54 protein-coding genes and 6 pseudogenes (1 of these 60 cut by a window edge) are annotated in these 55,767 nt (G+C 68.8%); 33 read left to right on the forward strand and 27 right to left on the reverse strand.

The genetic code is table 11. The features are described 5' to 3' along the window. The first annotated feature begins 108 nt into the window (after positions 1 to 108). The 4 genes and pseudogenes from ACIP5M_RS09050 (at position 109) to ACIP5M_RS09065 (ending at position 2,818) form a co-directional block, all read left to right on the forward strand. Positions 109 to 633: a DM13 domain-containing protein gene (locus tag ACIP5M_RS09050; protein WP_401195054.1), complete on the forward strand. Its 525-nt coding sequence runs from the start codon at positions 109 to 111 to the stop codon at positions 631 to 633. A gap of 58 nt (positions 634 to 691) precedes the next feature. Then, positions 692 to 854 (forward strand): annotated as a pseudogene (locus ACIP5M_RS09055) (AAA family ATPase); the annotation flags it as partial. A gap of 222 nt (positions 855 to 1,076) precedes the next feature. Then, positions 1,077 to 1,763: an esterase/lipase family protein gene (locus ACIP5M_RS09060; protein WP_401193917.1), complete on the forward strand. Its 687-nt coding sequence runs from the start codon at positions 1,077 to 1,079 to the stop codon at positions 1,761 to 1,763. Between the two features lie 290 nt (positions 1,764 to 2,053). Further along, positions 2,054 to 2,818: an alpha/beta fold hydrolase gene (locus ACIP5M_RS09065; RefSeq protein ID WP_401193919.1), complete on the forward strand. Its 765-nt coding sequence runs from the start codon at positions 2,054 to 2,056 to the stop codon at positions 2,816 to 2,818. A gap of 185 nt (positions 2,819 to 3,003) precedes the next feature. Here the strand turns inward: ACIP5M_RS09065 and ACIP5M_RS09070 are convergent. Further along, positions 3,004 to 3,248, reverse strand: a pseudogene (locus tag ACIP5M_RS09070) (transposase family protein); the annotation flags it as partial. A gap of 216 nt (positions 3,249 to 3,464) precedes the next feature. Between ACIP5M_RS09070 and ACIP5M_RS09075 the strand changes: the two are divergent. Next, a complete protein-coding gene (locus ACIP5M_RS09075; protein WP_401193922.1) occupies positions 3,465 to 4,220 on the forward strand; it encodes a hypothetical protein in 756 nt (251 codons plus the stop codon). A gap of 34 nt (positions 4,221 to 4,254) precedes the next feature. Here ACIP5M_RS09075 and ACIP5M_RS09080 read toward each other — a convergent pair whose 3' ends face one another. Continuing rightward, positions 4,255 to 4,422 (reverse strand): hypothetical protein, encoded by a 168-nt coding sequence (locus ACIP5M_RS09080; protein WP_401193924.1) that lies wholly within the window; start codon positions 4,420 to 4,422, stop codon positions 4,255 to 4,257. Between the two features lie 96 nt (positions 4,423 to 4,518). Continuing rightward, complete coding sequence (locus ACIP5M_RS09085; RefSeq protein WP_401195056.1) at positions 4,519 to 5,487, reverse strand: cytochrome c oxidase subunit II; 969 nt, start codon at positions 5,485 to 5,487, stop codon at positions 4,519 to 4,521. 568 nt (positions 5,488 to 6,055) lie between these two features. Between ACIP5M_RS09085 and ACIP5M_RS09090 the strand changes: the two genes are divergently transcribed. Continuing rightward, on the forward strand, positions 6,056 to 6,301 hold the full coding sequence (locus ACIP5M_RS09090) for a hypothetical protein (RefSeq protein WP_401193927.1): 246 nt from the start codon (positions 6,056 to 6,058) through the stop codon (positions 6,299 to 6,301). Between the two features lie 95 nt (positions 6,302 to 6,396). On the opposite strand, the gene ACIP5M_RS09095 is transcribed toward ACIP5M_RS09090, so the two are convergent. From ACIP5M_RS09095 to ACIP5M_RS09110, 4 genes are all read right to left on the reverse strand, one after another. Continuing rightward, on the reverse strand, positions 6,397 to 7,038 hold the full coding sequence (locus tag ACIP5M_RS09095) for a GNAT family N-acetyltransferase (protein ID WP_401193929.1): 642 nt from the start codon (positions 7,036 to 7,038) through the stop codon (positions 6,397 to 6,399). Between the two features lie 852 nt (positions 7,039 to 7,890). Beyond that, positions 7,891 to 9,177, reverse strand: a complete 1,287-nt coding sequence (locus tag ACIP5M_RS09100; RefSeq protein ID WP_401193931.1) for an MFS transporter — start codon at positions 9,175 to 9,177, stop codon at positions 7,891 to 7,893. Next, entirely contained in the window at positions 9,174 to 9,713 is a 540-nt protein-coding gene (locus ACIP5M_RS09105; protein WP_401193933.1) for an ArsR/SmtB family transcription factor, read from the reverse strand. Before ACIP5M_RS09105 ends, ACIP5M_RS09100 begins: the two co-directional genes overlap by 4 nt. A gap of 43 nt (positions 9,714 to 9,756) precedes the next feature. After that, the gene (locus ACIP5M_RS09110; protein ID WP_401193935.1) at positions 9,757 to 10,344 is read right to left on the reverse strand and encodes a cysteine hydrolase family protein; all 588 of its coding nucleotides are present in this window, start codon (positions 10,342 to 10,344) and stop codon (positions 9,757 to 9,759) included. A gap of 118 nt (positions 10,345 to 10,462) precedes the next feature. Here ACIP5M_RS09110 and ACIP5M_RS09115 point away from each other — a divergent pair, with 118 nt between their 5' ends. The 3 genes from ACIP5M_RS09115 (at position 10,463) to ACIP5M_RS09125 (ending at position 13,715) form a co-directional block, all read left to right on the forward strand. Then, positions 10,463 to 11,443, forward strand: a complete 981-nt coding sequence (locus ACIP5M_RS09115) for a GlxA family transcriptional regulator (protein WP_401193937.1) — start codon at positions 10,463 to 10,465, stop codon at positions 11,441 to 11,443. A 260-nt stretch (positions 11,444 to 11,703) separates the two neighbouring features. Next, positions 11,704 to 12,594, forward strand: a complete 891-nt coding sequence (locus ACIP5M_RS09120; RefSeq protein ID WP_401193940.1) for an exo-alpha-sialidase — start codon at positions 11,704 to 11,706, stop codon at positions 12,592 to 12,594. Continuing rightward, positions 12,552 to 13,715, forward strand: coding sequence for a LamG-like jellyroll fold domain-containing protein (locus ACIP5M_RS09125; RefSeq protein ID WP_401193943.1), 1,164 nt, complete (start codon positions 12,552 to 12,554; stop codon positions 13,713 to 13,715). The genes ACIP5M_RS09120 and ACIP5M_RS09125 overlap by 43 nt, the downstream gene beginning before the upstream one ends. Before the next feature lie 164 nt (positions 13,716 to 13,879). Here ACIP5M_RS09125 and ACIP5M_RS09130 read toward each other — a convergent pair whose 3' ends face one another. After that, complete coding sequence (locus ACIP5M_RS09130; protein WP_401193946.1) at positions 13,880 to 14,290, reverse strand: hypothetical protein; 411 nt, start codon at positions 14,288 to 14,290, stop codon at positions 13,880 to 13,882. Between the two features lie 150 nt (positions 14,291 to 14,440). Further along, complete coding sequence (locus ACIP5M_RS09135; RefSeq protein ID WP_401193949.1) at positions 14,441 to 15,703, reverse strand: DUF2716 domain-containing protein; 1,263 nt, start codon at positions 15,701 to 15,703, stop codon at positions 14,441 to 14,443. Between the two features lie 236 nt (positions 15,704 to 15,939). Here ACIP5M_RS09135 and ACIP5M_RS09140 point away from each other — a divergent pair, with 236 nt between their 5' ends. Next, positions 15,940 to 16,281, forward strand: coding sequence for a HopJ type III effector protein (locus tag ACIP5M_RS09140; protein ID WP_401193952.1), 342 nt, complete (start codon positions 15,940 to 15,942; stop codon positions 16,279 to 16,281). Between the two features lie 54 nt (positions 16,282 to 16,335). Here ACIP5M_RS09140 and ACIP5M_RS09145 read toward each other — a convergent pair whose 3' ends face one another. The 3 genes from ACIP5M_RS09145 to ACIP5M_RS09155 form a co-directional block, all read right to left on the reverse strand. Continuing rightward, entirely contained in the window at positions 16,336 to 18,627 is a 2,292-nt protein-coding gene (locus ACIP5M_RS09145; protein ID WP_401193954.1) for a choice-of-anchor P family protein, read from the reverse strand. A gap of 476 nt (positions 18,628 to 19,103) precedes the next feature. Further along, positions 19,104 to 19,433, reverse strand: coding sequence for a putative quinol monooxygenase (locus ACIP5M_RS09150; RefSeq protein WP_401193957.1), 330 nt, complete (start codon positions 19,431 to 19,433; stop codon positions 19,104 to 19,106). Positions 19,434 to 19,615: 182 nt separating this feature from the next. Continuing rightward, complete coding sequence (locus tag ACIP5M_RS09155; RefSeq protein WP_401193959.1) at positions 19,616 to 21,031, reverse strand: sulfatase-like hydrolase/transferase; 1,416 nt, start codon at positions 21,029 to 21,031, stop codon at positions 19,616 to 19,618. 1,386 nt (positions 21,032 to 22,417) lie between these two features. Between ACIP5M_RS09155 and ACIP5M_RS09160 the strand changes: the two genes are divergently transcribed. The 3 genes from ACIP5M_RS09160 (at position 22,418) to ACIP5M_RS09170 (ending at position 25,044) form a co-directional block, all read left to right on the forward strand. After that, on the forward strand, positions 22,418 to 22,858 hold the full coding sequence (locus ACIP5M_RS09160) for a VOC family protein (protein ID WP_401193961.1): 441 nt from the start codon (positions 22,418 to 22,420) through the stop codon (positions 22,856 to 22,858). 86 nt (positions 22,859 to 22,944) lie between these two features. Then, a complete protein-coding gene (locus tag ACIP5M_RS09165; protein ID WP_401193963.1) occupies positions 22,945 to 23,466 on the forward strand; it encodes a GNAT family N-acetyltransferase in 522 nt (173 codons plus the stop codon). A gap of 399 nt (positions 23,467 to 23,865) precedes the next feature. Continuing rightward, on the forward strand, positions 23,866 to 25,044 hold the full coding sequence (locus ACIP5M_RS09170) for a cytochrome P450 (protein WP_401193966.1): 1,179 nt from the start codon (positions 23,866 to 23,868) through the stop codon (positions 25,042 to 25,044). A 56-nt stretch (positions 25,045 to 25,100) separates the two neighbouring features. On the opposite strand, the gene ACIP5M_RS09175 is transcribed toward ACIP5M_RS09170, so the two are convergent. Together ACIP5M_RS09175 and ACIP5M_RS09180 are read right to left on the reverse strand one after the other, a co-directional pair. Then, complete coding sequence (locus ACIP5M_RS09175) at positions 25,101 to 25,679, reverse strand: GNAT family N-acetyltransferase (protein WP_401193969.1); 579 nt, start codon at positions 25,677 to 25,679, stop codon at positions 25,101 to 25,103. 55 nt (positions 25,680 to 25,734) lie between these two features. Further along, positions 25,735 to 25,944 (reverse strand): annotated as a pseudogene (locus ACIP5M_RS09180) (transposase); the annotation flags it as partial. Between the two features lie 1,035 nt (positions 25,945 to 26,979). On the opposite strand from ACIP5M_RS09180, the gene ACIP5M_RS09185 reads away from it, so the two are divergent. Further along, entirely contained in the window at positions 26,980 to 27,300 is a 321-nt protein-coding gene (locus ACIP5M_RS09185) for a hypothetical protein (RefSeq protein ID WP_401193971.1), read from the forward strand. 58 nt (positions 27,301 to 27,358) lie between these two features. On the opposite strand, the gene ACIP5M_RS09190 is transcribed toward ACIP5M_RS09185, so the two are convergent. From ACIP5M_RS09190 to ACIP5M_RS09210, 5 genes are all read right to left on the reverse strand, one after another. Then, positions 27,359 to 28,891, reverse strand: coding sequence for a serine/threonine-protein kinase (locus ACIP5M_RS09190; protein ID WP_401193973.1), 1,533 nt, complete (start codon positions 28,889 to 28,891; stop codon positions 27,359 to 27,361). Positions 28,892 to 29,036: 145 nt separating this feature from the next. After that, entirely contained in the window at positions 29,037 to 29,399 is a 363-nt protein-coding gene (locus ACIP5M_RS09195) for an STAS domain-containing protein (protein ID WP_401193975.1), read from the reverse strand. Beyond that, a complete protein-coding gene (locus ACIP5M_RS09200; RefSeq protein WP_401193978.1) occupies positions 29,396 to 30,706 on the reverse strand; it encodes a PP2C family protein-serine/threonine phosphatase in 1,311 nt (436 codons plus the stop codon). The genes ACIP5M_RS09195 and ACIP5M_RS09200 overlap by 4 nt, the downstream gene beginning before the upstream one ends. Continuing rightward, entirely contained in the window at positions 30,706 to 31,509 is an 804-nt protein-coding gene (locus tag ACIP5M_RS09205) for an alpha/beta fold hydrolase (RefSeq protein WP_401193981.1), read from the reverse strand. Before ACIP5M_RS09205 ends, ACIP5M_RS09200 begins: the two co-directional genes overlap by 1 nt. Positions 31,510 to 31,741: 232 nt before the next feature. Beyond that, positions 31,742 to 32,191, reverse strand: a complete 450-nt coding sequence (locus ACIP5M_RS09210) for an SRPBCC family protein (protein ID WP_401193984.1) — start codon at positions 32,189 to 32,191, stop codon at positions 31,742 to 31,744. 244 nt (positions 32,192 to 32,435) lie between these two features. On the opposite strand from ACIP5M_RS09210, the pseudogene ACIP5M_RS09215 reads away from it, so the two are divergent. From ACIP5M_RS09215 to ACIP5M_RS09230, 4 genes and pseudogenes are all read left to right on the forward strand, one after another. Next, positions 32,436 to 32,849: pseudogene (locus ACIP5M_RS09215) on the forward strand (DUF4259 domain-containing protein); the annotation flags it as partial. A 33-nt stretch (positions 32,850 to 32,882) separates the two neighbouring features. Next, positions 32,883 to 33,473 (forward strand): SMI1/KNR4 family protein, encoded by a 591-nt coding sequence (locus ACIP5M_RS09220; RefSeq protein ID WP_401195058.1) that lies wholly within the window; start codon positions 32,883 to 32,885, stop codon positions 33,471 to 33,473. Between the two features lie 611 nt (positions 33,474 to 34,084). Then, the gene (locus ACIP5M_RS09225; RefSeq protein ID WP_401193986.1) at positions 34,085 to 35,443 is read left to right on the forward strand and encodes a cytochrome P450; all 1,359 of its coding nucleotides are present in this window, start codon (positions 34,085 to 34,087) and stop codon (positions 35,441 to 35,443) included. Positions 35,444 to 36,030: 587 nt separating this feature from the next. Then, a pseudogene (locus tag ACIP5M_RS09230) lies at positions 36,031 to 36,847 on the forward strand (IS30 family transposase); the annotation flags it as partial. A gap of 9 nt (positions 36,848 to 36,856) precedes the next feature. Here the strand turns inward: ACIP5M_RS09230 and ACIP5M_RS09235 are convergent. Both ACIP5M_RS09235 and ACIP5M_RS09240 read right to left on the reverse strand, forming a co-directional pair. Beyond that, entirely contained in the window at positions 36,857 to 37,225 is a 369-nt protein-coding gene (locus ACIP5M_RS09235; protein WP_401193988.1) for a hypothetical protein, read from the reverse strand. 357 nt (positions 37,226 to 37,582) lie between these two features. Next, positions 37,583 to 37,957, reverse strand: coding sequence for a winged helix-turn-helix transcriptional regulator (locus ACIP5M_RS09240; protein ID WP_401193990.1), 375 nt, complete (start codon positions 37,955 to 37,957; stop codon positions 37,583 to 37,585). 103 nt (positions 37,958 to 38,060) lie between these two features. Here ACIP5M_RS09240 and ACIP5M_RS09245 point away from each other — a divergent pair, with 103 nt between their 5' ends. After that, positions 38,061 to 38,729 carry an NADPH-dependent F420 reductase gene (locus ACIP5M_RS09245; RefSeq protein ID WP_401193993.1) on the forward strand — a complete coding sequence of 223 codons (669 nt, stop codon included), beginning with the start codon at positions 38,061 to 38,063 and terminating at the stop codon, positions 38,727 to 38,729. A gap of 853 nt (positions 38,730 to 39,582) precedes the next feature. Here ACIP5M_RS09245 and ACIP5M_RS09250 read toward each other — a convergent pair. Next, a pseudogene (locus tag ACIP5M_RS09250) lies at positions 39,583 to 39,867 on the reverse strand (ArsR/SmtB family transcription factor); the annotation flags it as partial. A 94-nt stretch (positions 39,868 to 39,961) separates the two neighbouring features. Between ACIP5M_RS09250 and arsM the strand changes: the two are divergent. The 4 genes from arsM to ACIP5M_RS09270 all read left to right on the forward strand — a co-directional run bounded on the left by arsM (position 39,962) and on the right by ACIP5M_RS09270 (position 45,081). After that, complete coding sequence (gene arsM / locus ACIP5M_RS09255; protein ID WP_401193996.1) at positions 39,962 to 40,849, forward strand: arsenite methyltransferase; 888 nt, start codon at positions 39,962 to 39,964, stop codon at positions 40,847 to 40,849. Positions 40,850 to 41,182: 333 nt separating this feature from the next. Continuing rightward, the gene (locus tag ACIP5M_RS09260) at positions 41,183 to 41,458 is read left to right on the forward strand and encodes an isoamylase early set domain-containing protein (protein ID WP_401193998.1); all 276 of its coding nucleotides are present in this window, start codon (positions 41,183 to 41,185) and stop codon (positions 41,456 to 41,458) included. 688 nt (positions 41,459 to 42,146) lie between these two features. Then, positions 42,147 to 42,629, forward strand: a complete 483-nt coding sequence (locus tag ACIP5M_RS09265; protein WP_401194001.1) for a DedA family protein — start codon at positions 42,147 to 42,149, stop codon at positions 42,627 to 42,629. 1,288 nt (positions 42,630 to 43,917) lie between these two features. Continuing rightward, positions 43,918 to 45,081: a serine/threonine-protein kinase gene (locus ACIP5M_RS09270; protein ID WP_401195060.1), complete on the forward strand. Its 1,164-nt coding sequence runs from the start codon at positions 43,918 to 43,920 to the stop codon at positions 45,079 to 45,081. A 140-nt stretch (positions 45,082 to 45,221) separates the two neighbouring features. Here the strand turns inward: ACIP5M_RS09270 and ACIP5M_RS09275 are convergent, their stop codons facing one another. Further along, the gene (locus tag ACIP5M_RS09275; protein ID WP_401194004.1) at positions 45,222 to 45,596 is read right to left on the reverse strand and encodes an SMI1/KNR4 family protein; all 375 of its coding nucleotides are present in this window, start codon (positions 45,594 to 45,596) and stop codon (positions 45,222 to 45,224) included. A 699-nt stretch (positions 45,597 to 46,295) separates the two neighbouring features. Here ACIP5M_RS09275 and ACIP5M_RS09280 point away from each other — a divergent pair. From ACIP5M_RS09280 to ACIP5M_RS09305, 6 genes are all read left to right on the forward strand, one after another. After that, a complete protein-coding gene (locus ACIP5M_RS09280; RefSeq protein WP_401194006.1) occupies positions 46,296 to 47,858 on the forward strand; it encodes an MFS transporter in 1,563 nt (520 codons plus the stop codon). 393 nt (positions 47,859 to 48,251) lie between these two features. Continuing rightward, positions 48,252 to 48,452 carry a hypothetical protein gene (locus tag ACIP5M_RS09285; RefSeq protein WP_401194009.1) on the forward strand — a complete coding sequence of 67 codons (201 nt, stop codon included), beginning with the start codon at positions 48,252 to 48,254 and terminating at the stop codon, positions 48,450 to 48,452. Positions 48,453 to 48,529: 77 nt separating this feature from the next. Next, positions 48,530 to 48,757 carry a hypothetical protein gene (locus ACIP5M_RS09290; RefSeq protein WP_401194012.1) on the forward strand — a complete coding sequence of 76 codons (228 nt, stop codon included), beginning with the start codon at positions 48,530 to 48,532 and terminating at the stop codon, positions 48,755 to 48,757. Between the two features lie 57 nt (positions 48,758 to 48,814). Further along, positions 48,815 to 49,612: a nucleotidyltransferase domain-containing protein gene (locus ACIP5M_RS09295; protein WP_401194014.1), complete on the forward strand. Its 798-nt coding sequence runs from the start codon at positions 48,815 to 48,817 to the stop codon at positions 49,610 to 49,612. Between the two features lie 45 nt (positions 49,613 to 49,657). Then, the gene (locus ACIP5M_RS09300; RefSeq protein ID WP_401194017.1) at positions 49,658 to 49,798 is read left to right on the forward strand and encodes a hypothetical protein; all 141 of its coding nucleotides are present in this window, start codon (positions 49,658 to 49,660) and stop codon (positions 49,796 to 49,798) included. A gap of 527 nt (positions 49,799 to 50,325) precedes the next feature. Continuing rightward, the gene (locus ACIP5M_RS09305; RefSeq protein ID WP_401194019.1) at positions 50,326 to 50,583 is read left to right on the forward strand and encodes a hypothetical protein; all 258 of its coding nucleotides are present in this window, start codon (positions 50,326 to 50,328) and stop codon (positions 50,581 to 50,583) included. 135 nt (positions 50,584 to 50,718) lie between these two features. On the opposite strand, the gene ACIP5M_RS09310 is transcribed toward ACIP5M_RS09305, so the two are convergent. Next, positions 50,719 to 51,189, reverse strand: coding sequence for a hypothetical protein (locus ACIP5M_RS09310; protein WP_401194021.1), 471 nt, complete (start codon positions 51,187 to 51,189; stop codon positions 50,719 to 50,721). 636 nt (positions 51,190 to 51,825) lie between these two features. Here ACIP5M_RS09310 and ACIP5M_RS09315 point away from each other — a divergent pair. The 3 genes from ACIP5M_RS09315 (at position 51,826) to ACIP5M_RS09325 (ending at position 53,736) form a co-directional block, all read left to right on the forward strand. Then, positions 51,826 to 52,269, forward strand: a complete 444-nt coding sequence (locus ACIP5M_RS09315; RefSeq protein WP_401194024.1) for a hypothetical protein — start codon at positions 51,826 to 51,828, stop codon at positions 52,267 to 52,269. A gap of 235 nt (positions 52,270 to 52,504) precedes the next feature. Further along, positions 52,505 to 53,215 (forward strand): helix-turn-helix transcriptional regulator, encoded by a 711-nt coding sequence (locus ACIP5M_RS09320; protein ID WP_401194026.1) that lies wholly within the window; start codon positions 52,505 to 52,507, stop codon positions 53,213 to 53,215. A gap of 89 nt (positions 53,216 to 53,304) precedes the next feature. After that, a complete protein-coding gene (locus ACIP5M_RS09325) occupies positions 53,305 to 53,736 on the forward strand; it encodes a nuclear transport factor 2 family protein (protein WP_401194028.1) in 432 nt (143 codons plus the stop codon). 348 nt (positions 53,737 to 54,084) lie between these two features. Here ACIP5M_RS09325 and ACIP5M_RS09330 read toward each other — a convergent pair whose 3' ends face one another. Continuing rightward, on the reverse strand, positions 54,085 to 54,213 hold the full coding sequence (locus ACIP5M_RS09330; protein WP_401194031.1) for a hypothetical protein: 129 nt from the start codon (positions 54,211 to 54,213) through the stop codon (positions 54,085 to 54,087). Between the two features lie 348 nt (positions 54,214 to 54,561). Between ACIP5M_RS09330 and ACIP5M_RS09335 the strand changes: the two genes are divergently transcribed. Next, positions 54,562 to 54,741 carry a hypothetical protein gene (locus ACIP5M_RS09335; protein ID WP_401194033.1) on the forward strand — a complete coding sequence of 60 codons (180 nt, stop codon included), beginning with the start codon at positions 54,562 to 54,564 and terminating at the stop codon, positions 54,739 to 54,741. Between the two features lie 24 nt (positions 54,742 to 54,765). Here the strand turns inward: ACIP5M_RS09335 and ACIP5M_RS09340 are convergent, their stop codons facing one another. Further along, complete coding sequence (locus ACIP5M_RS09340) at positions 54,766 to 55,500, reverse strand: dienelactone hydrolase family protein (RefSeq protein ID WP_401194036.1); 735 nt, start codon at positions 55,498 to 55,500, stop codon at positions 54,766 to 54,768. 258 nt (positions 55,501 to 55,758) lie between these two features. Continuing rightward, positions 55,759 to 55,767: the end of a serine/threonine-protein kinase gene (locus ACIP5M_RS09345; protein ID WP_401194038.1), read on the reverse strand. It continues 1,746 nt past the right edge of the window; 9 of the gene's 1,755 nt are visible here — the last part of the coding sequence; the start codon falls outside the window, past its right edge; the stop codon is at positions 55,759 to 55,761.

Here is a 55,767-nt window from a genome sequence, read left to right on the forward strand (position 1 = left end):
GCGCCGAGGGCATTGACTGTGGGTCACACATTCGATGAGGGAAATGACGAGGGAGTCGACGTGGGATTCGGGAACGGGCGTGGACGGCTGATCGTCGGCGCGCTGATCATGGCCGTGGTGGTGCTGGGCGTCGGCCTATACCTGTTTCAACCATGGAAGCTCTGGCAGAACGAGACGGTCAGCGAGGCCCTTCCGACAGTGCCCACCGCCCCGCCGCCCGGTTCCTCACCGACGGCGGCCCCCACGAACTCCGGTCCCGCCCCTGCCGCCGATCCCGGACCGCAGACCCTCCTCCACGGAACCCTGATCAGCCACGAGCACACCACCACGGGCACGGCCAAGCTCATCCGGCTCTCCGACGGCACGCGCACGCTGCGCCTGGAGAACCTTGACACCAGCAACGGGCCGGACCTGCGCGTCTGGCTGACCGACGCCCCCGTCAAGGAGGGCAAGGACGGCTGGGAGGTCTTCGACGACGGCAAGCACGTCAGCCTGGGCAAGCTCAAGGGGAACAAGGGCGACCAGAACTACGAGATCCCGGCCGATGTGAACCTCGCCGACTACTCCAGCGTCACCATCTGGTGCGACCGCTTCAACGTCTCCTTCGGCGCGGCGGCACTCAGCGCCGCGTAGCCCATGAGCAAGCGGTCCAGTTCGGGTCGTTCCATGGGGCGTCCCCGATCAGTGATTCGGGACCGGCACGTCGCACCCGCTGATCGCGCTTGGCACCGAGGCTGCGATGGCCGGCTACCGAGTGAAGTACGTCCTGGTGACGCAGTACGTGGAAACTCGACCGCCGCGGCACCGAACTCCTCTTCCAGGTCCTGACCGAGCGCGAGGAGAAGAACAGCGTCGGCGGCTCACCCGGAGCCTGCCGCCCTTCGTAACAGAATTGCTTGCCTCCGCCACCCAGCCATTCCACAGGCCTGCTTGGGCAGTATCGCTACTACATGGAGCGAAACTGCGCAGGTCACAAGGGAGTTGAATCTCCGCACGCCCCTTGACGCAGCGTCCCTACTCGCCAGTAGCCTCCTCGTGCGCCGCCCCCCACGGACGCCGATCCCGCGAGGCATTCCATGAAGAAGAGTGTGTTTCCCGCTGCCCTGGTGAGCCTCCTGCTCACCTCCATCGCCGTGTATCCGGCCCACGCGGCCACCGGAACCTTCACCTTCGGTCCCACCAGCAACCCCATTCTGTTCGTTCACGGATACAACTCCTCCGGGTCGTACTGGAACGCCATGGCCGACGAGTTCAGAGCAGACGGCTGGCCGTCCACGCACCTGCGGCAGTGGAGTTACGACACCCGGCAGTCCAACGCCACCACGGCGCAGCAGATCGCCACGGAGGTCGACCGGCTCCTGGCCGCCACGGGAGCGACCAAGGTCGACGTCATCACGCACTCCATGGGCGGGCTGTCGAGCCGCTACTACGCGAAGAACCTGGGCGGCAGCCAGAAGATCGACGCCTGGGTCTCGCTGGGCGGCCCCAACCACGGAACCGACTGGGCGAACGGGTGTTACGACGCCTCCTGCGTGGAGATGCGCATCGGGTCGACCTTCCTCGGCGCACTCAACTCCGGCGACGAGACTCCAGGAAATCCCAGGTACGCCACGTGGTGGTCGCCGTGCGACGCGGTCATCAATCCGGACAGCAGCGTCGCCTTGAGCGGCGCGACGAACACCAAGACCGCCTGCCTCAGCCACAACGCCCTCGGCTCCGACCCAACGGTGTACGGGCAGGTGCGGGACCACGTCAACAGCTGATCACCGCGCGCCTGCCCGAGGACCTCACCATCGAGCGCGGCGGGCAGCACGGTGACCGAGATCCTCTGCAGTGCGGATTGATGCCCCTACACCGCTGTACCGCGTGCTGCGATAGGCGGTGAAGGAGACCTGCTTGACGGTGAGGTGGGCGGTGGTCGGACGCTGGGACTGCGGACGGTCATGCCGGCAACGAGGTTCAGGGTGTCGCCGGAGCAGGAGCTCGGCGTCGATCCGGCCGGGGCTCCCGGGCGTGGGACGGTGCCTCACCGGTGGGCCGGTACGCTCTTCCCGTGAGCGAGATCGTGGTGCTACGTGATGGCTCTGGCCCGGAGGTCCTGCTGGTGCATGGCGGTGCAGGCCCGCGGACGACATGGCGCGCCATCGCTCCACTGGCCGACCGGTGGACGCTGGCATACGTCCATCGCCGTGGTTATCCGCCGAGCCCACCGCCGCACAAGCGTCAGGACTTCGCGGTGGACGCCCTGGACCTGGCACCGCTGCTCATCGGCCGCCCGCACGTGGTCGCCCACTCCTACGGCGCTCTCGGGACGTTGATCGCGGCCGCTGCCGCGCCGGGCAGCGTGCGCTCACTCACCCTGATCGAGCCGCCGCTCAACTACCTTGTCCCCGACGATCCCGAGGTGGCACGGCTCGAACGCCTCGGCGACAAGGTCCTCGCCCAGGGCATGAATACAGCGTCGACCGAACTGCGCGAGTTCCTCCATCTCACGGGAGCCCCCATCGACGACGGCCCGCCCCCCGAGGACGTGGTCGCCGGCGTTCGACGGGCTCACGGCGGCCGGCCGACGAGCGAGGCGCGCCCGCAGCTCGACGCGATCCGCGACGCCGGCGTGCCGGTGCTCGTCGCGTCCGGAGACCACGCGGCCGCGTACGAGCGCATATGCGACGCCCTCGCGGATGCGCTCAGCGGCGAGCGCAGCGTGCATCCGGGCGCCGGTCACTTCGTCGCCGCAGCACCGGGCTTCGCCGAACGGCTGGAGACCTTCCTGTACAAGAACGTCACCGGAACCGGACGAACTTCTCCCACGAGGTGAGGGGAGCGGCGAAGGGGGGAACACGGCGCCGAGTTGGCCGTGCGTCGCCAGCGGCCGGCTGGCCAGGCGGTAGTACGTTCGATCCGCACTGCGGAACCCGGGCCCACCGAGCCGACCATACGGACGCCGCCGCATCGATGGTCGGCGAGGCCGGAGTCGGTGCCGGGGGACCTCATGGTCGCGAGCGCCGCTGCGGGTCGCTGCGCCGACTCCAGGGCGAGCGAGGGCCCAAGCCGCTGGATGACCCGGCAGACCGTGGCCGCGGAGATCCCGAAGAGCGGGGCGAACCGGCGCATCGTGAGGTGCGTGCGGTAAGCACGGCCACCAGCAGCACCCAGTCGGCCAGCGGCAGGCACCACGGGCGCCCGCCACCGGGCCCATTCCAACCCCGCTCCCGCACCACTCTCAGCAGCCGCTCGAACCGGTCCATCCGCAACGTTGCGCGGGGCTGCGTTGAAGAGCGTCAGAGACGGGATCCACGCCTGCCCGCCTAGAAACCCTGAAGCATTCAACTATGACCGCGGTTCTCCTTACCACCGACCCATCGCCCAAGATGCATGAGAATTGCCCCGGTGAGATCCTCATAGTGCACGGCTACATCTAGCCGGTCTTGGGGGTGCCTTTGCGCGTATCGCGAGGTCCCGAAATGAAGCTCGGAAATGTTGCGGCGGCTGCGGTTCTTCTGGCCCCTCTTTCGCTCATGTCCACGGATCCTGCTGCGGCAGCCGGCCTTCACACGGTCACTGTCTCCGGTGTTCTAACCGCCGTCGACGGCGGCGGATTCGGGCAAAGCCAGAAAAAGAGGACCCGCGATATCAGCGGAACTTTCCGCCTGTCCCACACTTCGCCGGGTACTTCGCGGGCTTTTTCAGTGTGTGCTGGCGGGGAGACCCGAGGTGAGGTTCGCATCCAGCTGCGTCTAACTCGCTCTGAAGCGGTCGTCGCGACTACGCGACTACGACTGTACGAGGAGTCTGACTGCGACAATGAGGACCTGGAAGAAACAAAAACAAGCTCGACGGCACTGGCTCCAGGTGCAACACGGAACGTGCAGTTCGGAGCCTATACTCATGAGGCTGGTTCGTACGATTTCGCCTTCGTGAAATTCACGGTGACGCACGATGCGGCAGCTCCGGCGGCACCCTCTAATCTGACCGCCACCCGACTTCAAGGAAGGAAAGTTGATGTGCGGTGGGTCGACAACGCCACCGATGAAACCGGCTACGAGATACGCAACACCGCCATCAGCAGCAATGCAAAACCCTTGCCGGCGAACACCACAAACTACATCTATCACTTCAACCAAGTAGGACCGGCGTACGCGTGCTTCCAAGTCCGGGCGGTCGGCCCCGGTGGTACGTCAGACTGGACACCGACAGATCCCTTCGCGGTGTGCCCATGACGGTGGGAGGTGCGACGGTTGGCGTGCCCCTGCCTCACCGACGGCTGGCGCCTTCCCTTCGTCGAAGCGGCAGGCCGCCGAGGGCAAAATCTTGGTGCAGCCGGGCGTTGCCACTGATGACGCTCCAACCCAGGCCAGCCGAGAAGTACTTCACCCCGGTGATCCCCTCGTCCGGTACCTGGGCGGTGGCGAGAGCGGTCATTCGCCCACGTCACCCAACTCACCATCGCCACGTCCGCCTTCGCGCCAGCCGCGGCTTTCGGAGAGCGGGCGCGACGCAGGCTGCAGCCCGCCGTCCTCAGAGTTTGCGCGGTTCGTGGTTCTTGACCGGCTCCGGGATCGAGATGCCGGCGCGGATGAAGCCGCGCCGCCCCTTGTCGGCCAGTTCCTTCAGGTGCTGCCGGTAGCGTTCGGGAGAAACCACCTTGGCATTGAAGAGCATCCGGGAATGGTCGACGCCGCAGAGCTCGGCGCACTTTCCTCTGAAGGTGCCCTCCTCGGTGGGCGTCACCTCGAAGACATTGACGTTGTGGCCGGGGAAGACGTCCTGCTTCATGAGGAAGGGCAGCACCCAGAAGGAATGGATGACGTCAGTGGACGTGAGGATGAAGCGCACCTTCTCTCCCTTGGGGAGCCACAGGGTCGGGCCGGGGTTGCCGGTCTGGGGGTTTCGCATGCCGGGGACGCCAACGTCGTAGACGCCCTCAGCACCCGCAGGCAGCGCCCGCATGAGCCGGTCGGGAATGACTTCCAGGTTCCGGTCGGCTTTGGGGTCGCCGGTGGTGCTGCTGCCGTCGACGTTCTCGATGTAGTTGAAGCCCCAGCTCCACTGGAAGCCGACCACGTTGATGGTGTGCGCGGGCTTTTTGGAGAGGTCCAGCAGCTTGGCCTCGTCCCGGGCGGTGAAGTAGAAGAGAACCGCGACGATGATCAGAGGAACCACGGTGTACAGCGCCTCGATGGGCATGTTGTACCGGGTCTGCGCGGGAATTTCGATGTTTGTCCTGGTACGCCGGTGGAAGATGACGGCCCAGATGATCAGCCCCCACACCAGCACGCCGACGATCAGAGCCGCCGCCCACGAGCCCTGCCACAGAGAGAGGATCCGTGGCGCCTCTTCCGTGACCGGAGTCGGCATCCCCAGCCGCGGGAAGTCCCGCCACGTACAACCGGAAGCGGCCGCCAGGACTGGAACCACGGTCAGGACACGCACGAATCGCCGCCCTGCCGGACGCCGCGAGGACCGCTCACAGCCGTTCGGATGCACGTAACGTCCTTCCTCATCCATTGGCCACACCCCGACGGCACGCAGCACCCATTTCGAACGCCGGCCGCCGCCCTTTTCGACGGTCAGGCAATACAGTTCTTTATGCGGACAAGACACTATCCAGGGGTATACCAGGGCAGCCGGCCAACGCGCCGTAACTCAGAGGGGGAACCACCGATACTCCGACGCCGGCTCGGGGCAAAGCCGGCCGGTCACTGCAGCGCGCTCGAGAAGGTCGCCGACATATCCACACCGCCCACAAGGACGACCCGCGGCCGACACCTGTCCCCCCGGCCGCTGCGGCCCGGGCCGGCTCACACTGTTCGACAGCTGCCGGGGCTGGGTGATCCACAGGCGCTTGCTCTCGTGCGCTGGCACCAGCCACTGCAAGCACGGGGCTGATCTCAGAGAGTGGTGTGCCGTTCCATGCAGCCAACCCGGGCCCAGGGGACGCACGGCGGAGCTGCCGGCCGGCCTGCCCGTCGGGCCTGCTGACCACGGTTGAAGAGAAGCGGAATGGACAGGCGCAAGGTGCATCCCCCGAAAAATGAAGCAAGGGAGCGCCGTCATGCCTGACCCGAACGACAGCAAATCACCGCTGGAACGCGTGACCGGCGAAAACGATGTGACCCCCGAGGAGGAACGGCAGCACAAAGCGACCCAGCCGGACACCAAGAGCCGCATTCAGGACACGGCACACAAGGTCAAGGACGCGGTGCAAGAGGTCATGGGAACCGGAAAGCGCGAAACGTCACACGGCACTCAAGAGCAACAGGAAACCCTGCGCAAGCTCCGCAAGGGGCCAGACCACTGAACCCTGCCGCGACCTGGCCGGCAAGCGGCCCGTCCGGACGGCTCATGATGCCGCCGCCTTTGCCATGACCGCACCACGCCGCGGGCAAGAGCCCGTCAGTCCGCCCGGCGGGCCAGGCTCGCCATCGGGGAGCGGTGGGTCCAGCCCAGGGCCTCGTACAGGGCCCTGCCGTCGGGAGTGGCCACCAGTACGCCGTCCCGCGCTCCCGCCTCCCACGCGGCGTTCTGCAGTGTGCGCATCACCAGGGCGCCCAGGCCGCGGCGCCGCTGGTCCGGGGCGGTCTCGATCTGGTCCGGCATCGCGGTGCGGCCGGCCACCCCGACCTGGCCCCTCGCGGCCAGCCGCCCGTCCCCGGCACGGACCAGGACCTTGATCACCCCGCCCCGGCTCCAGGACGTCATCGTGTACCCGGCCGGGGGCGGCCCGGCGGGCCCCGGGGCGAGCGGCAGGGTCATCAGGAAACCGGCGATGCCCGTCTCCCAGTCGTCCCCCGCCCAGGGCCGCACCACCTCGTCCGGGGCGAAGAGCTTGAGCCAGGTGGCCGGCGGGGCCGCGGCTGCCAGCTTGCGGACGTCGGCCTCCACGGGCGCGGGCACCACGTGCCGGGAGACCTCCTTGGACAGCCCCACGGCGACGGTCCACCCCCACGGTTCCTCAACCGGGTCGGCCGCGCCCCGCGAGACGACCCAGCCGTCGATCCATTGCTTCACCCAGCTGGTGAGTCTGTCCTCGGACATGATTCCCCCTGCATGTAATGCACCTTTGCCTGTACGGGTCATTACATCATCGGATATCTCGCCTCTCTTAGCCTGTGAGCAGAAGGGACTGCCGGTGATGGGGCTCGGCGTGGGTCATGGCCGCCCAACGCAGTAGCGCCGAGCCGACGTTCATGCCGCCGCCCTGGGGTCTGTACTGCTCCCCGGCCTCCGGCCCATCGGCCACAACACGCCGGACTGCACGCCCGACGCCTTCCACGTCCTGCCGCACCACTTTCAGAGGGGCGGCCTCGGTGAGCCGGTGGAGTGCGGCTGCGGACGGGAAGGACCGGCTCTGCGCGTACGGGGCCAGTCTGGATCGACGCTCGCCTCCGAGGGCGCACCCTCGCGGCCGGGGAGCTGGTCTCACTCGCATGCGCGGAAGACGAGGTGGCGGATGCCCAGACGACCTGGGGGTCCGACTGCTCGGCGTGCCTCTGACGACCCGGTAGGTGCTGCCGACGACGGCGCCGGCTCCGGAAGGTGCACTGGATCGGCCCGCATTGTCGGCACGAGGCGCCTCAGGCGGAGCGGCCCCAGGCGGAGACAAGGGTGTAGCCGAGTTCGTGGGTGCCGGGGGCAGTGAGGTGGTCGATGGCTGCGTCGCACCGCAACATCGTCGCGGCGATGGACACCGACGGCGACGGACGGGTCAGCAGGAAGGAATTCCACGACGGCCTCCACCGCCACGTCGCCGACCTCGGCCTCCTCGACAAGACGTTCCGCCCCGCGCTCGACGCCGAGTTCGACACCGCCCTCGGAGCCTGCGTAACTCACCCCCGCCCTCGGCCGCTCCCCCACTCCGTTGCAGTGGCTCATCGATCTCGCGGAGCCCTAAACAACACCCTTCTGAACGGGGTCCCGGGACTCCGGCTGATCGGGATCATCGGCCGGGGCGGCGGCACGCAGCGCCGCCTCGACCCGGCGGTTGCCGGTCATGGTCGCCGTGACGGCGGTCATGGTGAGGAGGAGGCCGGCGGCGGTGTAGAGCGGGGTGCGTACGTCGTAGGTGGTGGCCAGCCAGCCGCCGAGGAAGGCGCCGAACGGGGCGGCGCACATGGCGAGCATGCGGGAGGTGGAGGCGACCCGGCCCATCAGGTGGGCGGGGACGATCGCCTGTCGCAGGGAGGGGCCGAGCACCATGGTGGCGCCCATGCCCGCTCCGCAGACGGCGAGCGCGAGGCCGGCCACGTACGGGTTCGGGGCGGCGGCAAGGCCCAGGATGGCGAGTCCCTCGACCGCCGCCGTGCAGGTCAGTGCGGTGCCCGTGCCGAGTCGTCGGCCGAGGAAGGAGGCGATGCCCGCGCCGAGCAGACCGCCGGTGGCCTCCGCCGTGAGGAGCAGGCCGAAGCCGAAGGTGTCGATGCCGAGGCGCTCGTGCGCGAAGAGGGCGAGTACGGTCTCCACGGCGAGGAAGGCGATGTTCCCGACGGCCGGACGCAGCGCGAGCCCGAGCAGCAACTGGTCCCGGAAGACGTACGAGGCGCCGGCCCGCGCCTGCCGCAGCAACGACTCACGGGCCTGCGGTACGGGCTGGGGTGCGGCGGGCAGCGACCGTACGAGCAGTGCGGAGAGCGCGAACGACACCGCGTCGGCGAGCAGCGGAAACGCCCGCCCGAGGGCGAGCAGGGCGCTGCCAGCGGGCGGCCCCGCGAAGCCGGACGCGGCGGTCTGGGTGCCGCGCAGGCGGGAGTTGGCGCGCTCCAGGAGGGCGGCGTCGCGGCCGAGCAGATCCGGCAGATAGGCCGTGGCGGCCGTGTCGAAGAAGAGCCCGCCGAGGCCGAGCAGGAAGGCGACGGCCGCGAGCAGTGGAATGCTCAGCACGTCGAGCGCGGCCGCTGCCGCCGGTATGGCGAGCAGCACCGCACGCGCCGCGTCCGTGACCCACATCGTGCGCCGACGGTCCCAGCGGTCCACCAGCGCACCGCCGAGCACCCCGAAGAGCAGCCACGGCAGCGTTCCGGCGGCCGAGACGACGGCGAGCGCCATCGGGTCCCGCGTCAACGTCAACGCGAGCAGCGGCAGCGCGGCATGCGACACCCCGTCACCGAGCGAGGACACCGTCTGCGCGGTCCACAGCCGTCCGAATCCGGTCGGCAACTTGCGTATGGGTGAGGTCACTTGGCGTCCCCTTCGGACTGCGCGCGCCGTGCCGGGTGGAACAGCGCGAAGACGAGTGAGGCGTCCGGCAGTGAGGGATCGGACAGCTCCCGATACTCGTCCGCCAGTGCCTGCAGCCGCGCCCCCAGCTCCGCGAACTGCTCCTCGGTGAGCCGCAGATGCGCCATCCGTACGTGCCGCTCGCCATCCGCCGGCGCTGCCTCCAGGTCCGCCACCGCGTGCCGCATCAGTACATCCGGCCCTCCCTCGCCCGGGTCCGGCAGCACGATCGCCCGCGCGGCCATTGCGTAGTACCGCTCGGTGACCCCGCGGACCTTCCGGGTGCGCACCACCTTCACCAGGCCGGCCCGTTCGAGCAGCCGTACGTGGTAGCTGGAGCTCCCCTTCGCGAGGCCCACTCGCTCGGCGATCTGCGTGATCGTCGCGGGCTCGAAGCGGAGCACGGCCATGATCCGGTGACGCGTGAGGTTGGAGACGGCGCGTAGCTGCTCGTCAGTGGTGACGTGGAACGTCTCGGGTAGATCATCGGTAGGCATGGACCTAATGGTCAAGACTTCTTGACCATTAGGCAAGGGATTTTTACGCCCGGGCGGCGGTGATCACGTCCACCGTGGTCACGACTTCGGCGAAACCGCCCCCGTGCAGGGAGATCGCGGTCGACCGGGCGATCTCATCGGCCGACTGCCGCCAGCCGAAGGGGCCCGTCAGGTCGAAGGTGTGCGTGGCGTCCAGCGGGAGCAGCACCCGGTAGCCGAGGTTCCCGCCCATCCGGGCCGTGGTCTCCACGCACATGTTGGTCTGGATGCCGGCCACCACGAGCTGGGTGATGCCTGCCTCCTCGAACCAGGCGTGCAGGTCGGGTGTCCCGTAGAACGCCGAGTTCACGGTCTTCGTCACGAGCAGCTCCGGCCCCTTGCCGAGCTCCCGGCGCGCCTGCACGTACTCCTTGAAGTCATTGCCCCGATAGCCCCGCCGCAGTGGCGAGTCGGGCTTGGCCGAGTCATGCCGTACGAAGACGACCGGCCGCTCCGTCTCCTGCCAGGCGGTGATGAGTGCCGCGATGTTTTCGTCGGCGGCGGGGTTGTTGCGCGGCCCCCAGAACTCCTCCTCGTCGAATCCCTTCTGTACGTCGATGACGATCAGTGCCGCGTTCCGCGTGATGTCCATGTCGCCCGTGCTCTCTGTGATCGGTGCAGTTCCTGCGCTGTCCATGACCCCATGCTTCCATTCTGGAAGAACGTCCCCCAGACGTACAGAAGTCACCGATCGATGGTTTACTGCCAGAGTGTCGTCTCATCGCATCGCCCTGCTCGCCTTCCCCGGCATCCGCGCCTTCGACGTGACCGTGATCTCGGAGGTGTGGGGCGTGGACCGCACCGACCGCCAGGTGCCCGCCTTCGACCTGCGCAGGGTCGCTGCAAGCCCCGCCCCGGTGCCGATGCGCGGGGGCCTCACCCTCACTCCCGATCGGACCCTTCGCTGGCTCGACCGCGCCGAACTGATCCTCGTCCCCGGACTGGACGTCTGCACAACGCCCGCCCCCGCACCGGTGCTCCAGGCGCTGCGCCGTGCCCACGCACGCGGCACCACCATCGCCGCCCTGTGCGGTGGCGCCTTCACCCTCGCCCAGGCCGGACTCCTCGACGGCCGCCGCGCCCTCACCCACTGGAACCTCGTCGACCTGCTCACCGCACGGCATCCCCGCGTACGGGTCGAGCCCGACGCACTGTTCGTGGAGGACGACAACCTCTGGACGGCCGCGGGGACCGCGGCCGGCATCGACCTCTGCCTGCACCTCGTGCGGATCCGTCACGGCGCCGAAGCCGCCGCGAGCATCGCCCGGTCCATGGTCACCGCACCGTTCCGGACCGGAACGCAGGCCCAGTTCATCGAGCACCCCACCCCGCGGACCGACCGCGACGCCGACACACTGGCGCATGTGCGCGCCTACGCACTCAGTCACCTCCACGAACCTCTGACCGTGCCGGCGCTGGCCGCCCGTGCCGGGATGTCGCCGCGCTCCTTCGCCCGCCACTTCACCGCGGCCACCGGAACCACCCCGCTGCGCTGGATCCTGGACCAGCGCATCGCGGCGGCCCAGAAGCTCCTCGAACGCACCGACCTGCCCATGCCCGAAGTAGCCCGACGGGCCGGCTTCGGCAGCGAGATCACCATGCGCCAACACTTCGCGGCCCGCCTCGCCACCAGCCCGCGCGCCTACCGGGCCTCCTTCGCGGCTCAACCCGCCACCGCACACAGGAAGTGATGAAAGAGCAGTTCGTGTCGTCGTAGGTGAGCGAGGAGCCACCCGCCGGGTCCGCCCTTGGACCGCGTTCGGTTCGGTGCACCAGCCCACCGGGCAGGCCGCCGCCATCGATGGCGTTTGCGCACGCACGCCCGCCCACCCAGGACCGGCATGCGGCCAGTAATGGACCACCCCATCCGCCGGCCCCTCCGCGGCGCCCCTCAGGCCGGCCGGTCACACCGGCGTCTTAGTGTGCGTCCGTGATCATGCATCAGACAAGAGTGCGCAAGAGACATACCGTGCTGCTCTGGGCCGCGCTGGTGGCCCTCTTCGGCTCGACGCTGTCGACGGCGCAGTCAGCCACGGCCGCCGTGGCTCAGCCCGTCACCTCCCAACCGTTCGCGGCCAATTCGGAGGGCTACAAGTGCTTCCGGATCCCCCAGCTCGTCCACACGGCGAAGGGGATCCTGGCGATCGCCGAGGCCAGGGTCGACCACTGCGGCGACGCGGGTGACATAGACCTGGTCGCCAAGTGGTCTGCGGACGGCAAGACCTGGGAATCACTCCAGCTGCTCCGCGGCGCGGACGACGACGGCGGTTACGGCAACCCGGTCCCCGTGGTCATGGACGCCGCCCAGGGCCACGTCAACATCCTCTACGCCCGCAATGACGTCATCAACGGCAAGCGCCAGGCGCGGGAGCTGCGGGTGGTGCAGACCCTCGACGGCGGAAAGACCTGGTCGCCCAAGAAGCGGGTGCTGCCGAACCTGAAGGAGAGCGACTGGAAGTGGCTCTCGATCGGCCCCGGGAAGGCGGTGAAGCTGCCGTCGGGTCCGTTCGTGGTCTCGGGTGAATACCGCAGGGAGGTCGTGGTGAACGGGGTCGCCCAGGCCTACAGCGGTGTCGTCTTCTACTACAGCGACAACGGTCTGGACTGGGCGATCGGCGCCCGGTCCGAGGTCCCGACGGGTCAGGCCGCTCCCACCGAGCCGTCCACGACCGTGTTGCACGACGGCCGGATCTACGTCAACGCGCGTTCGACGCAGGCATGCGGTGTCCGGGACCGCCGCCTGGACGCCACACCGCATCCCAGAGCGTCGACCCGAACGCCCGGGTCACGTTCGCCCCGGTGGAGAAGCTGGAGGGCCCGCCGGTCTCCGGATCCCTGCTGACGCTGCCCGGCGGCCGCGTGCTGTACTCCGCCCCGACCCGCCAGGGCGCCGAGTCCAACGACCGCTTCAAGCTCGCCGTACGGACCGCTCCCGCTCCCGTTTCCGCTCCCGGCAGCGAGGCGAAGCCGATCTGGCCCACGACCGGCGCCGTGATCCACGCCGGGCCCCAGAACCAGGAGTTGAGGGCGGGCTACTCCGACATGGCGCAGCTGCCTAACGGGGTCATCGGCATGCTGTACGAGACGGCCGGCGGCAGCCCGCACGGCTTCGTCAACTTCACGACCTTCACCCCCGAGGCCCTCGGCGCGGCGCAGGAGGACCTGCGGGGCCGGTTCACGATGGACTACAGCGCCAACTCGAACAACGCCATGGTCCAGGGCGGCGCCCAGCTGGGAACGGTCGCGGCCACGGCCAAGTCCGGCAAGACCATGCTCTTCGACGGTGCCGACGACGTGGTCCGCGTGTCCTGCGACGACTCGCTGCGGCTCGGCAAGGACGACTTCACGGTCGCCGGCTGGGTCAAGTACGGCGCGTCCACCGTCGCGCGTCCGATCGTCGTCGGGTACGAGCAGGACAGCGCCGCTTCGTCCTTCAAGCTCACCGCGCAGCCCGACGGATCCGTCAAGGGGTCGATCAAGGGCCGGACCGTCGTGGATGACGTGGACGCCGACGGCAAGCCCATCAAGGCGCTGCGGGACGTGGTGCAGGAGGTGACCACGCCCACTGGGCTGGACAACGACAGCTGGCACCACGTGGTCCTCCAGCGCCAGGGCGCCGCGCTCATGCTGTCCGTGGACGGCCGGGCAAAGACCACGACGACGGCCGGAACCCAGCTGCCCGGGAAGGCGGGAGAGACGCAGAAGCCGGTCTCCGGCCTGCTGCTCGACCTCCGGGTGTCCCCCCAGGAGAACGTCCTGAGCCCCGGTCCCGACGATGCCCCCTTCAGCATCTTGCTCGGCTCGGACCGTGACTACAAGGTCCACTTCGCCGGCGCCGTGGACGAGTTCCAGATGTACCGCAAGGTCTTGGACCAGACGGAGCTGGACCTGCTCCGGTCGGGTGAGTACGTGACGGACAAGGAGCTGATCAGGCTCTCCTTCAACTCCCTCTGGAACCTGTAGCCCCCGGTCCCGCGGCCCGGACCCGACCTACGGTCCGGGCCGCCTTTCTCACCCTCACCGGGCTGAGCAGCTCCTACCGGACACAGTGCGGGCCGATCGAGTCGTCCTCCTGGCTGAGCCGCTGGTCAGGTGATGCGGCGGCCGGCCGCGATGCGTGGCGGGGATCAGTCGGTGGCGCCCGCCGAGCGGAGGGAGCGGCCGAGATCACCGACCAGCAGACGAGGGTGGCGCCGCCACCACCACATGTCGGTGGGGTCGAAACCGCTGATCCGGTGGAACTGTGACAAGGAGATGCCGTCATCGAAGACGGTGGCGGCCCGGAAACGGTCGTCGAGGGCTTTGATCTGCGGGGTCCACAGGACGATCGCGCGCTCCGTGAGGATCGGCCACGCCTCGTGCAGCCAGTTCCGGCTGTAGAGGTCGTTGGTGTACTCGTCCACCAGGTCGTCGTAACCGTGCTCGACTTTGGCCACGAGCCAAGCCCATGTGTCGACCATCTCTTGGACGGTGAATGCCTTGCGCCAGCCGCGTTGATGCAGGACTTCGCCTGCGGCCTGCTCGTCGTGGGGCTCCATATGCCGGAGCTTGGCATGCGGAACGGTCCGGTGACCATGGGTTTCCGCTGGTCACGGGAGTGACCGCGGCCCCAAAGGTTGTTAGCTGGCTCGAAGCTCCGGGTGTCCGATCCGCCGACGGCACGTCGTCAGCAAGTACCCGGGGCGTGGTCAGTCCCGGCGTCTGACCGGTTCTCCGAGCAGGTCGGTCAGCTCCGTTTCGATGGCGGTGAGGAGTGCCGATCCCCAGACGGTGAGGGTCTGCTCCCAGGGGTGGCCGAAGGTGCCAAGGCGTAGGTCCTGGGTGAGGTGGAGGAAGTAGTCACCGTTCGGATAGGTGCCCAGGCCGGGGCGGGGAGGCCGCCCCGGGATGTCAGTGCGGCGGGGGTCGTAGCGGTAGCCGTCGTGCTGCCAGTCCAGCCAGTACACGAACTCCCCGGGCTCGGTCGCGGCGAGCAGCCCGCGCTGGACAATCGCTTCGAGTTCCGCGGGGAGGTCCGCGGCGGGTCGGTGGTGGGAGTGCAGGTTCCAGACGGCCGAGGGGGACGGGTCGGTGATCGCGGGCCGGGAGGTGGTGCTGGGCTTGAAGTCGAAGTCCGCGTAGAAGCGGTCCCACAGCGGCCCGTTGTCGTGGAGCCAGTCGAGGAACTGCGCGGGGCGGGTGGATTCACTGACACCTGGCGGGTGCCAGTGGTAGGAGCGCACGGTGGTGGCCTCGGTGAAGCCGACCTCCAAAAGCCGCATGCGCAGTGGCCCGTCGGCCTCGGCGAGGAGGGGGCACCCGAGCCGGCTGTCGTGACGCCAACGGTCGGTGCAGGCCCGCACGAAGCCCTCATCGTCGCTGGTCAGGCCGCCGACGATCGTGAAAGGCTGCTCGTCGCCGTGGGCCCACGCGACCGCCGTGACCAGACCGTCCTCCAGCAGGACCTGGATGAGGACGTCGCCCTCGTCCGAGGAGCCATCCGCGATCATTTCGGCGTAGGGCACCGCGTGCGGGCCGGGAGATCCGACGGCGACCTTCCAGGTCTGCTCCGCCTGGCCCCGCACCCGGTACAGGTCGTACAGCCCGTCGCTGGGCTCCTGCCGTACGTTCAGAGGCTTCGCTCCCGCGAGTGCGTCGGCGATCAGCACGGAACGCTCCCAGCCGGGGGTGAAACCCGCCCCTGTCAGAGCTGGACCCAGGCCCGGTGAATCATGCCCGTACACCTTCCACTCCACCGGCTCGTCGCGCTCGGCGAACGCCATCTGCTGCCGGCGTACCAGCTCGGTCAGGTCGTCGCCGGATGCGAGGGGGGCGTGCTCGACGGTGCCGTGGGTCCCGTAGTGCCGACGCACGACCGGCCCGTCAGCCTCAACCACCACCCCGACCGGATGCCAGGCGGGAACCCGCCCCCGCAACCTGTTCCACTGCGCCCACTGCTCGCCCATGTCCATGATCCAGAGCCTAGGCGGTCCAGTGGATGCCCGGCAGGGGAGCCGGAAGCCCGTCCAACCACCCACCGCTCCGATCGCCAACCGGCTCTCGACGGTTCGCCTGGTCGCGGCTCGTGACCTGCGGAAATGCCGCTCGTTCCGAAATATGGAGCAATTCCTGCCCGCTGACCTCAAGGGGGTATCGTCGCCCGGTCACGGACGGTATTCGAATCGTCTGTCCAACCCAGGGAACCGACATGACTGATCTGAACTCGCTGCGGGCAAGCCTTGCGTCAGGTGAGCACGAGTTCGCCGACACCCTGGCCTTCGTCGCCGCGCATTACGAGTACCAGCCGCAGGCGTTCCGCAACGGGGAACTGGAAAATGCCGCGGGCGAGAACGAGGGTTCTTGTAAGACGCTGGGACTGGCCCTGCTGGAAGGGCTGAGCGACCAGGAGGCGCTGCTGGCATTCGGCGAGCACTATCGCAGTGTGCTCGCGACGCCGGACGGCACTGATCACGGCAACATTCGCAACCTCATGGCCCATGGCCTGGCAGGCGTGAGCTTCGCCGGGCAGCCGTTGACCCGCAAGAGCTGAAGGGAGGTGGCCGCATCCAGCGGATGCGGCCACCTCGTACGGGCTACTCGCGCGCTAACGGCAGTTGTGTGCTCCGCTGACTGCCGTGCCGACCGTGAGGTCGACGAGGTTGCCGGTCAGGCCAGGCACCACGACGTGCGCGGCGGTGACTTTCAGGCCGGTGTCCGCGCCGGGCGTCGGTGACTGCTCGTTGACGGTGATACGGCCACCGCCCGGCAGCTCGACGGTGCTGTTGGGCGCGGTGGGCACGGTCACGGGGGCACCCGCGACGCGGAGCGTCAAGGTTGCCGATCCGGTCGCGGCGGCGCAGGTGCTCCGGGACTCGGCGGTCACCCCGGAGATCTCGATCACCGGTACGCCCGGCAAGCCGATGCGCACCTTCTCGATCTCCGACGTGGCCCGCGAAGTGCCGGGCGCCAGGCTGGTGGTCACCTCCGGGCACAGGGTGCCGGCGCTCACCAGCAGCGTGCCCGCCGAGGCCGCGCACGGGGTGTCGGTCCGGGAGGCCTTGGCGGTACGGACCGGCCCGGTGTCCGGGGTCGGCGCGATCGACAGGGAGACGAGCGGAAGACGTACGGAGCCGCTCAGACCGGTTGCCTGGCCGGTGTAATGCTCTAGCCGGGCCTCGGCCGCGTCGCGCGAGCCCAGGTAGTAGGCGTCACCGGCGAAGTCCGCCGTCACGGGAACGGTCGCCTCCGCGTTCAGCGGCTGGTCGACCGACGCGATGGTGCAGCGCGCGGTGCCTCGCTCGTCCGTGGCCGCCGTGCACGACTGCCTGGCGGTGCCCTCCCCCAGTGCCAGTTGTACGGTGCGGCCCTGAACGGGGGTCACGCCGGTCTCGCCCTCGGTCAAGTCGGCTGAAAGGAGGCCCGGTTCGGCGTTGGCGACGCGTTTCACGCCCGTATAGCGGAGGTCGGTGGGCAGTTTGAGGATGGTGAAGTCGACTGAGGTGGAACTCGGCTCGTACTTGGCCGTCCCCGAGTAGCTGATCTGCAGGGTCTTCGTGCCGGGCGCGTCCACCGGCGTGAGCTGGCAGGCGGCGTTGCCCGACGATCCGGGGACCGTGGTGCACGAGGCCCCGCCGAGCGTGAACCTGACCGTGCCGCCGGTCACGGCGCCGTCGGCGCTCGTCACGCGTGCCGATGCGGTGAACGGGGCGTGGTAGGGCGCGGAACGCGGTCCCGTGTAGGTGACCGTGGTCGCCTTGGGAGCCGGCGGGTTGGGCCCGGGGTCTTCATCGGGCCGCAGCTGGGGGTCGTACACGTACTCCGTGATGCTGGGGAAGTCCTCCTGCGCGGCGGCACCGGAGCCGGCACCCGCGGTGGCCGCGCCGCCTCCGCCGGGAGCCGGGGTCGGATTGGCCTGAACGACCTTCGCGTGGCAGTCCCGGTCGAGACTCTCGTCGCAGTTCCAGTGGTACTTCTGCTCGAAGGGAACTTCCATGGTCTGCGGACCGCTGTTCAGGTCCCTGCAGTCCTTCGACGAACGGTGCCAGTGGAAGGTGAACGCGTGCTTGTTGACGCCGTACCGGGTCCACACCTTCTGACCCCGCGGGACGATGATGCTGAACGGCAGCGTGACCGACATCGACGACGTCACCGTGGTGCCCTTGCTCAGACCACCCGACGCGGACGCCTTGAATTTGTCGAAGCCGTACTCAATGCTCCAGTTCTGGCTCCATGTCACCGACTCGGACCGTGTCTTGTCCTCGGTGACCGACATGGTCCAACGGCCGCCGATGTCGTCCGGGCTGCCGAAGGTGGGCGTGAAGTCATACCATTTGTCCGGCAGGACTTCGTCGATCACCATGGTCAGCGGGTCCATGGTGCATGCGCCGTCCACCGGGGTGATGGTCCAGCGCTGACGGTCGAAGCCGAGGTAGGCCCCACTGATGACCTGAGGCGGGTCGGCGCTGAGGAAGCGCTCCGTCTTCGGGTTGAAGATGACACGGCGATCGACCGTGGACGACTGCCATTCCTGGTACGGATTCCGCTGGTTGGGGTCGCAGGGCATCGTGTAGATGCGGCCCTCGGCGTTCCCGTCGAGGCAGAGACCGGTCTGCACGTTGACGAGGGTTTTGCCGACTGCCTGCCACTGTTGCGTGTAGTTCTCGCGGTCCGGTGCGCAGGGCCTGGAGTAGACGTGACCCTCGTAGTCACTGTCCAGGCAGTTGTGGAACTCGTGGTCGGCGATGGTTGCGGCGGTGTTCTCGCCTGCGAGCGCGCTCAAGGGCCCCGACTCGGCGGCCACCGCGCTGCTCGGCGGCACGGCGAGCCCCAGGCCCAGAAGTAATGCCAGTACTGCCAACAGGGCGAACAACCTGCCCCGGCTCTCCCCCGTACTCACGGTGTTTGCTCCTTCCTGACGGGAACGGGGATTGTCGCGAACGAACTTCTGCGCCGGCCCGCCTATTCGGAACACAAGCGGACCAGGCATTCTGCCGAAGCCGCAGTGCCATTACGGGCTGCGGCCCGCGTACCCGTTCCCCACCCGCGAGGCCGTTTCGGCCTCCTGAATAAGTGGTCCTCACGCAACCATCGTGGCGAGGGCATGTCAACGCACGAACAGTGGAGCTTTTGGGGAGGCTGGTACTGCAGCCTGAGAAGCCGTATCCCACCGATCGGTGGCCACTGCCAGGCGGGTACGGGCGGCAGTCGGGGGCAGCTGGTGGTCAGGTAGCCGTTCGGGGGTGCAGGGGCCGCTACGGGTGCCCCAGCGGGCCTGATCGCTGCCTGCAGACGCCGTCCGCGGTGTTGAGCGCTTCCCATGCGGCCGTCGAGGTCTGACGCCAAGCAGGCCGGCACTGCCCGCTGGTTTGTCGATTACCGGGTCAGTCCGGCTTTCGCGAGGACTTCCTCGAGAGTCAGCGTCGAAGCCACGTCATGGACCATGGCCTCAGGCGGCGCTGCAAAGACGTCGCCCAAAGCGGCCATGAGCGCCTCGAATTCGTTCCTGAAGTGCCTGTAGACGGCATCCAGGCTGGTCCACTGCTCGATGATCACGAAGGTATTCGGCGCTTCGACATCTTCGGCGATCCGATAACCCTCGCAACCCTCCTCAGTACGGGTCCGAGCTGCGTTGCCGCGAACCACCTCAAGCCAGTGCTCGCGTCGCTCCGGCTTGATCGAGGCTCTGACCACTTGGAGAACCATGCCCTGCTCCCTACCTCGCCCCGCGCCGCGTCTTCTGCGTTCGCTCAGATGTGGTGTCCTGCCCAGTAGACCGCCCCGGGAAGCCGACCACCTGTCGTTGTACGCCGCTCGTGTCAGGTGCCGGGGCAGGCCACCTACCTGCACCCCCGCCGCCGTCCGGAAGGCGCTCTGCTCTGCTCTGCTCAGCCGCGCAGGTGATGTCCGAAGGGCAGCGTGTCCCAGGGCATCGAGCGGACTTCCGCCTCGGGTCCTCTCCCGTCCAGAACTCGGGCAGGGGCCGCCTCGATCACGGGTTGTTCCTCGCCCGCCCGAAGCATGGCCCGTACCAGCGTTTCCCGCAGCTGGTCGGCCACGTCGCGATGCGAGACCAGCCCGGCCAGATTCTCCAGTTCGTAGGGATCAGTCCCCAGGTCGTAGAGCTCCGTCTCGCGGTAGTGCGAAGCGCCGGCGTCCTGCCACGGGTCGGCCTGCGGGGCGCTGACCGCGTACTTCCACCGCGCCGTGCGCACCGCCCGCCCCACGTGGGACTCGCTGATCTGGACGAAGACCTCCTGCGGGCGTTCCGGGTCGTCGCCCCCGCCCAGCAGGGGGAGCAGCGAGCGACCCTGCGTCGCTGCCGGCACGGACAGGCCCGCGGCCTCGATGAGCGTCGGCATCAGGTCGATGGTGCTCACCGGCCGCTCCACGCGCCCACCGCCGGTGAATCCGGACCCCGTCAAAGCCAGCGGCACCCGAATGGAGGCATCGTGCGCGGAACGCTTGTACTCCTCGTTACGGGTACGGAAGTGCGATCCGTGGTCGGCCGTCCAAGCCAGCACCGTGGAGTCGGTGAGGCCAAGGCTGCGCAAGCTGTCCCGGAGCCTTCCGACACCTTCGTCGACCCGCTTGATCTGCCCGAGGTAACCGGCGAGGTGGCGGTGGGCACCGCCCTGCGGGGCCCCGGGAGTGAGGGCCGCGAGGTCCGGCGGCAGCCAGCGGCCTTCGTAGCGTTCGCGGTAGCCGAGCGGGGCCGGGTAGTCGTCGGTGGCGTTCTGGTGGTGTGGTTCCAGGAAGGAGACGAACAGGAGGAAGGGACGGGTGTGGTGGTCAGCGACGAAACGGATGGCGGCGTCGATGAGGGCGTCGGAACGGAAGCCGATCAGGCGTACCGGATCTCCCTGCTCGTCGAAGAGGACCGTGCGGTAGGCATCCGAGGTGAACTCCAGCAGGTCGCTGGCGAGCCACCGCTGGTAGCCGCCGCGCCGTTCGGGGGCTACCGGCCCGGCTTCTGCGGCGTCCGCTCCCCCGAGATGCCACTTCCCGATGTAACCGGTGACGTAGCCGGCCTGTGCGAACACCGAAGCAAGGGTGGGGATGCCGGTGGGAATCGGCACACCGTTGCGGAAGACTCCGGTCGCGGTCGGATAGCGACCGGTCTGCAGAGCGGCGCGGGCGGGGCCGCAGACGGGCTGCGGTGTCAGCGCCTGTGCGAAGTGCGTTCCGCCGCGTGCGATTGCGTCGAACTCCGGTGTGACGTCGGCCGGATTGCCGTGGACACCGGTCGTGTCCCAGCGCTGCTGGTCCGTGAGAACGACGATCACGTTGGGCGGCGGTCTCACGTCGGTGTCCTGCTTCCGTTGCGGGAGGAATGCCGGCGAGGTGCGGGGGGCGGGGGCGCGGCGCCTGTTGGTGTTGAGCATGTCGCCGCGTCCAGAAGACGCTGCAGCATAACCGGCGGGCACGACCGGCGGCTTGGCTTCCGGGGTGGTGGGGCTGTCGATCGCGTTCGCGCTCGCCTCAGCGGCTCCGGAGCTGCGCGTGGTGGTGGCGGGCCGGCTTATGGCCGGGGCGGTGCTCGGCGTCCTCGGAGAGGTGACGGCCGCCTCGGCCGGTTCGCGACGCGGACGGCTGTGCCTGGCCATGGCCGTGGAGGCGGCGCAGCGCTGGCCGGCTTGGCGGGAAGCTGTGAGGGAGGCGGCCGGCGCTGCGGCACCCCCTGTGACGGGTACGCGTACCCGTACGGGTACGGGTACGGGTACGGGTACGGGTACGTTCGTCCTGCTGAACGAGTCTCCAGTCGGATGGACGAGGAATCTCTGGCCGCGCTCGCCGCGGCCGGCCGCGAACATACCCTGCCCCTCGAAGAAGTCGATCCGGCGGCCATACCCGGCCTGCGGCGCCTGCGCCCCTCCGGCCGGCTGCGGGCCGTCGACGCCCGTTACGTACTGTGGAGCGGGGGCTCGGTGACGGCACCTGTGGTGGTGCTGGCTGCCGGAGCATGGACCACCAGCTCCTGGAGGCCCTCGACGGCCACCTCCCGGCCCTGCCGGTGGTCGCCGGCACCGGCACCCCAAGGCAGAGGGGCCGGCGATCACGCGCAGGGCCCTGCGCCGTAGGGAAGGCACCTGCCTGCCGGGCCGGTAACACGTTCCGGGCAAACGTGGGCGCATCGGCCATAACTGGAAACCTGGTGGGGACCCTGCACCCGGACCCCGACCGTGAAGGAGCTCCCGCATGCGCCTGTTCCACACCGACGCCCTCGCCCGCTCGGGGGAGGCGGCGGCTGCGGGCCCGTTTCGCCTCCGACGGTTACCTGCCGCTGCCCTCCCTGCTCACTCCGTACGGGCGCGAGTGCTTGCGCACGGAGGCCCGGCGGCTGGAACGGCTGGCGCGGCGCCGGCAACTTCACCATGGACTGCATGGACGGCTCGCCCCGCCACATGACCACCTCGGCACGCGAGCCGTACACGTAGCGAGGGCATCGAACCGCGCGGCCCCTTCGGCGTCACCTCCAGGCGGGTCGAACCACATCAGCACCGTGTCCAGGGCGGCGGGGCAACGCTGTCACGCGATGGCATGAAGTGGAAGGGCCGGTTGCTCCAGTTCCATTCCCGCGCTCTGGATTCTTCGGAGTCCGGCGTCTACGGATGTCGAGAATGCCTCATCAGCTCCGTCTCAGGGACAGCGACGGCCACCACCGGCCGCACGAAGCAGAAGGAACCAGCATGGCGATTCAGCGGATGGACAACGTCGGCATCGTAGTAGAGGACATGGATGCCGCCATCGCGTTCTTCGTGGAACTCGGAATGGAGCTGGAGGGCAGGGCGGAGGTCGAGGGCCCCTTCGCCGACCAGTGCACCGGACTCGACGGCGTCCGCTGCGACATCGCGATGCTCCGGACCCCGGACGGTCACAGCCGGCTCGAGCTGGCGAAGTACCACAGACCCGCGGTGATCAGCGCGGGGCCGCGCAACAAGCCTCACAACGTTCTGGGCACGCACCGCGTCATGTTCGCGGTCGACGACATCGAGGACACCGTTGCCCGACTGCGCCCTCACGGCGCCGAACTCGTCGGTGAGATCGCCCGGTTCGAGGACAGCTATCTGCTCTGCTACCTCCGCGGCCCAGAAGGCATCATCGTCGGACTGGCCGAGCAGCTGAGCTGAGGAGGAGAACTCGAACCCTGCAGCCGAACGAGAACACCGCGGTAAATCGGGTGCGGGGCGCTGGCCTCGGAATGTTTCCTCACCTCATGCACACGACGAGACTGGTGCGCCTCCACCCCTGGGCGGACAACGACCTGTGGCTACTCCGGCGCCGCAACACGCTGGAGCTGACGACGCGCCTGGGCGGCCCCGAACCGGACACTGCCCTCCTCGCCCGCCACCGCCGCTGGGTGGCCATGAGCGCGGGAGCTCCGCACGAGGGCCGGGTGTTCCGCGTGGAGTCGCCGGCAAACGACACCGTGGGTACGGTCTCCTTCTTCCCGAAGGAACACGACGGAGAGCCGATCTTTGAAGTGGGCTGGGGCATCCTCCCCGAACACCAACGCCAAGGCTGGGCGACGGCCTCCGTCAAAGCCCTCCTTGCCCACCTCGCCGCTCTTCCTTCGGCGCACCGCCGACCCGCGGTCCACGCCTTCCCCCGAGTGGCAAACGCGGCCTCGAACGCGGTCTGCCGCACGGTGGGCTTCACCCTCCTCTCCGAAGTGGTGCTCGAATACCCCCCGGGCCAGCACCACCCCAGCAACAACTGGCGCTTCACCCTCCCCTGAAACCCGGAGGAGGCCTCGGCCCACCGATCACGTTCGGAGCCAGATGGTGAGGGCTGCCGCGGTTGCGGTGCCGAGCAGACCTGGCGGCGCTTGCCGTAGCGGGTGGCCACGGCCCCGTGCTGCTTGAGCTGGTTGATGGCCCGCTCCCGACGATGTCACGCCTCCGACTGGCACCCGCTTCGGCTGCTCCCGACGTGGCTGGAGCCGCAGGGAAGGGGCGCTGACGGGCTATTTTGTGAGGAGGTGGGTCGGGTCAAACACAGGGGGTGTCGGTGTCGAGGCTGAGACTGTCCAGCACGAAGGGCTGGGGCCAGGGAAGTGGCGATGGCGCCGCCGTCGCCCGACAAAGCAGCGGAGGTGTGCGTTGTCTCTTCACCCGCATGCCCCACGGAGCCTGAGGTGACCGATTCGGCTCAGGGTCCCCGTGCCCTTCCGGACCCCTACGCGACTTACGCGGCCACCCGGTCCCTCTGCCCGGTACAGTCCGTGCCCTCCGGTGTCGGAGGGCGTTCCGGCTACCTGGTCACCGGCTACGCGGAGGCCCGTGAGGCCCTCAGGGACTCCCGTCTCTCGAAGGACACCGGCGCCTTCTTCGCGGGCAAGGAATCTCGGCGCCGCCTGCATCCGGCGGTGGCCCACACCATGCTGGCCAGCGACCCGCCCCGGCACACCCGGCTCCGGAGGCTGGTGACCAAGGCGTTCACGACCGGGGCTGTCAAGGAGCTGCGTCCCTTCATCGCCCGAGTCACCGACGAGCTGCTGGACCAGTGGCCCGTCGGCGAACCACTCGACTTCGTGGCCCGCCTGGCGGTGCCACTGCCCGTCATCGTCATCTGCCAGCTGCTCGGAGTGCCGCAGGCCGACCGGTCCGCGGTCCAGCGGTGGTCCGCAGAACTGTTCGCGGCGGGAGAGCCCGAGGTCATCGACGCGGCCTCTCACGCGATGGCCGGTTACATGACGGACCTCATTGCCGCCAAGCGCCTGGACCCCGGCAACTCTCTCTTGGACCGGCTCATCTCGGCGCGGGACGGAGAGGACCGCCTGAGCGAGAAGGAGCTCGTCTCCCTGGCCGTGCTGCTGCTCGCGGCCGGACACGAGACCACCACCAATGCTCTGGGCAACGCCCTCTTGACCCTGCTCCAGCACCCGGCCGCGCTCGATCGCCTCCGCGACGATCCGGACCAGATCCCTGCCGCGCTGGACGAACTGCTCCGCTTCGACTCGGCGGTGAGCATGGCGACCTTCCGGTTCACCACGGAGGCCGTCACGCTCGGCGGTACCGAGATCCCGGCTGGTGTCCCGGTCCTGGTGGCGCTGGGGGCAGCCAACCGGGACCCGGCCCGGTTCCCGGCGCCGGACCACCTCGACCTGGACCGGGACGCGGCTGCTCATCTCGCGTTCGGCCACGGAATCCACCGTTGCATCGGCGCCCCCTTGGCCATGGCGGAGGGGGAGATCGCCTTGCGAGTGGTGCTGACCCGTTTCCCCGGAATCCGCCTCGCCGTGCCGCCCGAACGACTGGAGTGGCGCCGCACCCGTCTCATCCGGGGGCTGGCCTCACTTCCGGTCCTGGTCTAAGAGGTCGTCTCGTTTGGTGCTGAAGTGCCCAGAGTGGAGTTCGGTCGGTTCAGGTATCAGGGGCGGACAGCACCGTTAGGCGGCACTGTGGGCCGGTTCAGCCGCCAGATCACGTCGGTCCCGCTGTCTGAGGGGGCTGCGGGCGGTGTTATCTGTTCACGTCGGACTTCGGTGAAGCCCAATCGGGGTGGTATGGCGCCGCTGGAGATGTTGGCCAGGTCGTGCACAATTTCCAGGTACTCCACGTCCGGCAGGGCGAATGCCTCGGTCACCATGGCCGCCGTCGCTCTTGTGGCGATGCCCTGGCCGGTGGCGGCGGGGTGCAGCCAGTACCCCATGATCCGACCCTGAGGGTCGGTGCCGCGGTAGGTCGAGCACATGCCGATGAGCGTGACATCCCTGGTGATGGCGTAGTTGTACGCGTCACCGCTGTCCCAGCTCGCGTCGGACCTCGCGAGGAAGTTGCGAGTGCTCTCCTCGCTGTGATGGGCGACCCACGGCATCCACGGTCGCAGGTGGTCCAAAGACTCCTCGATCAGCTTGAACGCCGGATCAAAGTCGTTCTCTCCCCTCCAGCGTCGCAGGGTGAAGTCTCCGCACTCGATGACCTGCCTTGGCCGCCTCATGGCGGCCATGATTGCCTCGCCGAGCGATTCGCCGCAATGAGATTTCGAAGCACCGGTAAGCCGTCTACCTCGCCAGGCGGCGGTAGCACATGAGTGCGGAGGCGAGGCCGGCGGAGGCGAGGAAGTGTGCGGCTTTGCGCTCATAGCGGCGGTGCAGGCGACAGCACCCCGCCAGCCACGCCGCTGTCCGCTCCACGGTCCAACGGTGGCGACCCAGTGGCTGGGAGGACTCGATGCCCTTGCGGGCAATGCGTGGGGTGATGTTCCGCGAGCGCAGCCATGATGTGGCCGCCGAAGGTGAGGCGGTCGACGATGGCCGCGAAGAGCCGGGGGCACAGACTCCAGAGACGACCCTCACTTGATCATCACGTCTGGGCCGTGGTCAGCCGCTGAATGGGGTCGAGGTGAGCGGCGTGGGACCATCTCGACATGCGCCTGGTGACTGACGGAGCCACGCCAACCCCGCGGTTGGTACTGGTCAAGGACCTCAAAACTGACGACGGGTACGCCTTCGAGCTGGCGAGCCCGCTTTTCCTGGCTGCCGGTGATCGAATCGCTTTTGAAGACGGCAGCCTTGTCGTTGTGCGTGACGGTGGAGTGCGGCTGTCGGCGGCCGGTGACTGGTCCACTCATTGCGGGCCCCGATCTCTGCGCCGCCGATAGAAGCCGCCCCTCGCACGGCGGTACGTAGTGGATTACTCGGTTCGGGAAGCGCCCACCGGATGCGGCACGCTACGTCCTCGGTGCCACTGCCGCGCGCCGCCCTGCCGTCGAGATCGCGTGCCGGCTGCGGCCCGGCGCCCACACCCTGACCGCACGCCGGTGTCGGACGGTACTCGTCTCCGTAAAGACACCGGGCGTGCGCTGTCAGCGTGCTGTGCATGCACCGCATGCCTACGACGCCATGATCCGCCGGACAGAACCTGGTCGTGTTGGGCGAGCTTGATCGAGGAGGCAAGCACGATCCCGGCCAGGGCGGGTTGAGCACCAGAGCTAGGAACACGCCCAGGGGGCAGGCCGCCGTGGACGGCGCCGGCGAGAGACCCCGCGGCCCGGGTCGCAGTGAAGCGGAGGTTCGCGACGAGGACGGCGAAGCCGCCGTCCCGGCTGTAGGGGGCGGACGCAACCAGTGACGTCGGCAGTGACGCACCCCGACGACCGCCGCCATGGACCGTAACGGCGATTCAGAACCCCCGTTGAACGCGTTCAATACGATCTGGCACCATGTACCGGAGAACCTGACCGGCAGCGGGAAGACGTACCGCCTACCCGTGCGGCAGGTTGTGGTGGCTGGGAGAGGACTCGCGTCATGATCTTGCCCTACTGGATATTCCTGGGCCTGGTTGCGGCATGCACCCCGGGCGCGCTGCTGGGCTTCGTCGTCATCGCGGACAGCCACGGGCTGCCACGCTGGGCACGGATCACGTTGCTGCTGGCGCTGGGAGCGGCCTGGGCGTCAGCGTGGATGCTGTTGTTCCACAATCCGCACCTGGAACAGGCATTCATGGCTCTGTCATTCGCCTCCACGGCCATCTCGGGATTCACCACCCTGGGAGCCCAGGACCGCAAGAGGCGCACAAGCGGACGCCCCATCACACGTTTTGAGACGCATCATCCGAACCAAGCGTGAGCCCTTCGGATTCAGGCAACGCCCACAGTCGTTGTCCGCTCCGTACAACACCGCCGGGTCACTCCTCATTGAGCCAGCCGCATACGTAGTACTGCTGGTCCGCGTCCCGCTCGATGATCCATTGGTTGAGGACGTCGCCGGCGAGTTGCCCGGTCTCGGGGTCCCGGCGGGTGATCTTCGCTTCCACGCTGAGCGCGTCCATGTTCGCGGGGATCTCGTAGGGCTGGAGTTCCCAGCGGTCCACGAAGTAGCCGTTGAGGGCGAACCCGAGCAGACCCGCGCGTAGCCGGGGGCAGGTGCCTCGACGCAGGGAGGTCATGTCCTGGTCGGCCAGGCCGTTCATGTAGAGCGCGAAGACGCGTTCGATGGCTTGGCGGTCGAGAGGGGTGCGGGTGGGCTTGGGGGTGGGGCTGGGGGTCGAGCTGGGGGTCGGACTGGCAGTGGTCGGGGTGGACTTGGTGGGTGGGGCAGGGGACGGCGACGGGGAGGGGGCGTGGTCGGTGGACGCCGTGGAGGCGCTCGCGCGGGTGCGGCCCGTGTCGTCGTCGTGGGCTCCGGACTCCGGTAGCCACCAGGGCATCGCGATCAGGGCGGCCGCGACGGCCGCCGCCAGGCCGCCCAGCAGGTACCTCCGCTGCCGGGCAGGACGGGCGGGGCCCGGCGTCGACGGGGTCGGCCGTCCCGTGCCGGGGCCGGGGCCGGGGCCCGGCGTCGCACCCAGCCGCAGCGTGGACGCGGATGTCGGCGTGGCGTCCGGCCGGGAGGGCTCCGCTTCGCCCGCCAGGCCGGCGAGCCGGTCGTACGCCTCCTCGGCGGTGAGGCGCTGCGCCGGGTCCTTGCGGAGGAGGCCCGTCAGTACCGGGGCGAGTTCCCCGGCGCGGACGGCGGTGGCGGGTTCCTCGGTGGCGACGGCGACGAAGACGGCCCAGGAACCGGAGCCACTGAACGGAGGGTGTCCCTCCACGGCGGTGAACAGCGTGGCGCCCAGGGACCACAGGTCGGATTCGGCGGTCGCCTGGAGACCGCGCACCTGCTCGGGAGACATGTAGACCGGGGTCCCCATGAGCGCCCCCGACCGGGTCAGAGCGGGATCGCCCTCCACGGCGGCGATCCCGAAGTCGGTCAGCACCACCCGGTTACCTTCGAGCAGCACGTTGGCGGGCTTGATGTCCCGGTGGGTAACGCCCGTGGCGTGCACGGCGCGCAGCGCGTCGAGGACCTGCCGGCCGATCATGGCCACGCGGGCGGGCGGAAGCGGGCCGTCCTCCTTGATCAGGTCGTCCAGGGAGCGGCCGCGGACGAGTTCCATCACGATCCACGGGCGGCCGTTGTCGTCGGCTATCCGGTCGTGGACGGTGATGACCCCGGGATGTTTCAGCCTGGCGGCCGCGCGCGCCTCGCGGTCCAGGCGGCCGATCCAGGCCCCTTGCTGGGAGGCGTCGAGGTCGTCGGGGAGCCGGAGTTCCTTGAGGGCGACCTCCCGGTCGAGTTGCTCGTCGTGGGCACGCCAGACGGTCCCCATGCCGCCCTGGCCGAGCAGTTCGGCCAGCCGGTACCGGCCGGCCAGCAGTCGTCCGAGATCGTGAGTCACGACCGCGAACCTAACCCAGCACGCCCGGTCGTGAGAACGCCCCCCCGCTCATCTGCGGGGCAGGGCGGCCCGGTTCGGCTTCGGGCCGAGCCGGCCTCCACCACCCGCGCGGTGACCGGCGGCTACTGGCCGACGCCACGCCCGTTCAATCGGAAGGCCCGGTGGCCGGTCCGGCCGCCCTCGCGGTCTCGACGTCCGGGTGGAGGGGGAAGACCTGGTCGAGGCCGACGATGCGCAGGGTGCGGAGCGTGTTGTCAGGTACGCCGGCCAGACCGATGCCTGCTCCTGCGGCCGTAGCGAGGTTGCGGGCGACGATGAGGGCGGTGATGCCGCTGGAGTCGCAGAACCGGATGCGGGAGAGGTCCATGACGAGCCGTTGGCCCGCTCGCAGGCTCAGGGTCTCCAGGGCCTGTCGCAGGCGGGGGGCCTGGTCGTAGTCGAGGTCGCCCGCGAGTTCCAGTACGGGACCGGTCGTGGTGTCTCTGATGGTGACCGTCAGGGCGTTCATGTCAGATCGTGCTCTCGCGAAACGGGAACGGGAACGGGAACGGGAACGGGAACGGAACGGGGCACGCCGAGGGCGAGCAGGGCGGTGTCGTCGTCGAGACCTTCGCCGAAGCCGTCCAGGAGCCCGGTGAGGGCGGTGATCAGCTCTTGCGGCCCGCAGTGGGTGCGGTCGGCGGCGAAGGCGCGCAGGGCGTCTTCCCCGTAGAGCGCGCGCTCCGCTCCGATACGGGCTTCGGTGAGGCCGTCGGTGTAGAGGAGGAGGGTGTCGCCGGGGCCGAGCGTGGTCTCGGCGGAGGTGAAATGGGGGTGGGGCAGGATGCCGATGAGCAGACCGCCGGGTGTGGGAAGGTAGTCGGCCCCTCCCCCGGCACGCAGGACCAGAGCGGAGGGATGGCCGCCGGACGCGAGGCGCACGGCTGTCGTACCGGTGGCGACGTCGGGCTCCATCACCCCGAAGATCGCGGTGCAGTAGCGCGGGTCACCCCCGGTGAACCGCTCGTGGAGCACGGTGTTCAGGGTGGTCAGTGCGGCCGCCGGATCGGGATCGTGGAGGGCCGCGGCGCGCAGGGTGTAGCGGGTCAGGGAGGTCACCGCCGCGGCCTGGGGGCCTTTGCCGCAGACGTCTCCCAGGAAGAACCCCCAGCGTTTGCCGTCCAGGGGGAAAAGGTCGTAGAAGTCTCCGCCGAGCCGGTCGACGGAGGCCGTGTGGTAGTACGAGGCCGCCTCCATGCCCGGCACGGGAGGAAGGGTGGCGGGCAGCAGGCTCTGCTGCAGTACCGCGAGGGCCTCCCGTAGCCGTTCCCGGTCGGCTTCGGCCTGGCGGCGTGCCTCTTCCGCCGCTTCGCGCTCGCGGAGCAGTTCGTTCTCGTAGGCGCGGCGCTGTCGGGCGTCGAAGACGGTGGTGCGGATCAGCATCGGCTCGCCGTCGGTGCTCGTCTTCACCGTGGCGGAGATGAGGACGGGAAGCCGTCTGCCGTCGTGCGCCCTGAGCTCCAGCGCGATCTCGCTGATCTTCCCCTGCATGCGCAGCAGCGGCGCGAAATGCGTTTCGTGGTACAGCTTGCCGCCGACGGTCAGCAGGTCGGTGAAGCGCTTGCGGCCGACGACCGCCTCGCGCGTGAGGCCGAGCCATTCCAGGAGCGTGTCGTTGATTTTGGCGATGGTGCCGTCCATCAGGGTGGACAGGTAGCCGCAGGGCGCCGACTCGTAGAGTTCCTCGGCCGTGTCCTCCAGCAGGGTGGAGAACGCGGCGTTCGTAGCCTCCTTCTCGCCCTCCGGCCGCTCCGGGTCCCGGGCTGTGCGGCACATCACCGCAGGTTCCGGACGAAAGCCCCGATGGCCGACGCGGTGGCCTCGGGGGCGCTCAGCTGAGGGCAGTGGCCCGTTGCGTCAAGGGTGATCAGGCGGCTTCCGGGGATCGCGGCGTGGACGTACGCGCCCACCTCGCGCGGTGCGATCACGTCCTCCGTGCACTCCAGCACCAGCGTCGGTACGTCAACCGACTTGAGGTCGGCGCGGCTGTCGGAGAGGAAGGTGGTGCGGGCGAAGACGCGGGCCTTGGCCGGGTCGGTGGCGCAGAAGCTGTTGGTCAGCTCCTCCCCCAGTTCCGGCCGCTCCGGATTGCCCATGATCACGGGCGCCATGGCGGCCGACCAGCCGAGGTAGTTGGACTCGAGCGACTGCAGCAACTCGTCGATGTCCTCGGCGCTGAAGCCGCCGCGATAGGTGTCGTCGTCGATGTAGCACGGAGAAGGGCCGACCATGACCAGGGAAGACAGCCGCTCAGGGGCGGCGGCTGTCGCGAGGACGCCCACCATCGCGCTGACGGAATGCCCGACGAAGGCCGCGTCCCGCAGGTCCAGCGCCTCGCAGACCTCGATCACGTCGCGGGCGTAGCCGTCCAGCGAAGCGTACCGTTCGTCGTCCCAAGCAGAGGGATCGGAGCCGCCCGAACCGACGTAGTCGAACAGCACCAGCTGGAACTCCTCGGCCAGAGCGGGCACGACGAGGCGCCACATGTTCTGATCGCAGCCGAACCCGTGCGCCAGCATGATCACCGGCCTGCCGGGTGATCCGACGATCTTTACGTTGTTCCTGCGGAGGATGTCCATCCGGCCATCCTGCCATCCTGATCTCCCGCCCCCGCCGCCCGCCGGGAGGAAGTGCTGTCACCCTGCTGCGCCGTGACCCCGTGCCGGGCCAGGTGCCGCGAACGCCTCGGGGGGCCGCCTCCACACCCAACGGAACGCAAGCTGCCTGCCGCCGCTCAAACCCGCGACGGCAGGCTGCCTTGTGCACGTCCGGCCCTGATTGCTGCTCCGTCCGTGAGCCGGGACCGAGTGGTCAGACGCTGCCGCGCCAGGCGCCGGTCTCGGCGCCGCGGTCCTCGATGAAGTGCTTGAACCGCTTCAGGTCGCCCTTGACCTGCCGGTCGACGAAGCCGAGCTTGTCACCGATGCTCTCCGCCATCCCCTCGGGATCGAAGTCCATCATCAATGTCACCTCGGTATGCGCCGGGTCGATCGGCCGGAACGTGACCAGCCCGGACTGCTCCGTCTGACCGCCCACCGTCACCCACGCGACCTTGTGGTCGGGAACCTGCTCGGTGATCTCCGCGTCGAACTCCCGTTCCACGCCGCCGACCTTCGTCACCCAGTGCGTGAGCGTGTCCGTCCGCTGCTCGATCCGTTCCACGCCCTCCATGAACTGCGGGAAGGACTCGAACTGCGTCCACTGGTTGTACGCCGTCGTCACCGGCACATCAACCTCGATCGACTCCTTGACCTGCGACATCGCCAAAGCTCCTTCCGGGTTCACGTCACCGCCGGCAGCCGCCGACGGCCAGGGCATCCCTGCCCCGCCGCCTCGTCTGCCCCCCGCCCCGCCCGCCGACACCACCCGCGCGGGGACCGATCGCTGGCGTGTCCGCGGCAACCGGCCCACCGAGCCGTTCCCGGCCAAGCGCGGCGGCCGGGCCCGCCCGACGTTGTCAGTGCCGGCCGGCAGTATTCCCGAGCACGCCATCTGGAGGAGAACCATGGGCACCTGGGACGTCGGCCCCTTCGACAACGACACGGCCGCCGACTTCTGCGGCGACCTTGACGAGGCCGCCGAGGCCGACCGGCCCCAGCTCGTGCGGGGCGCGCTCCTGCGCGTCCTCGACGCCGACGACCCCCTCGACCAGCGCCTGGCCGTCGAAGCGGTGGCCGCGGCAGCGCTCGTCGCCGCACAATGTCCCGGAGGCCGCCCCGTCACCAGTGCGTACGGTCCGGACCTGTTCGTTCCGACGCTGCCGGGCGACCTGCGGGACATGGCCGTCCGCGCCTTGCACCGGGTCGAAGCCGAGCCCTCTGAGCTCCGCGAACTCTGGGCTGAGACCGACCAGTACCTCTCCTGGCTCCACAGCCTGCACCTCCTACGGGGGGTGCTCACCTTCCCCGCGCCGCAGCCGGTGGCCGGCTCCTGGGCGAGGATCGACGCCTGGATGCAGCGGCGCGCCCCCGCGTCGTACGCGCTCCTCGCGCCGCCGGCCGAACCCGCCGAAGTGGAAGCCGCGCAGAAGGCAATGGGGCTGCGCTTCCCCACCGACCTGCTTGAGTCGCTGGCCTGCCACAACGGGATCACCGAGTGGGCCAACCTGATACCCGGGCAGCCGCCCATGTCCGTCGCCGAGATCCTCGATCACTGGAAGATGTGCGTGGAGATCGCCGGTGACGACCCCGACCTGACCGAAGCAGATGAGGACGGCGAACCCTGGTGGCACCCGAAGTGGGTCCCCTGGGCGCAGAGCGACGGCGACTCCCAGGTCATCGACATGCGCGAAGGACCCCACCACGGCCGTCTGGGAAGCGCGGCGCACGACGACGTCGGCTCCTTCGACGACGGCTGGCCCTCCCTGGCCGTATACCTGACCGCCGTGGCCGACGCACTCGACCACGGCGGAGAAGTCGACGGAAGCACTCCCTACCTCACCCCGGAGGGAGAGCTTTGGTGGGCCTCCCCTAACCAGACCGAGCTGAACGGCGCCCCTCTCACCCCCGCTCCGCGCACGGACGAAACCGCCGCGCTGCCCTGATCCCCGTACGGGGTCCGCGAGGGTGCTCGTCGGGTTGCCCGCGTCGGTGCGAGGGAGGTGGTCCTACGAGTCCCCGGACGCCCGGAGCTTCGCGGATTTCGCGGACTTCGGGGACTTCGGGGACTTCGCGGACTTCGCCGTACGGCACTTCAGCCCGGTCGGTCCGGCCGGAGGGGGATCCGTTCCGCTGAGCCGCCTCGCACCACGCCCGTGACAGGCCCCCGACCAGCGGTACGAACCCCTCGGCAGCCGTTCGAGCGGTTCCGCCGTCCGGCCCTTGCGCGATGCGGCACGTGCGTGAAGAAACGATCACCTCCCACCACCGGGGCATCGGCTCTGCTGGGCTGGGCTGGCTCAGCCGTACAGGACCGAGCAATCCCCATGCCGGAGGAACCATGGCGCCCCAACAGCACGACGACCGCCCTCCGGGCCTAGCGGGCAATGCCGCCGGCGCAGCAGTTCGCAAAGCCGGAAGCGACGTCGCCAGTCCGCAGGAGTCGAGGGGGAAAGTACAACCCGAGCCGACAGCTTCGAAGACGCCGGCCGCGGCAACGAGTCGAACGTCCGAACCCCGTGCCCGCCACGTCCCTGCCCGGGGAGTTCCGTGGCCGGTGCCCGATTCGGCTCCGCCGCTCCGTCCCCTCCGTGGTCCGCGTGGCCTGCCGCTGCTGGGGAACCTTCTCGCCTTCGGACGTGATCCGCTGGCCTTTCTCACCCGCCTGCGCGATGAGTTCGGCGACGCTGTGACCTGGTCGCTCGGTCCTCGCAGCAGTCTGTTCGTCTTCCACCCCCGGCACATCGCCGAGTTGCTGGCCGCGCGGGAGGGCGCGTACGAACTCCTGGAGATCGGCTGGGCCTTCCGGCAGATCGTCGGGCGGAGCGTCATCCTCAGCAGAGGCGGTGACTGGCGGCGCAAGCGCGCCCTGGTTCAGCCCGTCGTCCGGCCCCGCCAGGTCCGCTCTTACGCCCCGGCCATGGTCCGCTGCGCCGCGGCGGCGGCCGACGGGTGGCGAGACGGTGAGCGGATCGATGTCCGTGCGGAGATGGCCCTCATCACCCAACGGATCGTGCTGCGCTCGCTGTTCGGCAACGACCTCGGGCCCCGGGCCCGGACGCTGGGCAGTGCGATGGATGCGGCGGAACAGGCCGTGGCGGCGGAACTGCGCGGGATCGGCCTGTTCCTGCCCGGCTGGGTGCGCACGCCGTCCCGGCGCCGACTGCTGGCGGCCCTGGGCGTCATCGACACCGAGATCTACCGGCTCATCGAAGAACGGCGTGGCCGGGAGCAGGCGGCGGGGCAGGACGGGGACCTGCTCAGCCGGCTGATGGCGGCGCGGGACGAGGCAGGCAGGCCCCTGTCCCCCTCCGAAGTGCGCGACGAAGCCGTCACCCTGTGGGCCGCCGGGCATGAAACCACCTCCACGGCCCTGACCTGGTCCTTGTACCTGCTCTCCGGCGCGCCGGAGGCCCGAGCGCGGCTGGAAGCAGAGGTCGAGGAGATCCTGGGGGACCGGGACGCCACCGTGGACGACTACGAGCGTCTGGTCTGGACACGGCAGATCGTCAAGGAGGCCCTGCGCCTGTACCCGCCGGTGTGGCTCATTCCGGCCGTGGCCCGGGAAGGTGCCGCGCTGGGCGGCCGGCGGGTGCGGCCCGGCACCATCGTGTGGTGCAGCCCGTGGGCCACCCACCGAGACCCCCGATGGTTCCCCGATCCCGACCGGTTCCGTCCCGAACGCTGGTCCCCCCACGCCCGCCGGGCCGTGCCCGACCACGCCTGGTTTCCCTTCGGCAGCGGCCCCCGGGCCTGCCTGGGCGCCCGATTCGCCCAGGTGGAGGCCGCCTTGGTGCTCGCCACTCTCGCCCAGCGCTGCCGTCTGGACCTTCCGGCCCACGAAGCGGTCCCGCGGGCGGGACTGCTCGTGCAGCCGGCCGCACCGCTGCGCGCGACGGTCCGCAAACGGCAGTGACAGGGGCGGCGCCTCGGTGCTCGTGCCCGAAGTCGGCCAGTTCGCCCCGGCCGCGCGGGTCGGATTCCAGGTGTTCTTCGCCGAGCGCGAGCCCGACATGATGGCGATCGATGGCCGGCTGCTGGCGGACGCGGAGACGGGTCCGGGCGCCGACGCGATGGTGATCGATGTGACGGTCATGGACGGCGACTGGCGTCAGGAAGTCCGCACCGAGGTCATCGAGCGCGTCCTGGCCGCGATGGCCGACGCCTGCGCTGTGGCGGAGCCGTCACCGGCCTGGTGGGTGACCTTCCGCGTGATCGACGAAGGCCTGGGGCTCACGCGGCACCGTTCTGTCCGCGCTCTCCCTCCTCGACAGCGGGCGTGTTCACCGAGTAGAAGGCCGAGGCCGTTCGCACCGCGCTCGGCGCCTGAAAGGCGTCCGGCCGTCGCCCCAGCGCTCACCTTGGTTCTAGTGGTCAGCGCAACACCTCGGATGAAGGGGTGCGATGCACTTCGAGATCCTGGAGGCCGAGCGGGAAGAGGCTGGTCCGGGAACGGGCCGCACACTCCCATCTCATGGGGCAGGGCTACAGCACGCGGGGCAGATCGCCGCGGAGCTGGGCCACAGCCCCTCCACATGAGCCGTGACATCCGCCAGAACCGGCGACCCATGCCAGTGTCGCTGGGCCTACCAGCCGTTCCACGCCCACCGCCGGGGCGAAAGATGCCGAGCCCGGCCCAAGCCCGGCAAGATCGGCCAGAACCCCGCGCTGCGGGACTTCGCACAAGACCGCCCCACGAAGCGGTGGGGCCCCGAACAATCTGCCAGGCTCTGCGGGCACGCTTCCCCGACCGGCCGGAGATGCACGTGACCCACGAGACGATCCACCCAACCCTCTAAGAATATGGTCATGATCAGCGACCGGCCGGCCGAGGCCGCGGACCGCGCCGTCCCCGGGCACTGGGAAGGCGACCCCATCATCGGCAAGGACGGGCAGCCCGCCATCGGCAAGCTCGTCGAGCGGTCCACCCGATATGCGATGCTCGTGCACCTGCCGCACGGGCACAGTGCCACCGCGACCCGCGACGCCCTCACCGCGACTGTCCGGAGCCTTCCAGCGCACCTGTGGCGGTCTCTGACCTGGGACCAAGGTTCGGAGATGGCCGCTCACCCGGGCGTTCACCGTTGCCACCAACGTCCCGGTCTACTTCTGCAACCCGGCCAGCCCATGGCAGCGCGGTTCGATCGAGAACACGAACGGTCTGCTGCGGCAGCACTTCCCCAAGGGCACTGACCTGTCGGCCCACCCTCGTGAGCACCTCGACGCGGTCGCGGCCGAGCCGAACAGCCGGCCCCGCAAGACGCTCGCCGGGGCGACCCCCGCCGCACGTCTGCACGAGCTGACAGCTCTGCTGAGCTGATCTCGGTGGCTACTTGGGATCGTCACTGTCCCAGGGATAGACAAAGTGCCGGGGCCGGACGCCCCAGGCGCTGAGCACGATGACCAGCTCGGACTCGTCGGTGGCGTCAGCAGATTGGATGAGGACTGCGCCAATGTCGTAGTCGAATCCATCGATGCGCTCGCGCTCGTACTCCCAGTGCTCCAACCGGAAGCTGCGTTTGACATCGCTGCGAACCCATCCCTCGTCACGCGCCTGGGCGTCAGGCTCGCTCTGCGTGGGTCGGATGTCTACGAATGCGCGGCGATCCGGCCGTGATGCCGGGACCTCCGCAACCAGCCTCCTGCCGAGGCGGAGCGCAGTCAGTTTGTCCGCCGACCAGTCAAATCCGTCATTCATGAGGCCTCATTCTGGTCCTGCGTCTTCGTACGCGACCTCACACCGGCCCCGCGCTGACCTGTCCGTCGCCGGCTGCGGTACGTGGCCTTGCGGTGGGTGATGAACACCGGCCCCGAACAGTTCCCTTCAGAAGGCGGGCAGGAGACGGGCGGTTCCGGCGTCCCGATAGACACAACGTCCGGCGCCAGCCAGTGCGGCCCCTGTCGGGGGCGAGGTCGACGGCTTCGACAATACGTCGGCTGCGTGCGGCTGCGTCGCGCTTCCGCCTCCCGTCCGTCGCCAAGCCTGACCTGGACCTGGCGGAGTGGGATTCGTCGTCGGTCTGATCATCACCCGTATCCAGACAACCGTGCCGTACTAGTGGGTGTCGAAGCGGTCCTGGGAGGCAAGGACGGTGTCGGCGTAGCGGGCTGCCCACGTGCCCATCGCCCAGATGGGGACCAGCAGGCCTGCGCCTGCCTCGGTGAGGAGGTAGTCGACGCGCGGCGGCGCCTCGGCGTAACGGCGGCGCTCCACCAGGCCGTTGTACTCCAGCCGTCGCAGCGCGTCGTTGAGGACCTTGGGGCTGATGCCGCCGATCCGGTCCAGCAGGGCGCGCGGGCGCCTCGGGCCCCCCTCGCCGAGGATGAAGACGACCACGCTGTCCCATCGGTTGGCCAGCACCTCGAAGGCGACCCGGGCCCGGCAGTCCGCCGCGAACCCGTCCCCCGCCAGCTCCTCAAGCTCTCCCATGCGCCCATCCTGCCCTGCTGATGCACACCGAGCGGTATGCATCGACCCGCCTAGCGTCCCTGACATCACATCCCACGACGCAGCAGCAAAAGGGAGCAGCATCATGCGCATCGGCATTCTCGGTACCGGCTCGATGGCCACGACCCTGGGCGGAGCCTGGGTACGGGCCGGACACCAGGTCCTGGTGGGTGGGCGGAACGAGGCGGCCGCCGCCGCGACGGCGGCCCGGATCGGAGCGGCTGGGCACGGCGGCCTGACGGAGGCGGCTGCCTACGGAGAGGCCGTCTTGATGGCCGTACCTGCGGACAGTGCCCCGCAGTTGGCGCAGGAGCTCGCCCCTGCTCTGGCCGGGCGGACGGTCCTCGACTGCACGGTGCCCATGGCCACCCGCCCGGACGGGCCGCCCTCGCTGACCACCGCCGGCGGCACGGACTCCGTCGCCGTACGCATCGCGGCCGCCGCCCCGGACGCCAAGGTCGCCAAGGTCTTCGGCATCTGCCACGAGAGCATCTGGACCCTGCCGCGGCCCGTCTTCGAGGCCGCGCCCCTGGCTGTGCCATTCTGTGCCGACGCCCCTGCCGCGGTCGCCCTGACGTCGGAGCTGATCACCACGATGGGCTGCTCCCCGCTGCCCTGCGGCGGACTGTCCCGCGCGGCGCTGCTGGAGGCAGCCGCAGTCCTCGCCATCGGCGTGTGGTGGTCCGGCGGCGAAGCACGCCACGCCTTTCCCTCCCCCGCCCTTGCTCCCGGCGCGGTCGACGACGAGCCGTAGGAAATGGCGGGACGGAGCCGTACGACAGGTGGAGAGTCGTGCCCGCACTGCACGCTGGCCCGGCGGAGCCGCGGTCACGCGCCGACCCCCGCGGGCGCGGGCTGGGTGGCGGGGGCGGTGGTGGTGAGGACGGCGGCGAGGCGGTCCAGCGCGGCGGGCAGCACCCCGTAGTGGACCCAGGTACCGCGGCGTTCGCAGTCGACCTTCTCTGCACTAAATCGATGAGTGAGAGGCGACGACGTCTACTCGCTCTTCAGACGACGACTTGAACGGAATCTGGCTTGGGGAAGGGCATCATCTCCCAGCCTGAGGGCCAGCCTCGTTCACAGGGGTCTCCAGCTTCAGCCTCAAGTAGCCGAGGGATGCGCCACTTCCACCAATGTCCCTCATCGTCGCCTCGGCCGGGCCACTGGATCGTTGCCGCGCGGAACCGCCCATCGAGCTCATGGAGCCTTGGTTGCCAAACGGACTGGACGCGTGGGGGCAAGAGGGGCCAGATGCGCGCCAGCGCGCTCCGGCACCAGATGTCGTTGGCCAGCTCTGGCGCGCACCACGAATAGCCCTCTTCCACCCCTGCCACTTCGCCGGCCCAACGCGCGAGCAGCGAGTGGAACGTGCATGGCTGTCCCCCAGCCCAGCGATCGGCGCCGGCAGAGACCAGAGCAGCGTGTACAGCCTCCTGCTCCTCTGCTGTCAGGAGCACCCCGCTGACGGGTCCATGCGTTCGATCCATGCCTTGACTATCGCAGCGCAAGCAGCTCTTGCGCTGGCCTATTCAATCGCGGGTTTCTGATGAAGAACGGCAGGAGGGAGCCCTCGGAGTGAACGAACCACCGAGTTGGTGCAGTTAACAGACCAGGCCGGCCAGCCGCAGCAGCTTGAGGTGGTGGGAGATCGTCGGCTGCGACAGCTCGAACGCCGGGGTCAGCTCGCATACGCACGCTCTCCGCCGGAGCGGAGGCGATCAGCGACAGCAGGCCGGGGCGGAGTCGGAGGCGGACCGGGTCGCCCAGGGCTGTGAACACCTTGGCGAGGTCGGCGGCCTCGTCCTCGTCCAGGGTGCCGCGGCCGGCTGCCCGCAGCACCCCTCGGCGCCGCCGTCGTCCTCGCCAAGGATCACAGGCGCTTGTTTCGACATGCTTCTATGTTGACGCTCTTCGATCCAGGGTGCAAGCTGACATAGAAGAACATCAATACACCCCGCCCGGGGCTCCTCTGCCGTGGAGTGCGTCATGAGCGACCAGACGAGCGACATGCGCGAAACCGTCCGCCGGCGCTACGCCGCCGCCGCAACGGCCGTCACCGAGGGCGGGAGCGCCTGCTGCGGCCCCTCCCCCGTCGAGGTGGACGACAACTTCGGCTCCACCCTCTACACCGCCGACGACCGCGACACGCTGCCCCCCGAGGCCGTCGCGGCGTCGCTGGGCTGTGGCAACCCCACGGCGGTGGCCGACCTGAACGAGGGCGAGCGCGTCCTGGACCTCGGCTCAGGCGGCGGTATCGACGTACTGCTGTCCGCGCGCCGGGTCGGGCCGGCGGGAAAGGCGTACGGGCTGGACATGACCGAGGAGATGCTGGCCCTGGCCTTGGCCAACGCCGCCAAGGCGGGCGCGGGCAACGTGGAGTTCCTCAAGGGCACGATCGAGGCCATCCCGCTCCCGGCCGCGACGATCGACGTGGTGATCTCCAACTGCGTGATCAATTTGTCCACCGACAAGACGGCCGTCTTTGCCGAGACCTTCCGCGTCCTGCGGCCAGGTGGCCGGATCGGCGTCTCCGACGTCGTCGCGGACGACCAGCTCACCACCGAGGAGCGGGCCGAGCGCGGCGACTACGTCGGCTGCATCGCCGGAGCCCTGTCCTTCACGGAGTACCGCAGGGGCCTGGAAGCAGCCGGGTTCACGGACATCGAGATCACCCCGACCCACGCGGTCGGAGACGGCATGCACTCCGCCCTCGTCCGCGCCGTCAAGCCGCGCACCACGGCGGCCGCCGCCTCCCCTCCAGGCGGCACCTGCTGCGGGGTCAACGCCTGCTGTACCCCGGACGAGGAAGCGACCGACCCGGGCACTACGGCCGGCGAGGCGAAGGCCGCAGCCGGTTGCGGCTGCGCGGGCTGAACTCACGACTACACCCCCGCCGTGATCCACGGCCCGGCCGGTCGGCGCTGGCTCCGGCCACCAGGTCGGGGCGGACCGTGACCACGTTCAGGAGGTCGCGACTGCCCCACGACGTTGCAGCGGACCGCACACCGCACCCCCCCCTCGAAAGGGCGGCCAGGGCCGGCCTCGGCCAGGTGCCCTCGGGTGCGACGCCAGCGCAAGGGAGCAGCTCCGGCCGCCGGGCGAGTGACCGGCCACGGCCCGACGGGCGTGCACAACAGCCGGATGCCGATGGCGACGTGAAGATGCCGGTGCCCTCGCCCTTGCCCTTCCCACCGCTGGAGCCCGTCCGTGCTCGAACGCAAACCGCTCAAGGCCCGTACCCAGGTCACCTTCGTCCTTCCCGAGGACGACCCCGCCGGGCCGGTCAGCGTCGTCGGCGACTTCAATCACTGGAACCCGGCCGCCCACCCGCTGCAGTCCCGGGGAGACGGCACCCGTGCTGTCACCGTCACCCTGCCCTCCCACAGCGCCCACGCCTTCCGCTACCTCGCCTCGGGCGACTACTGGTTCAACGACGAGCACGCCGACAGCCACGACGGCACCAACAGCCGCCACCACACGTGACCACACCCCATACCCGGCGCGCCGGCAACTGATCACGTAGCGGCGGGTCACCTGCCGAATCCCGGCTGGGCCGTGACTCCAGCTGCGGCAACCCCGCGCGCCGGGCTCGATGAGGCTGAACATCCGTGCCCGGGGGTCCGTCGGACTTCCCCGGGAGGCAGGCACGGGCTCGGCAGCCGGGGCTGCATCGGCTCCACCTGCGGCCGCACACCATCCCGTCTCCTCACACTCAAGCGGCCCCTCAAGTCCGGGATGCCCCCCCCGCACGCGCTCCCGTCCGCCGGGCAGGGCACCCGACGGACGGGCTGGCTCCGCCTGTGACCAAGCGCGCCAGTCGGCCCGCCCCCCCCAGAGCTCGCTCCCAGGAAGAGGCGAGGAGGCGATCAGCCAGAGCTACGCCTCTGCCGCACCGGCAGGAGCCCACTCCGTTGGTGGGCCGACCGGATCGCTGCCCCGCCTGTCGTTCCTCCGGCAGCACGGTCCTGTACCCCCGCATACACGTTCGGTTAGGCTAACCTTGCCTGTTGGCGGGCTGTTTCGGGTTACGGTGCCGCAGGTGGCAACCCTCAGGACGGAACGGGCGGAGGCAGGGCGCAGGTGAGAGACGATGACCGGGCTTGTGCGCGTCGGGCGCCCGTGCGGGTGACGGCCGGCGCGAGTCCCGGCCCGGGTCTGGGGACGAGGCGTCGTGGATGAGATCGCGCTCACGGCCGGAGCCCTGTACGCCATCGTCCTGCTCCGTGCCGGAGGGACGTTCGCCGTCGGGTGGCTCGCCGGCGCCGGTGCCCGGCGCAGCAGGTTCGCCGAACGGATCTCCTCGGCGAAGTTCCGACGCGCCGAGCGGGCGATCCAGCGGTGGGGCGCGCCGGTGGTGGCCGTCTCCTTCCTGACCGTCGGTTTCCAGACGGCCGCCAACTTCCTCGCGGGCAGCATGCGCATGCCGCTGCCGCGCTACCTCCCCGCCCTGCTCCTGGGCGGAGCGGCCTGGGCGCTGATCTACGCGACCGCAGGGCTCGGCGTGCTCGAAGTGCTGGGAAGGCTCTTCGCCGAGCAGACGGCCCTCGGGGTGTCCGCTGTGGCCGTCCTCCTCCTCTCGGTGTGCGGGGTGGTTGTGTACCGCAGAAGAAGGACGGCCAGGTCCTCCGATGGCACCGTGGCCGAGGAGTCGTGAGCCCGTCCCGTGAGAGCGGGCGGAATGGACACGCGTCCGCCGCTTTCCTCGGATGGGTTCCGTGGAGCGAGGTCTGGCGCTCCCTGTACGTGCCAGGAGCAACCGGCCGCCGCACGCGAGATGCTCCTGCCGTGCGCCGTTGGTAACGATGAGGACCTTCGCGGTCGTAGGCACGCTCGGCAGGCAGTCACGGGACAGAGCCGGCTGCCATCGACTTACTGCTGAATCTGCTGGAAGCCCCCACGCGCAGGTGAAAACCTCCGCCCTGAGCTCCCCCGGCTTCCTTCAGCAACCCAGACGTAACCCTGCGGAAGATCCGTTTGCTCGCGAACGATGGCAACCCCCGCGTTCGAGCTTGGGTCGGGGTCTCCTTGGGCCACCTTCCCGCCCTATGAGCTCATAACAGGATCTTGGGTAGATGTGTCCTGGTAGGGCGCGGCTGGTGTGATGATCCGGCCGGTCTTGGTGTGTGAGCACTCGGCCGTGGATCGTGGACGACGACTTGTGGATGCCGATCGAGCCGCTGCTGCCGGCCTGGCCTGAGAAGTCGCCGGGACCACAGCCGGTGGATGACCGGCTGTGCCTGCAGGGCATCCTGTACGTGCTCCACAACGACAGAGCCTGCCAACTCCTGCCGCTCGAGCTGGGGGGTTCGGCTCCGGGCAAACCTGCTGGCGGCGCCTGGACCGCTGGCAGAAGGTTGGGATCTTCGACCGACTGCACCGCCTCCTGCTCGCCGAGCCGAATGCAGCCGGTGAACTCGACTGGACCCGCACGCGTGGACAACTCCCACGTTCGCGCGAAAGAGGGGAGCCGCGACCGGTCCGTCGCCGGTCGACCGGCGGAAACGGGCAGCAAGCACCACTCGATCTGTGACGGACGCGGCACTCCGCTGCACGTCATCCCCGGCGGCCGGACGCCCGGGCGCCCGCCCCCGCGCAGGCGCCCCCGAGTGCGTCCTGGACGACGAGGCGTACGACTCCCGGGCCGTACTACGAGAACTGCGGCGCCGCCGGATCATGCCGGTGAGCTCCCGCAAAGGCGCCCCGAACATCAAGGGGCTGGGAAAGCTGCGCTATGTCGCGGGGCCGCAGCCTCATCTGCTGGCGGCGCCTCAAGAGGGTCGCATCGTGATCCGTAGGTGAGATGATCCCCTCCTCAGGGGGCAGCCGAACAGGATCGGGGGGATGGGGTGAGTGCGACGGGGCGGCAAGGAGCCGAGGGGAAGCCAGTACGCGGGGAACGTATTGGTCCCTACGTGATCGAGCGCCGGCTCGGTGAGGGTGGCATGGGGACTGTGTATCTGGCCCGGTCTCGCGGGGGACGTGCAGTAGCGGTCAAGGTCGCGCGGGCCGAGCTGGCCACCGATGTTCACTTCCGTGCCCGGTTCCGTGCTGAGGTGGCCGCGGCGCGGGCTGTCGGCGGCTTCCACACGGCGCCAGTCGTCGACGCGAACCCGGATGCGGACCCTCCCTGGCTGGCCACCGCGTATGTGCCAGGACCGACACTCGCTGAACGCATTCAGTCTCAAGGCCTCATGAATGCAGAGGAGTTACGGGCGCTCGGTGCAGCACTCGCAGAGGCCCTGGCATCGATCCATGACTGCGGCCTGGTCCATCGCGATTTGAAACCCGGCAACATCATCATGGCTGCGGATGGGCCCCGTGTCCTCGACTTTGGGATCGCGCGGGCGGTGGAGTCCACGCGTCTGACGGCGACGGGCCACGCCATCGGAACGCCGGGGTTCCTTGCGCCCGAGCAGGCGATGGGCGCCGATGTCACGGGCGCGGCCGACGTGTTCGCGCTGGGCGCGGTCCTGGTGGCCGCAGCAGGCGGCAGCGCCTTCGGCGAAGGAACGCCGATGGGGCTGATGTACCGCTCCGTGCACGAGGCACCCGACGTGAGCACCGTCCCGCCCTTGCTCCGGGAATTGGTGGCGTCCTGCCTGGAGAAGAAGCCCGGTGATCGGCCAGATCTCTCGCAACTGCTAGACAGGTTCGCCGAGTTGGCGAAATCGGCAACGGCATACCGACTCGCGCCCCCACATCCGCCCATGCCCCCGTACGTGCCCACCGCGTCCGAGGCGGTGACGGATCGAGGCTCCGGAGAAGTGCCCGTCTCGAACGACGAGGCGTTCATCGCGGCGGACACGGATTCCAGCATCGTGGTCGATGCCGACGGGGTACTACTGACACTCCATGGGCGCGGGCTACCGTTGGACCAGATCGAGACCGATGAGGACCTCGACCTGGGAGGCGTGGAGACCCAGTTGCCCTGGTCAGAGATCGCCGATGTCACGCATGGCATCGTCCCCAGGTCCCGGCTGCATGTCACAGTCACGCTGCACAACGGCTCGACCTTCGAGGGCGAGGTGAACGCCCGCCGAAGCTCCCGCGTTCAGCAGTGGCATCACGACCTGAAAAAGGCGGTCATGCAGTACCTGATCCGCTGACGCCCTAGCCACCACGGCACGGCACGATCGCTCCGCGAGCTCTAAGGGCTGTCCCGCAATCGATCTTGCAGGGTGCTGGGTGTGCAGAACCGGCCAGTCGGCGGTCTGACTACCCGGCCGGATCTCTGTGAGCCGAGGCGTCAGAGCTTGATCTGCCCCGTCAGCCACCACTCAAGGTACTTCGCCAGGCTCGGTGCCACCCAGGTACGGCTGTCGTCCTCGTGGTTCCAGACGAAGACATCGGGCCGCCGCAGGCCGGGCAGGAGAGCGAACAGATCACCGTTCCCGGCGTCCGCGAAGAAGAGGAGCGGATCGAACGGCATGTAGAGCGTGGCGAGCTCAACGTCATCGCGAAGGGTCCGGTTCTCGGAAGCGATCCGTTCGACAGACCAGATGAGCCCGTCTCCATACTCACCCTCGATGCCGTCGCTCTCGCGGAGCAGCGAGACCAGGTCTGCGGGCAGCGACGCATGCCCGAGGGACGAGGCACAGCGGAGCAGCGCTGACTCTGACACCGGGGGCTGGAAGACCACGGGCCCGGGAAGCGCTTCGACAAGTTCTATCCACACGAATGATCCAACCTCCACGAGATGCGCCGGTGATCAAGCCGGCACGGCATTTCGTCGAGGTAGGTCTCCGCCGACCACTCGCCGGAACGCGTCCGATCACCGAGCGAAGAGTACGGCCCGCCCTTAGAGCCCGCATAACCCCGGAACCTCGGCCATGCTCGACCAGATGGCAAGCGACGCCGCCCGTGCGCTCCTGATAAGGGAGCTGAGCCCCGTCCGCGCAAGCCCGTCCGCAGCTAACGATCGCGGTGCCCGGCCTCCGGCCCAGACGGATGGTGTCGTCTGCCGCACGCCGGCAGGCCTGGAACTTGACGGGACACCTATCGCGGTGAGCCTGGACGACACAGGCCGAGCCCGTGTGCGGCTGGATGACGACTGGCCCCCTTCGTTGGCGCAGGACGCCATGCGACAGCTTATTGGAGGGCATGAAATCCACTCAGTCGCAAGCCTCCGGAAGGGATGAAGGCCTTCAGTTCGCAAATTCGCCAGAGGGCACAAAATCGTCCTGTCCGCAAATCCAGCAGAGGGCATATAGTCCCTTCAGCCGCAACAGTATTGACGAGAAATTCTAAGCTTGACGGCGTCGTGGAATTTCCTTATGGTCCAGTCGTTCAGCTCCCCCGCCGATCGACATCGAAGGTGTTCATGACCGCGCCTCCAACGTTGCCGAAGTTCAGGCAGCAGTTGATTCTTGCCGTTCTTATGTTGTGTTCGCTGCTGATTTGGCTGGACAATACTGTCCTGAGTACCACGCTGGAGAGCCTTGCAGACCCGGTCCGTGGACTGGGGGCCAATCCCGGTCAGCTGCAATGGGCGACCGGTTCGTACACCCTTGCCTTCGCCACATTGATGTTCACTGCAGGCGCCTTGGGCGATCGGTTCGGTCATCGGACCGTGTTTTCCAGTGGATTGGCGATCTTCGCCGGCTCCTCGCTCTGGGCGGCGTGCGCAAGCGATGCGGGCCAGCTGATTGCAGCTCGGGCTGCTATGGGCGTGGGCAGCGCGCTGATCACGCCCGCCAATTTGGCTATTCTCATGTGGACCTTTACCGGCCCCGCACGGGCGGCCGCGATCGGCATTTTCTCGACGTCGGCCGGTATCGGAATGGCCGCCGGCCCAGTGCTGGCAGGGTTCCTGCTCGATCATTTCTGGTGGGGCTCGGTCTTTCTGATCAATGTCCCGGTCGCAGCATTGGCGTTCGTCGGACTCGCGGTACTGGTTCCGAATTTTCGCAGCCCCACTCCGCGACCACTCGACCCCGCTGGAATGTTGCTGTCGATCGCTGGGCTCGTGGCTCTGGCCTACGGGTTGATCCGGGCGGGGCAAGTGACTTCGTGGAGTCGTCCCGACGTCTGGGCGCCGATCGTTGTCGGTCTGGTTCTGCTGGCTGCTTTCGTGCTCGTCGAACTGCGTGCCAAGATGCCCAGCTTTGATCCGCGGCTGCTCGCGCAACGCACGTTCGGTGGCGGAAATGCGGCGCTCGGATTGCTGCTCTTTTCTGTGGCCGCCATCACCTTTTACAACGCGTTCTATCTGCAGGGCGCGCTTGGATTTTCTCCGATGAAGGCGGGTTTGGCCAATATCCCGACCGCACTCGGCGCGTTCGCGGGGGCGCCCATTGCCTCGCGCCTGGTTCGCTGCCTGTCGGTTCGCCTTGTCGCCGTGCCGGCGCTCACCGTGGCTGCGCTGACCATGGGCGGGTACGGGTTCCTGGGACTCCACACCCCACTCGTCTGGATCGAGATCCTGTCGTTGGTCCAGGGTCTCTCGATCGGCATGGTGATCGGCCCCGTCACGGCCGCATTGATCAGCAACCTGCCGTTGGAACAGGCCGGTGCAGGCTCGGCCGTGACCAACACCGTGCGACAGACCGGCAGTGTGATCGGAATCGCGGTAGGCGGCACGATCATGTCGATCACGTACCGACGTGCGATCGAACCTTCGTTGGAGGGTGCACCCGGTCCCGTGCAGGATCAGGCGCGAATTTCCGCCGAACAGGCACGCCACGTCGCCACCGCTATCCACCGGCCCACTCTTGCTCAGGCTGCGGACAATGCGTTCATCCATGCCATGCACGTCGGCGCGGGCTGGATCGCGGGCATCGCCCTCCTCGGAGCAGCTGTGCTGCTGATTACCTTGCCTGTTGTCGCGAAGAAGAAGGGTGCGATACAGGAGCCGGACTACGAAGAGGCCCCCAGTCCCGTCTGAGTGTGCGGGGGCAGAACCCAGGGGACGCTGGTTCCACGTACCGTGCCCCGGCTCACGAACGTGCCGGGTCCGCTCTGCTCACCCAGACCAACCAGAGTGCCCGCGCGGCGACGCACAGGTGGACGAGACCCAACCGAACAGCTCCAAGGCCGCCTCCCTCGCCATCTTCCGACGAGGGGTGGCCCGGGGACAGCTCAGGGCTTGAGGTGGCTCTCACTTAGGCGACCACACATCGCAGGCATGCGTCGCCGTGGGTGTGGTGGATGTCGGCGGCAAAGCATCGAAGCCCTCGGCCTATCAAGTGCGCTTCCGCAAAAGGACATCTCCTGACGGAGTGGCAGCTTCGATGAAACCTGTTCGACCGTGACGCGCCGTGAAGGCAATCATGGGCGAATGACGTCGACCGCAGCAGCAATCGCCCTACAGGACCATGCCGCTCTCTGGAGTGTGGGGGAAGTCAGTGCGAGCGATGTCGTCAATGCGGCCTGTGATGCGCTCGTCGCGGGACTCGATACCCCCGGCCTTCGCATCCTCGCGGCCTGCACCCGCGCCGAGGCGGACTACGACGTCCACGACTTGCTTCCCCAGCACTAGACGAACTCGGCCTCACCTTCCATCCAGTCGCCAGCGAGAGTGGCCAAGAAGCCGCCGCGCGAGCGCTCGCACGGCGCATGCTCGCCGGCGAGCTGAAACCTTGGGAGCTGACCTTCCGAATTCATCGGCTCTACGGACATGAGCTGCCCGTGACAGAACGGCTTGCCGAGCTCTATGACGAGTACGCCATTCTCGAATACGGCGACAGAACCGTGGACCAGCTCGATGCCGAGGTCACAGCCGAAGCCCGCCGCCTCACAGCCCGCCCGAGCGTTCCCACCGAACCTACGGATGCCCCCAGCTGATGCACACGGACTGACCCGCGAGTTCCCACTGAACGAGCTTCAGCCCCTGAGGGCGGTATGACGGAAACCTGGTCGCCACCGAGCAAGGTTCCTGAAACCCTGATCACCATGAACGCGGACCCCGTCGACCAAGCCCAACGCCTCGTGCGTGACCGTTTCCCCCACGCGCTTGCCGCGGTCCTTGGCGGGTCGGTGGCTGCGGGGCGAGCCACTGCCAGCAGTGACCTGGACATCGCGGTGCTCATCGAGGAGGGCGGCGAGACCTGCCGGGAGACGATCCGGTTTGAGGGACGTGTAGTGGAGCTGTTCATCCACACCCGTGCCGGTCTCGCGGATCTCTTCGCTGCGGACATTGCTGCGCGTCGTGCGGTCCTGCAGACCTTGTACGCCACGGGGATCATCCTGGTCGATGCCGCTGGGGAGGCCGGCTGCGTCCGTGCCCGTGCTGAGGCGGACCTCCGCGATGGTCCTCCGGCGCTGGCACCAGAGGTGGTCGAGACGAAGAGGTATGGGCTCACGGATGCTCTGGACGATCTCGCCGATGCCGGTGATCGGATCGAGCGTCTGGCGGTGGCCGGGTTCGTACTCAGTGCGGCGGCAGATCTGCTCTGCGACTACCACCAGGCGTGGATCGGCAGCGGGAAGTGGCTGCCGCGGCGCCTTCTGGAAGCGGACGGGGAACGTGGGGCCGCCCTGCTCGAAGGACACCTGCGGCTGTGCACGTCGGGTGACCCGAGGCCCATGATCGACGCTGCATCAGAGATCCTCGCCCTGGTCGGCGGGCCTCTTCGCGAAGGCTATCGCCGGACTTGGCGCGGTGTCATTGAATCGGTCGCTGCGGCGTCTGGGCGCTGACGGAAGTTCATGACCGCGTGTTGCCGACTCGACATGCTGGTCGTCGTGGACGACGTCATCGGTGACCAGGCGGCCGATGCGGCTGGTGGGCTGGGTGAACAGCAGGCCAGACAAGCGGCGAGTGACTCTCGGCGAGGTGCTGTCGTCGGCGAGGACACGCTGCAGAGCGGTAATGCGCTGGTGTAGGCCCATCGGCTGGGGTTGGTGGTCGGGCGGTTCGGGATCGTCAGCCGCGGAGATCCGGCTGGCGGCCCGGCTCGACCACGAGGCCCTGTCCCGAAGACGTCGACCGATGCTGGCAGGCGTTCCTGCGACGGCTCGATGTCGCCCAGGCTCCGGGACTCCGGAGCCGGCCGGCCGCTGGACCTGTCTCTCTTGGCCGCGCACGCCCCAACTCGCCCTCGCCAGCCCCTCGCAGGGGATCTGCGCCGGCCATGGGAGCAGCCAGTGGAAGAGACTCACCCCAGCCCGCGTCCGGCGCGGGTTCAGGAACCTGCGCGCGAAGGCGAGCACGCCCCTCGGTGCACCGAAACCCACCCGCCCCGGTCTTCCCGCAAGTAGGGGACGAAGCCGCGGCGAACGACCGATGATGGCCGTCGATAGGCTGCTCGGTTCGCAGCCTCAGCTGCAGGTCTACAGGGGGCTACTTCATGGAGCACAGTTCTGGGCGGGAGAACGACCAAAGCCCACCTCGTTCTCGGTACACCCAAGACATGCAGGACGAAAGAAGCTCTGTGCGCGAGGCACTGCGCTCAGATCTGCCCGCCGCCCACTTGGGCTTGGGCGTGACTGTCACCGCCTTGATCGTGGTGGCCAGTTTCTCGGGCCCTCGATGGGTTTTTGTAGTTGGCGGAGCCTTCGGGGCCTGGTTCCTTCTCGCGCTGGCAGTCATTCACATCGGCAGCGGCCGTGGCTGGGACGCCGTCCGACGGGCCTATATCGCAACGTTCGGCTGGGCCAACTGGATCTGAACGCCCTTCGCTGCCCGTCCTCCACCGAAGCCGGATGATAGACACGAAGCTGAGCAATTGTTCGGGCCAGCCTCCTCGGCAGTACAGAGGAATTCGCCGTACATGAGACGATCTCAGACGCAGAGGGTCCGTGCGCTATCGAACGGGACCGCATTCATCGACCAGCACGGTCGGCTCCGACAGGAACACATCCGGGTCAGCGAGCCCGTAGGCGACGTTGAACGTGTCGAGCCAGTACGACCAGTCCGCGCGCCCGACGCCACTGAACCGGTAGTTCAACTGCCAACGGGCCCACTGGCCTGGGCTCAGGCGGATTGCTGGGTGCCTGCGCGGCCGGGACGGCATGCCGTACAGCTGATGCTCACGTGCCAGGACCCAGAGCCGGTCGCCCTCGTCGCGCAGGTTGAGACCGACTTCGTGGAGATCCACAACCCTCTCGTAGGGAACGAAGCCATCGTCCTCCGACGCCTCGACGAAATGCGCGAAGGACGGAGGCACCCTCGGCATCGAGAAGCCAGTAGGCACCGCGTTCCGTTGGGCAGCAGCCTCCCCGCCCCGCGAATGCTTCGTCCAAGACGTCCTGATCCACTGCACCGTGATCTCCACTGCAACCGCCTTTCGCCCCGGAACTACGTTCTCCTCCGCCTGATCGTCATCACGGTTGCGACACGACCGCCGCTCTCAGTTCGCAGCAGACGCTGCCGTCGGCGCCGCGGCTCGCCGGCCGCGCAGAACCTTGCAGGTGCGTTGCAACAGCTCCTCCTCCGTCCAGCTCCACCACGCCGAACGCAACGGAGTACGCCAGCCACCGTGCGGCCGCTCGGCGCCGCTGCGGAGCGGCGTGTGCGTCTCGACAGGCAGTGCTGCTCACTCTCGCGCAAGATGAATGCGTGTACCGCATGCGCTCGACCGTGCAGCAGCCGAGGGTCCCGGTCCGGTTGCCCCGGGCTCAGGCACCGTTTCGGGAATTACGCCGCTCCTGTCGTGGCCGACTCGCTCTCCTTCGACGACGCCATGCGGCTTGCGGTGCCTGCATGCCTATCTGCCCGGCCAGCCGACTCCGCCGCCCCGGAGGGAAGATCGTTTCATCCCGTGCGTGACAGGGGTGCTGCTCACTGGACTGCGGGGATGCCCCGCGAGGTACCACCACGAGGCGGGGTGGCAGAAGCCATGACGTGAGGACCGGAGGCGATTGCGGTCGAAGAATCCAACGTCGAAAACGGTAAACCGAAGGGATGAGCCGTGGATGCCACGACCCTCGAGCAGCTGAAGAGCGAATACCGCAAGAGCGGTGCCAGGACGGGCATCAAGCTTGACGACGACGATATGCGGAAGGCCCTCTCGCTCCTCTCGTATCAGGGAGGACCGGTAGTTGCGACTCCCGCCACGGAACTCCGCTACATCGAGGGCCTGCTGAGGCTTCCACTTGATTCCATCGGCGAATTCTCGGTCATCCCCGCCTCCGGCCAGGAACGATGTCGGTGCGGCCGCATACCGACCGCGCTGGACATCGTCGCCTACGCAGTCAGCCACAAGGTGCACGACGAACAGCTCCTGCGTGACACGGTGATCGGCGTGTACAACGTGTTCGAGTTCGCCGACGAGGGGCGCACGGCTCCGTGTCACCGGTGCGGACGGGAGTTCACGACCAGCAGCTACTGGACCCACAGCTACATGTATGCCTGACACGGCCGGCCGCGGCCGCCCCCTGGGCTGGCAGCTCTTGCCCGTCCGCTGTAGGACGTCGAACGCCACGAAAAGGCGGTTGCGGATCGCCGGGGCGCCCACGGCGCGGAGCTCGGGGCCGTCCCACCCCTTCGCGTAGGCCAAGCCTGTGTTCTTGGGCCGGGCCGTTTTTGGTTCCCCTTCGATCCACCGGCCGGATCCGCCGCCCCCCGGGGCATCGGCTACGGTCCTTGGTGTGAACCGTATCGAGCGTCTGTACGCCCTGGTGGAGGAGTTACGTGCGGTCTCGCCCCGGCCGCGCAGCGCCCGGTGGCTCGCCGAGCGGTTCGGTGTGAGCACCCGCACCATCGAGCGCGATCTCAGCGCCCTGCAGCAGTCCGGTGTGCCGCTCTACGCCGAACCGGGGCGCAGCGGCGGGTACGTGGTCGACAAGGACCACACCCTGCCGCCCCTGGCCATCACCCCGGCCGAGGCGGCGGCCCTGGCCGTCGCCCTGCACGGGCTGTCCGGGACGCCGTTCGCCGCGGACGCCCGCTCGGCGCTGCACAAGGTGTTCGCCGTCATGCCTCAGCATGAGCGTCAGGCCGCGCGTGAGCTCGCGGCTCGGGTACGGCTCGCCGCGAACCCCGTTCAGCCGCCCGCGCTTCCGCACACCCTGCGCGAGGCGCTCTCGACCCGCAGGCTGCTGCAGCTGTGCTACGCCGGCACGCAGGGCGCGGTCACCGAACACACCGTCGAACCCATGGGCTTCCTCGAGGGCGACCCCTGGTACCTCATCGGCTGGTGCCGGCCGAGCTCCGCCGTGCGCGGCTTCCGTCTCGACCGCATCCGTGAGGCGCGGGCACTGGAGGAGACGGTGGAGCCGCGTCCGATGGACGTCTCCGAACTGGAGGAGGGCCTTGGATCGGATTTCGTCGCACTCGATGAGCTCTATGGTTTCGCTTGAGCCGCCGCCCTGAGGGCTAAACACCGACAGGGGGTTGTCGCCACCGGCCCGGAGGCTGGGTGACCACGAACCGACCTTGGAAGGCACCCATGTCTGTGACGACGACCGCCACCACCGACTCCGCACCGCTGACCCGGGAGACCGGCACCCGCCTCGTAGAGGGCTGGGGAGCGCTTTGGAACGGAGATGTCGCCCTCGCCGAGCAGATCCTCGCCCCCGGCTTCCGGTTGTACTTCGCGGACGACTTCGGCGGTACCGGCTCCGCCGCCACCTTCGGCCGGGACGAGCTGACGGCGTTCATATCGGCCAACGGCCACGCCCTCACCGGTCTGACGTTCTCCGCCGACGCCGCACCGCTGGTCGACTCCGAGCGCGGCGAGATGGCCTGCCGGTGGAGCGAGAGCCACGCCGACGGCGGCGGAGACGTCGTGGTCAAGAGCGGCATCGACATGTTCGCCGTCACGGACGGCCGGATCTCCGCCGTGTGGTCGCTCACCGGCAACCGCCGCTTCGCGGTCTGACCGGCACGGCAAAGTCCGGGCCGGGCACCGGCCTCCGCTCGGGGACGGGTGCACCTTCCCTTCGGTTCACCCCTGCCCGTCGGCCACCGTCCCGGTGACCGCGGCGCCGGAGGCGCCTCCGTCGAGGCCCTTCGAGACGGTCACACGTCGGGTACAACGGCGCGGGCCGCCTCGGAAAGCGGACCACCGCTCGGTCGCCTCGTCTTGTGCCATGCTGCTCTGCACTGTGCGCGCGGAGGATGGCTGTCGCGGTGAGGACGTCCGCGTCGACTTGAGGGCCGGTGCGGGTCTCCTCGGTGGCGACCCTGACGCCGCCCGGGATCTACTTTGCCGGCCGCAGCGAACCGATCACCGACCTCGTCCGGGACGCCACCGGAGCATCGCCGACACGCTCGGCGCGGCCTCCGCCGCCAGCGCGCCGACCTGACCGGGCTGGCACGCGTCCGAGGCCACCACCGCCATCTCCGCCGAGAGCATGAACACCCTCCTCGACGCGTGCGCGGCTCCCTCCTCCCCGGCGCCCGTGACGCCGTTCACCGCCCACCTGGCGGAGCACCGCGCCTGGGCGGAGGGCCATCCCACCCCGCCCCAGGCCCCTCCACCGCTTCCTGGCCATGGCACGCGCCGGCCACTTCGCCGCCCCCCTGTGGTCGACGCCGGGGCGCTTCGGTGCCTGGCCCACCCACAAGCCGGCTCCCCGGTGGCGCTCGCAACCGCCCGCCGACTGCCGGTGTTCCGGGCGTGCTCACCCTTTGTGTTTACCGCTGCGATTTTTGGTAACAGGATGTAGTGACAGTCACTCAATACCCGGCGGAAGGCAGGAACATGGATCTCGTTGCCGGTCTCATCCTCGTCGCGGTCGTCGCCCTCATCGTCCTGCTGGTCGTGGCCCCCTCGGCGCCGTCACGGCGCAACCCCTTCCCCGGCCGCCGGCGTTCCGGCACGCGCAGGCTGAACACCGTCCCCCGGCAGCACCGCGCCGGCCATCACCACACCCCGCGGTGACCCTCACGGGGCGGCTGGGTCGCCTCACCTGCGTGCCAGGGCGCGGTCGAGAAGGGGCAGCAGGCGGTCCCAGTGGCGTTTCAGTCCGGCGGGGTCGAAGGCGTCGGTGTCGGCCATGGTGAAGCCGTGGACGGTTCCGGGGTAGATCTCCGACGTGTAGTCGGTACCTGCGGCGTCCAAGGCGCTGTTGAGCTCGGACAGTGCCTGAGGCGTCAGGTCGCTCGCGGCATGGCCGAAGTGGACCTGGGCGGCGATCTCGGCGAGAGCGTCGGGCCCGTCCACGCCCACGGGACCGTGGAACGCGGCGACGGCCGCCACCCGGCCCGGGTGGGCCGCGGCGGTGCGCGTCGCCAGGAGGCCGCCTATGCAGTAGCCGGTCACCGCGACCGGTCCAGCGGCGACCTCGGGTCGGGTGGTGAGGAACCTGAGGTAGGCGTCGGCATCGCTCAGGACCCGTTCACAGGTGTGCGCCTCGATCAAGGGCATCAGTTGCGCGAAGATCGCGGACCGCGCCTCTTCTCCGATGTGCTCGGGAAGCTCGATCACCGGTGCCGGGCCGTGCCGGTAGAAGAAGTTGGGGACGAGCACGTAATACCCGTGGCGGGCGAGTTCGCGGGCCATGTTCCGCAGCACGGGCCGGATGCCGAAGCCGTCCGCGTACATCAGCACCCCTGGGTGCCGCTCGCCGTCGTCGGGGAAAGCGGCGAAAGCGTCGGCCTGGCCGTCCGCCGTGGAAATGTGCAGCGTCTTGGTGGGCATGGGTTCTGTTCTCCTGTCGTGGTTGACGTATCGAACGTGGTCAACACGACAGGAGGCGGAGCCCGTGCGCCGGTGCCGGTGCCTCGACCCAACAGCGGGCCGGCATCGGCCCGTACGGCGCTCAGAGCAGCGCCGGGTCAGCAATCCGTGTGTGGCACAAGGCCGTCCCGGTGATCATCCCGTCAACCTAGCCCACCTGCCAGGTGCGACGCCAGAGCCCCTAAGGTCCCGGATCGCTCCCCGGACTGTGGATCGGCTTCAACAGCG

This window comes from Streptomyces sp. NPDC088762 (assembly GCF_044750905.1).
Classification (GTDB): Bacteria; Actinomycetota; Actinomycetes; order Streptomycetales; family Streptomycetaceae; genus Streptomyces.

Coding starts and splice junctions, on each gene's coding strand:
- ACIP5M_RS09050 (WP_401195054.1), top strand. CDS start 109: ATGGCCGTGGTGGTGCTGGGCGTCGGCCTATACCTGTTTCAACCATGG.
- ACIP5M_RS09060 (WP_401193917.1), top strand. CDS start 1,077: ATGAAGAAGAGTGTGTTTCCCGCTGCCCTGGTGAGCCTCCTGCTCACC.
- ACIP5M_RS09075 (WP_401193922.1), top strand. CDS start 3,465: ATGAAGCTCGGAAATGTTGCGGCGGCTGCGGTTCTTCTGGCCCCTCTT.
- ACIP5M_RS09080 (WP_401193924.1), bottom strand. CDS start 4,422: ATGACCGCTCTCGCCACCGCCCAGGTACCGGACGAGGGGATCACCGGG.
- ACIP5M_RS09090 (WP_401193927.1), top strand. CDS start 6,056: ATGCCTGACCCGAACGACAGCAAATCACCGCTGGAACGCGTGACCGGC.
- ACIP5M_RS09095 (WP_401193929.1), bottom strand. CDS start 7,038: ATGTCCGAGGACAGACTCACCAGCTGGGTGAAGCAATGGATCGACGGC.
- ACIP5M_RS09105 (WP_401193933.1), bottom strand. CDS start 9,713: ATGCCTACCGATGATCTACCCGAGACGTTCCACGTCACCACTGACGAG.
- ACIP5M_RS09110 (WP_401193935.1), bottom strand. CDS start 10,344: ATGGACATCACGCGGAACGCGGCACTGATCGTCATCGACGTACAGAAG.
- ACIP5M_RS09130 (WP_401193946.1), bottom strand. CDS start 14,290: ATGGAGCCCCACGACGAGCAGGCCGCAGGCGAAGTCCTGCATCAACGC.
- ACIP5M_RS09135 (WP_401193949.1), bottom strand. CDS start 15,703: ATGGACATGGGCGAGCAGTGGGCGCAGTGGAACAGGTTGCGGGGGCGG.
- ACIP5M_RS09140 (WP_401193952.1), top strand. CDS start 15,940: ATGACTGATCTGAACTCGCTGCGGGCAAGCCTTGCGTCAGGTGAGCAC.
- ACIP5M_RS09150 (WP_401193957.1), bottom strand. CDS start 19,433: ATGGTTCTCCAAGTGGTCAGAGCCTCGATCAAGCCGGAGCGACGCGAG.
- ACIP5M_RS09160 (WP_401193961.1), top strand. CDS start 22,418: ATGGCGATTCAGCGGATGGACAACGTCGGCATCGTAGTAGAGGACATG.
- ACIP5M_RS09165 (WP_401193963.1), top strand. CDS start 22,945: ATGCACACGACGAGACTGGTGCGCCTCCACCCCTGGGCGGACAACGAC.
- ACIP5M_RS09175 (WP_401193969.1), bottom strand. CDS start 25,679: ATGGCCGCCATGAGGCGGCCAAGGCAGGTCATCGAGTGCGGAGACTTC.
- ACIP5M_RS09185 (WP_401193971.1), top strand. CDS start 26,980: ATGATCTTGCCCTACTGGATATTCCTGGGCCTGGTTGCGGCATGCACC.
- ACIP5M_RS09195 (WP_401193975.1), bottom strand. CDS start 29,399: ATGAACGCCCTGACGGTCACCATCAGAGACACCACGACCGGTCCCGTA.
- ACIP5M_RS09200 (WP_401193978.1), bottom strand. CDS start 30,706: ATGTGCCGCACAGCCCGGGACCCGGAGCGGCCGGAGGGCGAGAAGGAG.
- ACIP5M_RS09205 (WP_401193981.1), bottom strand. CDS start 31,509: ATGGACATCCTCCGCAGGAACAACGTAAAGATCGTCGGATCACCCGGC.
- ACIP5M_RS09210 (WP_401193984.1), bottom strand. CDS start 32,191: ATGTCGCAGGTCAAGGAGTCGATCGAGGTTGATGTGCCGGTGACGACG.
- ACIP5M_RS09220 (WP_401195058.1), top strand. CDS start 32,883: ATGCAGCGGCGCGCCCCCGCGTCGTACGCGCTCCTCGCGCCGCCGGCC.
- ACIP5M_RS09235 (WP_401193988.1), bottom strand. CDS start 37,225: ATGAATGACGGATTTGACTGGTCGGCGGACAAACTGACTGCGCTCCGC.
- ACIP5M_RS09240 (WP_401193990.1), bottom strand. CDS start 37,957: ATGGGAGAGCTTGAGGAGCTGGCGGGGGACGGGTTCGCGGCGGACTGC.
- ACIP5M_RS09245 (WP_401193993.1), top strand. CDS start 38,061: ATGCGCATCGGCATTCTCGGTACCGGCTCGATGGCCACGACCCTGGGC.
- arsM (WP_401193996.1), top strand. CDS start 39,962: ATGAGCGACCAGACGAGCGACATGCGCGAAACCGTCCGCCGGCGCTAC.
- ACIP5M_RS09270 (WP_401195060.1), top strand. CDS start 43,918: ATGGGGACTGTGTATCTGGCCCGGTCTCGCGGGGGACGTGCAGTAGCG.
- ACIP5M_RS09280 (WP_401194006.1), top strand. CDS start 46,296: ATGACCGCGCCTCCAACGTTGCCGAAGTTCAGGCAGCAGTTGATTCTT.
- ACIP5M_RS09285 (WP_401194009.1), top strand. CDS start 48,252: ATGACGTCGACCGCAGCAGCAATCGCCCTACAGGACCATGCCGCTCTC.
- ACIP5M_RS09290 (WP_401194012.1), top strand. CDS start 48,530: ATGCTCGCCGGCGAGCTGAAACCTTGGGAGCTGACCTTCCGAATTCAT.
- ACIP5M_RS09295 (WP_401194014.1), top strand. CDS start 48,815: ATGACGGAAACCTGGTCGCCACCGAGCAAGGTTCCTGAAACCCTGATC.
- ACIP5M_RS09305 (WP_401194019.1), top strand. CDS start 50,326: ATGCAGGACGAAAGAAGCTCTGTGCGCGAGGCACTGCGCTCAGATCTG.
- ACIP5M_RS09325 (WP_401194028.1), top strand. CDS start 53,305: ATGTCTGTGACGACGACCGCCACCACCGACTCCGCACCGCTGACCCGG.
- ACIP5M_RS09330 (WP_401194031.1), bottom strand. CDS start 54,213: ATGCTCTCGGCGGAGATGGCGGTGGTGGCCTCGGACGCGTGCCAGCCC.
- ACIP5M_RS09335 (WP_401194033.1), top strand. CDS start 54,562: ATGGATCTCGTTGCCGGTCTCATCCTCGTCGCGGTCGTCGCCCTCATC.
- ACIP5M_RS09340 (WP_401194036.1), bottom strand. CDS start 55,500: ATGCCCACCAAGACGCTGCACATTTCCACGGCGGACGGCCAGGCCGAC.